This window comes from Microbacterium oleivorans, from assembly GCF_001644225.1.
Lineage (GTDB): Bacteria > Actinomycetota > Actinomycetes > Actinomycetales > Microbacteriaceae > Microbacterium > Microbacterium gawkjiense.
Window position 1 is genome coordinate 224707 of record NZ_LSTV01000002.1, and the last position, 54353, is coordinate 279059.

The following is a 54353-nucleotide window of genomic DNA, read 5'->3' on the forward strand; positions in this document are numbered from 1 at the left end:
TGCCCCTCGTGCCGGTTCGCGAGCTTCGCGAGCTGCGTCGTGATCTGGTCGAAGGCGGGGAAGACGAAGCCGTCGAACTGGATCTCGATGACGGGACGGAACCCCGCCATCGCGAGGCCGATCGCGGTGCCGACGATCCCCGACTCGGCCAGCGGCGTGTCGAGCACGCGCTGCGGTCCGAACTCGGCGTGCAGGCCCTCGGTCACGCGGAAGACGCCGCCGAGCGGCCCGATGTCCTCGCCCATGAGCAGGACGTGGTCGTCCGCGGTCATCGCCGCGCGGAGGCCGGCGTTGAGCGCCTTCGCGAACGGCAGGGTCTGGATGTCGCTCACGCGTTCCCCTCCTCGAAGGATGCCTCGTACTCGGCGAGCCAGCGCTGCTGCTCCTGCACGAGCGGGTGGGCGTCGCCGTAGACGTGGTCGAACATGACGCCGGTGGGGATGTCGCCCAGGGCGTTCGTGCGCACGCGCACGTCGTCGGCGTAGGCGGCGGCTGCGGCATCCACCTCTTCGAAGAAGGATGCCGAGGCGCCCCGGTTCTGCAGGAAGGCCCGCATGCGCGCGATCGGGTCGCGGCGCAGCCACGACTGCTCCTCGTCGCTCGTGCGGTACTTGGTCGGGTCGTCGCTGGTCGTGTGGGCGCCCATGCGGTAGGTCAGCGCCTCGATCGCGCGGGGGCCGCCGCCGGCGCGCGCCTCGTCGAGGGCGACCCTGCTGACCGCGTAGCTCGCGAGGACGTCGTTGCCGTCGACGCGGACGGCGGGGATGCCGTAGCCGTCGCCGCGGCGGGCGAGCGGGACGCGCGACTGCGTCGAGACGGGGACCGAGATCGCCCAGTGGTTGTTCTGCAAAAAGAAGACCTGCGGCGTCCGGTAGCTCGCGGCGAACACCATCGCCTCGTGCACGTCGCCCTGGCTCGAGGCGCCGTCGCCGTAGTAGACGATGACCGCCTCGTCCTTCTCGGGGTCGCCGGTGCCGGTGCGCCCGTCGAAGACGAGGCCCATGCCGAGGCCCGTCGCGTGCAGGGTCTGCGCGCCGAGGACGAGCGTGTAGATGTGCGTGTTCTGGTGCTCGGCCGGGTTCCACCCGCCGTGGGTGAGCCCGCGCATCAGCCGGATGATGTCGATCGGGTCGACGCCGCGGGTCGTGACGACGACGTGCTCGCGGTAGGACGGGAAGACGTGATCGTGCGCGCGCGTCGCCCTCGCCGAGCCGACCTGCGCGGCCTCCTGTCCGAGGGACGGCGGCCACAGTGCGAGCTGGCCCTGACGCTGCAGGTTGGTCGCCTGCCGGTCGAAGGCGCGCACCACGACCATGTCGCGGTAGAACGTCTCGAGCTCGGTGTCGGTGAGGGCGTCGATCAGCGGCAGGTAGCGCTCAGCCGCGTCGGAGGGGTCGTACGAACCGTCGGCGGCGAGGACGCGGACGACGTCGGATGCTTCGGCCGGAGCCTCGAACGAGGGGGTCACCCTCCCACGCTAGACCCCGACGCATGAGCGGTTCTGCATGAGGTCGACAACGGATGCCGCGATTCGCCGTTCCCTCGGGACAAGCCGGCGTCGCGCGGCCCGGCATCCGCCCACCGTCCGCACTCGCCTGTCGCGAAGTGCGGAGCGCGGCGGCGTGTTGTGACAGGGGAAGGAGCGGCGGCGGCGACGGGGCGGCTTCAGCCGTGCTTCAGCGTGCGCACGCCACACTGGGCGCATGCGTGTTCTGGTGGTCGACGACGAGGTGCGCCTTGCGGACGGCGTGCGGCGCGGGCTCGAAGCCGAGGGGTTCGCCGTCGACGTCGCGCACAACGGCGTCGACGGGCTGTGGCGCGCCCGCGAGACGAGGTACGACGCGATCGTGCTCGACCTGATGATGCCGGGGATGAGCGGCTGGAAGGTCTGCGAGGCCCTCCGCGCCGAGGAGAACTGGACCCCCGTCCTCATGCTGACGGCCAAAGACGGCGAGTGGGACCAGGTCGACGCGCTCGACGCGGGCGCCGACGACTACGTCACGAAGCCCTTCTCGTACCCCGTGCTGGTCGCGCGGCTGCGGGCGCTCATCCGCCGCGGCGGCGTCGAACGTCCCGTGGCGCTCGAGGCCGGTGACCTGCACGTCGACCCCGCCGCCCGCCGCGTCCGCCGGGGCGACACGGCCGTCGAGCTGACCTCGCGCGAGTTCGCCGTGCTGCTGCACCTCATCCGCCACAAGGGCCAGGTCGTCTCCAAGCGCGACCTCATCGCGGGTGTCTGGGACGACGACTTCGACGGCGACCCGAACATCGTCGAGGTCTACGTCGGGCATCTGCGCCGCAAGCTCGACCGTCCCTTCGACCGGAACGCGATCGAGACCGTCCGCGGCGCCGGGTACCGACTGGCGGTCGACGGTGGCTGAGCGGATGCCGCGGGTCAGGTCGCTCCGCACGCGCATCACCGCCGCGGCGACCCTCATCGTCGCGGTCGTCATGGTCCTCGCCTCGCTGAGCTTCAGTGCCGTGCTCGGCGCGGAGATCCGCGGCGCGACGACCCGGACCGCCGAGACGCGGGCGGGGGAGATCGCCGTGCGCGTCGACGAGTTCGGGGTCGACGCCGTCGACGACCTCGACGACGACATCGTGCAGGTCGTCGACGGCGCGGGTACCGTCGTCGCCTCCTCGGACGACGCCCGCGCGGGAGCGCTGCCCGCCGACCGCGACGGCGAGACCGTCGTGTACGACGGCGAACGCGTCCTCGTCGTCGTGGCGGACGTCGACGACGGCGGCCGAGAAAGCGACGACGATGACGATGAGCCGTCCGCCGACGCGCGGGTGGTGCTGGCGGTGTCCGTCGAGGACGACGACGCGACCCTCGCCACCGCCGGGTGGCTGCTCGCGGCATCCACCCTGCTCGTCGTGCTCGTGGTCGCCGCCGTCACCTGGTGGGTCGTCGGCCGCGCCCTGCGGCCCGTCGAGCGCATCCGCCGCGAAGTCGACGAGATCACCGGCGACCGCCTCGACCGGCGCGTTGTCGAGCCGTCGTCGGGTGACGAGATCGCGGCCCTCGCCGGCACGATGAACCGCATGCTCGACCGGCTCGACGCGTCCGCCACCGCGCAGCGCAGGTTCGTGTCGGATGCCTCGCACGAACTGCGTTCCCCGCTCGCGACCATGCGTCAGCACGCGGAACTCGCCCGTGCGCACCCCGAGGCGACGACCCTCGACGACCTCGCCGAGGTCGTCACCGAGGAGGGGCTGCGGATGCAGGACCTCGTCGAGGGCCTGCTGGTGCTCGCCCGGCTCGACGAGCAGGCCCCCTCGCAGCGAGGTGTCGTGGACCTCGACGACCTCGCCCTCGCCGAGGTCTCGCGCCTGCGCGCAGCCGGAGTGAGCGTCGACGGTTCCGCCATCACGGCGGTGCAGGTCACGGGCGACGAACGTCTGCTCGGGCGGATCGCGCGGAACCTGGCCGACAACGCGGCCCGGCACGCGTCATCCCGGATCGCGGTGGGAGTCACCCGCGACGGCGCCGACGCGGTGCTGACGGTCGACGATGACGGCAGCGGCATCCCCGCCTCGGAGCGCGAGCGCGTGTTCGAGCGCTTCGTGCGCCTCGACGAAGGACGGGCGAGGGATGCCGGGGGCAGCGGCCTCGGCCTCTCGATCGTCGCCGGCGTGGTGCGGGCCTCGCGAGGCACGGTGACGGTGGACGAATCGCCGCTGGGCGGCGCGCGCTTCACGGTCCGGCTGCCCGCCGCGGACTGAGGGCGGCGAGGGCGCTCAGGCAGGAGCGCTCAGTCGGCGTGCTCGGGCGGCCAGACCACCGCGAACCGTTCGAAGACGATCTCGTCGTCCTCGGACCACTCCGCGCCGCGGGCGGCGGCGACCCGCGTGAAGTAGCGGCGGTGCTCGCGCTGCCAGCTCTCGAGGGAGCGATCGTCCTCGCCCTCGTCGAACGCGAAGGCCGCGTCGGCGCTCGCAAACGGGCCGACGCGCAGTTCGGTGCTGCGGATGATGATGCGCGGCGCGCCGGTGCCGTCGCACGCGATCCAGTGCGAACCGATCCGCGGCAGCTGGTCGCCGTGCTCGAAGAACTCCGCGACCAGTTCGGAGGTCGCCCGCTTCGGGCCGTTCAGCACGGCGTCGAGCAGCTGATCGGCCAGTCGCGGGCTGTCGCCGAAGTGCTCGACGGTGTACTCCGGGCCTGCTGCCGCGGCAGCGGGATGCGCGGCGCGGTAGTCGGCCCACATCCGATCGGCGGTGTCACGATCGAGGGGGAAGGCGGCGGAGGAGAGACTTTCGGACATCCCACGATCCTGGCATCCCGGCATCCTGAAGACCGCTTCAGGTCGCTTCAGGTGGGCTTCAGTGCCCGCTCGGCACTCTGGGTGCATGAGCGAGAACACCACCACCCCCGACCCGTCCACCCCCACCCAGCCGTACACGCCCGCCGCCGAGCCGGCGGCGGACAAGCCCGCGAAGCGGCGCGGCCGCACCGCGCTGATCGCCGGTGGCGCAGCGCTCGGCGCACTCTTGCTCGTCGGCGGCGGCGTCGCGATCGGCTCCGCGCTCGACGACGACGACGACCGCCTGGACGGCGTCGCCGTCAGCCAGCGGGGCGCGGCCGACGGCGCGCAGGACACCGCCGCCGGAACGCAGGGCGAGGCCGACGCCACGCGCGTCGACGACAGCGACGACGATGCGTCCGACGTCGACGACGACACCGCGGCGACGACCGCGTCCGGCGAGTTCGGTGCGTCCGACGCCGCTGCGCTCGACGGCATCGCGAAGGCTGCGCAGGGCGTCGCCGACGGCGAGCCGACCGCGATCGACGCGAACCGCGACGGCAGCTGGGACGTCACCCTGACGGGTGCCGACGGGTCCGAGACCGAGGTCCTCGTCGATGCGGACGGCCAGGCGGTCGTGCGCGAGACGGAAGGACCCGACGCCGACGACCGGGCGCCGCAGAACGTGCTCGACACCGCCACGCTGCAGGCCATGGTCGACGCGGCCCTCGCGGAGCAGCCCGGGCGCATCATCGACATCGACGCCGACGACGACAACCGTTCCCCGTTCGACGTGTCGATCCTCACGGGCGACCGTCAGATCGTGGAGGTCACCCTCGACGCGTCCGGCACGGTGCTGAAGACCGAACTCGACGACTGAGCGGATGCCGCCCCGCGGCATCCGTGACAGGGCGCGGACCTTCCGGGGTCCGCGCCCTGTCGTGCGTTCGCGAGGAGATGTCGGTTCGAGAGGAGGCATCCGCTCGAACCGGTCCTCGGGAACCTCCATCTCCTCGCGAAGCGACGGATCAACACCGCGAAGCGACGGCGCGCGAGCCTCACGCCGCCGGGATCACCCCGCGGCGCGCCAGGTCGCCGAGCCACGCGAGGCTCGGCTTGGGCGTGCGGGCGAAGGTCTCGTGGTCGACGTGGATGAGCCCGAACGTCGGACGGTACGAACCCCACTCGTAGTTGTCGAGCAGCGACCAGTGCAGGTACCCCCGCACGTCGAGGCCGTCGCGGAGCGCGGCCGAGACCCCCTCGAGCGCGCCGGTCGTGTAGTCGATGCGCCGGGTGTCGTCGGCCGTCGCCATGCCGTTCTCGGTGACGATCATGGGGATGCCGCCGGTCACCTCGTGGGTGTGGCGCAGCGCGTGGCCGAGGGCCTCGGGGTAGTACTCCCAGCCGGTGAGGGTGCGCTCGACGTCGTCGGGGAAGGGCACCGGACCGTCGGGGCCGATGATCGTCCGCAGGTAGGACTGCACGCCGATGAAGTCGTCGTCGCGGGCCTGCTCGAGGTAGTAGTCCTCGCGCCAGTAGCCCCACTCGTCGCGCTCCTTCTCGTACCCCGGCACCGCCTGGTACACCTGGTTCGCGACCGACCACCCGCTCTTCACGTGGCCGAGCCCCGACAGCACCTCGCGCGAGGCGTGGTGCGCCTGCGCGATGACCTGCGCGACGTGCGGCGACGGCCCGGGGAAGTTGACGCCCTGCTCGGTGTCGATCTTCGCCTCGGTCTGGTTGACCATCATGTTGGGCTCGTTGATCGTGACGACGTACTCGACGTCGTCGAGGATGCGGGTCGCCGTCTCGGTGTACCGGCGGAACCGGTCGACGACGTCGTCGGCGTACCAGCCGCCGTCGCGGCCCTGCCAGCGCGGCACGGTGAAGTGGTGCAGCGTCACGAACGGGGTGATGCCGGCATCCCGGCACGTGTCGATCATGCGCCGGTAGTGGTCGAGCTGCGCCCGCGAGACGATCCCCTTCTCGGGTTCGATCCGCGCCCACTCGATCGAGAAGCGGTAGGTGTCCAGGCCCGCCTCGGCGAGCAGGCGGATGTCCTCGGGGTAGCGGTGGTACGAGTCGCAGGCGTCTCCGGAGGGTTCCTCCACGGTCGTGTCGGGCGCGTGCTCGAACTCCCAGTGCGCCGTGTTCACGTTGCCGCCCTCGATCTGGTGCGCGGCGGTCGCGGCGCCCCAGAGGAAGCCCTCGGGCGCGGGGGTCGTCGGTCCGGTGTGCGTCGTCATGCGCGGGTCCTTTCATCGGATGCCGCGGGTGCCGCGGCGGGGGTCTGGTCGAGCTCGACGACGGCGCAGCCGAAGGCGTCGAGGTGGAGGGCGTCGCCGGACAGGCGCGCGGCGTATCCGTGGAGCAGGCGGCCACCGGCATCCGTCACCGTCCGCGGCGTCCGCGACGGGTTGAGCGCCACCAGCAGGGAGCCGCCCCGCACGTAGGTGAAGGGGTACGCGGTCGTCCGCACCTCGACGTCGGCGCGGGCCGACAGCCGCGGGTCGGTGCGGCGCAGCGCGATCGCCGCGCGGACGAAGCTCAGGAGCGAGTCGGGGTCGTCGCGCTGGTCCGCGACGGTCGGCCGCGCCGGGTCGGGGTCCTCGGGCAGGTACCGCGAGGGGTGGATGCCGTCGCCCACCTCGCCCCACTGCATGGGCGTCCGCGACCCGGCGCGCTCGTAGCGCGGTCCGAGCGAGGAGCCTTCGTGCGGCGAGAGCCCGGGGAGGTACCGCATGCCGATCTCGTCGCCGTAGTAGACGGACGGCATCGCCGGCCAGGTGAGGACGAGCAGGAGCGCGGGGCGGGCCTGCTCGGCGTCGCGGGGGCCGCTGACCATGCGTGTGAAGTCGTGGTTCGCCGTCGGGAGCCCGACGACGCCGCCGCGGCCGTCGCGCTCGATCGCGTCGGCGGCCTCCCGCCACGCGGCGACGAAGTCCGCCGCGTCACCCGTGCCGTCGGCGCCGGCCCACACCTCGGTCTGGTTCCACGCCTCGTGCACGGTGCCGGCGTTGTCGTTGAAGAGGGACTTGAGCGGCCAGCCGTCGCTGTCGCCGCCGAACTGGAGGAAGAAGTCGCTGTGGAAGCCCGCCGGGACCGCCCGCGCCGGGTCCCCCCATTCGGACAGGAGCACCCGGCCCGGGTGGGTGGCGTCGAGCCGGGATCGGATCCCGTTCCAGAGCTTCGCCGTCTCGACGTGGCCGGGGTCGTCCTTCACGAGCGAAGCGGCCATGTCGACCCGGAACCCCTGCACCCCGCGGTCGTACCAGCGGCGGATGATGTCGACGAGGGCGTCGCGGTTCTGCCGCGGCCCGTCGGCGTCGACGGGCTGCCGCCAGGGCTCGTCGGCGGCGGGTCGCGCGTACCCGAAGTTCAGCGCGGGCTGGAAGGCGAAGAAGTTCGGCTTGTAGAAGCCGCCGCGCGGGCCGGGAACCGGCTCGAACCCCTCGGCGGCGCGGTCCGAGAAGACGTACCGATGATCGGTGTTGTCGGCGATCGCCGCCTGGAACCAGGGATGCCGGTCGGACGTGTGCCCGGCCACGAGGTCGAGCAGGACGGCGATGCCGCGTCGGTCGGCTTCGGCGATCAGCCGGTCGAGGGCGGCATCGCCTCCGTAACGCGGGTCGACGTGATCGAAGTCCGCGACGTCGTACCCGGCGTCGCGCATGGGCGAGACGAAGCAGGGGTTGATCCACACGGCGTCGACGCCCAGCCAGGACAGGTGGTCGAGGCGGCCCGCGAGCCCGTCGAGATCGCCGATGCCGTCACCGTCGGCATCCGCGAAGCTCTGCGGATACACCTGGTACAGCACGATCCGATCGAGGCGATCGGCGAGGGTCGATGACGGCATCCCTCATCCTCCTTCTGCGTCGTTGCAGGTCATGTAACCGGTTACCACGGGGACTGTACCCGATGTATCCGGTTACATCCAGGCCGGTCGCACGTCGCCACCCACGCGGTGTCGGCCGTCGGTGCCACCATGCTCACGTGCCCGATGCCCTGCCCTCGCGCTGCCGCCTCTGCGGCGGCATGATCGGCGAGCGCCGCGATGACGCCTGGTACTGCACGCGCTGCGGGTGGCGGCTGGGCGACGCCCCCGACCCCGACATCCCGCCGCCGCGGATCGACGTGGTCTACTACCTGCGGTACCGCGACCGCGTGAAGATCGGCACGTCGGCGACGCCGCGGCGCCGGTTGGCCGCGATCATGCACGACGAGCTGCTGGCCTTCGAACCGGGCGACCGCGCTCTGGAACAGCAGCGACACCGCGAGTACGCCGAGCTTCGCGAGGGCGGCGAATGGTTCACACTGACCGGGGCGCTCACGGCGCACATCGACGCCGTGCGAGAGCGCATCGGCGACCCGTGGGCGGCCTACGACCGCTGGCTCGGCGACGCGTTCCGACGCCGATCCTCGTAGGCGGCCAAAAGTTCTACCACACGACGCTTGTCCCCCGAAAGGGGGACAAGAACGTCTCCCAACATGAGTAGATTCTCACGTGCTGTAGGACCACCATTTGGGGAGCTGGTTAGCCCGCACTCGGTTTGGTCTCTGGGGGACAAAGGCGATTCCGCATGCGGGCCCCGCTGCAGCACCATGACCCGGCTGGGGTCCGGGGGAGACCCCCCTCCAGCCGGGTCTCACCCCTTCCGCTCGGGCGGATGCACGCGTATCGTCGCGGGCAACCCAGCCCCGGGTCGTCCGCGCGGAATCGCGTCTCCCCTGTCACGGCGACGCATTCGGGAGCCCCGGGCCGTCGAGCCGACCTCCCCCCGCGGTTCGGGCCCGGGGACTCCTCCCGCAGTCAGGCGCGGACCGCGGCGGTGATGCGCGCGACGACGGCATCGACGTCGGCGGCGGCACCACCGGCATCCGCGTCGTAGAGGAACTCGGTCCGCCCGCGACGCACCCCGCAGTAGTCGAGGATGCCGGTCTCGATCTGGGTCGCAAAGGCGCGATCGTATCCGCGCCGCTCGTAGAGCGCGGCATCCGAGCCCGCGACGGGCACGAGGTGCACCGTGAGTCTGCCGAGTCCGGGGCGGATGCCGCCGCCTTCGCCGACGCCGAAGGCCCACCCGTTCGCGAACACCCGATCGATCCAACCCTTGAGGAGGGCGGGCATCGACCACCAGAACACCGGGAAGACGAGCACGAGATGGTCGGCGCGGTCGATGCGGGCCATCTCGGCGGCGACGTCCGCGGGGTACTCCCCCGCCACGGCGTACGCGTGCCGATCGGCCAGGGTGAAGCGGGGGTCGAAGCCCTCGGCCGCGAGATCGGCGACCTCGGCCTCGCCCGCCGGCAGAGCGGCGGCGAGGCGGTCGGCGACGTGGTGAGTGAAGGACCGCGGATCCGGGTGCGCGACGACGAGGAGGGAGCTCATCCCTCCATTCTGCGGGCGCAGGGTCTTGATGTAACCGGTTACCAGCGCTACAGTCGCTCGATGTATCCGGTTACATCGCCGGATCCCGATCTCACGAGGAGGTGACGGAGGGACATGACGACCCATGACGCGCAGACCCCCCGGTCGCGCACCCGCTCGCACGGCGGCAGCTCCCGCCCCACGATCCGCGACATCGCACGGGCCGCGGGCGTCTCGGTCGCAACGGTGTCGCGCGTGACGCACGACGACCCCCGCGTCGCCGGCGAGACCAAGGACCGCGTCCGCGAGGCGATCGACCGCCTGGGATACACCCCCTCGTCCCTCGGCCGCGCCCTCTCGTATCAGCGCACCAACACCCTCGGCATCGTCCTCCCGGGCCTCGGCGGCCCGTACTTCGCCGCCCTCATCGAGGGCGCGGAGTCGGTCGCCGTCGAGCGCGGCGTCGCGATCAACGTCCTCGGAACCCACCTGCGCCCCGACGCCGTGGCCTCCGTCCGCCAGCTCGCCGAGCGCACCGACGGACTCATCATCGCCGGAGGGACGGTGCCGGATGCCGAGATCGCCCGACTCGCGGCATCCGGACGCGTCGTCGTGGTCGCCGGCGAGAGCGAGGACGCTCCGGCGGTGCTGACCGACGGACGCAGCGCCGCCGCAGAACTCACCCGCCACCTCATCGAGGTGCACGGCCACCGCCGGCTCTCGTTCGTCGGCGAGCCGGCCGGATCGCCCGACACCACGCTGCGCTACGAAGGCTTCCGGGACGCCCTGCGCGAGGCGGGGCTCGACGAGGCCGGCGAGCCGCTGCGCTACGGACTCGACGTCCGCAGCGGCGCCCTCGCCGCCCGGCAGGTGCACGAGAGCGCGCTGCCCGATGCGCTCGTCTGCGCGAACGACGAGCTCGCGATCGGTCTGCTCGCGACACTGCCCGGCCTCGGCCACCGCATCCCGCAGGACGTCGCGATCACCGGCTTCGACGACCAGTCGCTCGCCGAGATCGCGTCGCCCCGGTTGACCACGGTGCACCAGCCGGTCGCCGAGCTCGGCGCGCGCGCCGCCGCCGGCGCCCTCGGCGAGACCCTCGACCCGCGGACGGTGCTGCCGACCCGGCTCGTGATCCGCGAATCCTGCGGATGCGCCGCCGACCCCGAGGCGATCACCGACTGAGACCCGGGCGCGGAGCGCCCCACACCCGAGGAACGAGGAGGTTCCGATGAGAAAGCGCACGAGAGTCGCGGCGAGCGCCGCCCTGGTGTCCGCGCTGCTGGCGACGTCCGCCTGCGCGAACATCGGGCTCGAGCCGGCACCGCCGGCGGCAGAGGGCATGATCGCGGAGATCCGGATGCCGTCCGAGGCGTCCGGCTCGGTGCAGGGCATCCTGAACTACAACTGGCTCTCGCCGAACGCGACCGTGCAGACCTGGCTGTTCGAGCCGCTCATGATCCGCGACCGGTTCACGTGCGAGGCGATCCCGTGGCTCGCCACCTCCTACGAGTGGCCGACACCGGACCGCATGGTGCTGACGCTGCGCCAGGGCGTGGAGTGGAGCGACGGCGAGCCGTTCACCGCCGACGACGTCGTCTACACGTTCATGGTCGGCAAGGAGTTCCCCGCCGCCGACCGCGCCGGCATCTGGGGTGAGTACTTCGGCGCGCCGGCCGAGAGCGTGACCGCCCTCGACGACCACACGGTCGAGATCCGGTTCACGGGTGCGGCGGTGCCGAAGACCGACGGCATCCTCTCGACGATGAAGATCCTGCCCGAGCACATCTACGCGGAGCAGGGCGACCCCACCCTCTTCGTCGACACGGTCGGAGTCGCGACCGGACCCTTCATGCCGAAGGACTACAACGGTCGCCGACTCGTCCTGGAGCGCAACCCGAACTACTGGAACGCCGACGAGGTCAAGATCCAGCAGATCTCGATGGAGGGCCAGTACGACGCCAACTCCGGCGCGCTGAAGCTGCGCGGCGGTGCGCTCGATCTGTACCGCGGCGACATCCCGAACCCGAACCGTTCGGTCGTCGCACCCGACCCCGAGAACGCGCACTTCTTCTACCCGCCGGACGCGACCACGGTGCTCGCGATCAACAACGAGCGGCCCGTGCTGAACGACCCGAAGTTCCGTGAGGGACTGGCGTACGCGATCGACCGCGAGGCGATCACCGAGCGCGCGACGTTCGGGATCATGGAGCCCGCCAGCCAGACGATGCTCCTGCTCCCCTTCCAGGAGCAGGACCTCCCCGAGAAGTGGCAGGGCGACAAGGCCTACATCCCCTACGACCCCGACAAGGCGAACGAACTGCTCGACGCCGCCGGCTACGAGCGCGGCGCCGACGGGTGGCGCGTCGACGCCGAGGGCAAGCCGCTCTCGTTCGTCTTCAGCGTGCAGGCCGGCTGGATGGACATCATCGCGATGGCCGACGTGATCGTCCGCAACGCCAAGGACGTCGGTGTGCAGATCAAGATGGTCACCACCGACCCGAACGCGGTCGACGGGATGCAGCGCTCCGGTGACTTCGACATGGTCGTCGACTTCGTCGGCGGCGGATGCCAGCGCTCGAGGGACCTCGGTGCGCGACTGCAGTCGTCGCAGATCTCGAAGGACAAGGAGCTCCTCCTCAACCGCGCCCGCTACTCGGATCCCGAGATGGACGCGCTCGTCGACGAGTGGTCGAACACGACCGATCCCGCCCGCGCGAAGGAGATCGAGGCGGAGGTCATCGACGTCTTCATGACGGAGTTCCCCTACATCGCCCTGCAGTACGCGCCGAACCGGCTCATCTACCGCACCGAGAACGCGGTGGGCTGGCCGAGCGACGAGAACCCCTACCCCGTCGACCAGCTGATCCGGATCGCGCCGGAACTGCGGCCGCCGGGGGATGCCGCGGCATCCACCTCTTCGGAGAAGGACTGACCGATGGTGTACTACGCACGCAAGACGGGCTACTTCCTGCTCACCCTGTGGGCGGCGATCACGCTGAACTTCATCATCCCGCGGCTGCAGCCCGGTGACCCCGCCGAGATCATGGTGACCCAGCTCACCGGTCGCGGCGAGGTGGACCCCGCGCAGGTCGCCGCGATCCGGACGATGCTCGGCTACGGCGACGACAACGTGTTCGTCGCGTACTGGCAGTACCTGCAGCAGTTGGCCGCGGGCGACCTCGGCATCTCGTTCACGTACTTCCCCGCCCCGGTCATCGAGGTGCTGGGCAAGGCGCTCCCGTGGACGCTCGTGCTCGTCGGGTTGACGCAGATCCTGTCGTTCTTCGTCGGCACCCTGCTCGGCGCGATCGCCGCGTGGCGGCGCAACAGCCGGTTCGACGCCACGATCTCGGTCGGCTCGACCTTCGTCGGCAACCTGCAGTCGGTGTGGATCGCGCTCATCATCGTGTTCCTCTTCGCCTACTCGCTGGGCTGGTTCCCCGCGACGGGCGGGTACGGCTATACCGACCCGGGAACCCCCGAGCACGTCGCCGACGTGATCGCCCACGGCTTCCTGCCGGCGCTCACGCTCATGGTGACCGCGCCGATCGGCTTCATCCTGTCGATGCGCAACACGATGGTGCAGGTGCTCGGCGAGGACTACATCCGCCTCGCCTCGGCCGCCGGCCTCAAGGAGCGCACCCTCGCCCTCGGCTACGCCGCCCGCAACGCGCTGCTGCCTGTCATCACCGGTTTCGCGCTCTCGCTCGGTGTGCTCATGGGCGGGTCGATCCTCATCGAGACCGTCTTCGACTACCCCGGCATGGGCCGGCTCATGGGTGAGGCCACGAGCAACCGCGACTTCCCGCTCATGCAGGCGATCCTGCTCGCGACGATCGTCATCGTCCTCACGGCGAACTTCATCGTCGACCTCATCTATCCGCTCATCGACCCGCGCGCCCGCCGGGCGTCGGTCTGAAAGCCGGGTGACCCCTCATGGCTCCTGAAGAGACCCCCCTCCCGCAGCCGGCGTCGATGCCGCAGCCGGCGGGCGGCGCCCTGCCCGATCGCACCGAGCCGGTGCGGACGTTCCGGCGCCGCATCACCGAAGCGGATGCCTCGACGAAAGAGGTCGTCGCGGTCGTCCGGCCGCCGCGCTGGTACCAGGTCATCTGGTCGAGCAAGAAGGCGCGTGTCGGCATCGTCATGCTGGCGGTGTTCGCGCTCATCGCGATCCTCGCGGACGTGCTGACCCCGTACAGCCCGACCGACGCGTCCTTCGCGCCCTCGCAGGACCCGAGCTGGGCCCACTGGATGGGGACCAACACGCTCGGCTACGACATCGGCACGCAGCTCGTCCACGGCACGCGCCTCTCGTTCGCGATCGGCGTGCTCGGCGGCCTCGCGACGATCGTCATCGCCATCGTCGTGGGACTGCTCGCGGGGTACCGCGAGGGCAGCGCGCTCGACGACGTGCTCTCGTTCGCGACGAACCTGGCCCTCGTCATCCCGGTCCTGCCGCTCATGATGGTGATCGTCGCGTACAGCGAGACGCGCGGCCTCGCGCTCCTCGTCTTCGTCATCGCGATCACCAGCTGGGCGGGTGCCTCGCGCGAGATGCGCTCGCTCATCATCTCGATGCGCAACCGCGACTACGTGACGGCCGCCCGCTTCGGCGGCGACGGCATGCTGCGCGTCGTGTTCCGCGAGATCATGCCGAACATGTCGTCCCTGATCGTCTCGGGGTTCATCGGGGCGGCCACCGCGGCCATCGCCGCCGAAGCCGGCCTGTCGTTCATGGGCTTCGGCGATCCCAACACCGTGAGCTGGGGACAGATGCTCGCGCAGGCCAACGCCAACGGCGCCCTCGTGCAGGGACTGTGGGTGTGGCTCGTCGCGCCCGGTGTCATGCTCGCGCTCCTCATGACGTCGCTGACGTTCGTGAACTTCGGCGTCGACATGCTGAGCAACCCGCACCTGCGCGAAGAGGAGGAGGAGTGATGACCACTGCGGCATCCGTTCTCTCGGTCGAGAACCTGTCGGTGCAGTACCGTCCCAAGGTCGGCGCCGCCGTCGAGGCGGTGAAGAACGCGTCCCTGCAGGTCGCGCCGGGCGAGTTCGTCGGCCTCGCCGGCGAGTCCGGCTCGGGCAAGACGACCTTCGCGCAGGCGGTGCTGAAGCTGCTGCGTAGCCCTGGGCGCATCACCGGCGGCACGATCCGCTGGGGCGACCAGGACGTTACCGACCTCTCGGGCGACGACCTGCGCCCGTACCGCTGGTCGTACGTGTCGACGGTGTTCCAGTCGAGCATGAACTCGCTCAACCCGGTCGTCCGCGTGCGGCGCATGTTCGAGGACGTCATGCACGAGCACACCGACTTCAGCGACGAGAAGATCCGCGAGCGCTGCGAGGAGCTGTTCGACCTCGTCAGCGTCGACACGCGCTTCCTCGGCATGTACCCCCACGAGCTCTCGGGCGGGATGCGGCAGCGCGTGAACCTCGCCCTCGCCCTGGCGCTGCAGCCGCAGCTCGTGCTGTTCGACGAGCCTACGACCGGACTCGACGTCGTCGTGCAGAAGTCGATCCTCGACAAGATCCGCGAACTGCAGGAGCGCGAGCGCTTCGGCGCCGTGCTCATCACCCACGACATGGGCACCCTGCTGGACTTCTCGGACCGCGTCGCCGTCATGTACGAGGGCGAGATCGTCGAAGACATCGCGGCGACGGATGCCGTGAGCCCGGGCCCGCGGCATCCGTACTCCATCCACCTCGTCGGCTCGTACGCCGAGCTGCTCGGCGAGGACGTGCCCGGCTACACCGGCGCCGAGCTCGAGGAGCCCGAGGAGGTGTCGCAGGAGGCTCCCGTGCAGGGGCGGACGGTGCTCGAGATCGAGGACCTCGGCCGCCGGTTCGCGAAGCGGCAGGGGATGAAGACCGAGCACGTCGACGCCGTGAAGGACGTCTCGTTCACGCTGCGCGAGGGCGAGGTGACGGCGCTCGTCGGACAGTCCGGCTCGGGCAAGTCGACGATCGCGCGCATCCTCACCCGCATCGACGTGCCGTCGTCGGGGTCGGTGCGTTACGCCGCCAAGGCGGACGGGCAGATGCACGACATCGCATCGCTGCGCGGCAAGGTCGCGCGGGAGTACCGCCGCAACGTGCAGTACGTCTTCCAGGACCCCTACGCCGCGCTCAACCCGACGCTCACCGTCGGGTACTCGCTCGCGCGACCGCTCGTGAACTTCCTGCACGTCGGGCGGCGCGAGGCGATCGAGCGCTCGGCGAGCCTGCTCGAAACGGTCGGGCTCACGCCGGCGGGGCGCTTCATCGGGCGCCTCCCGCACGAGCTCTCGGGCGGTCAGCGCCAGCGCGTCGTCATCGCCCGCGCCCTCGCCGCCGAGCCGCGGCTCGTCATCGCGGACGAGCCGATCGCGAGCCTCGACGTGTCGATCCGCGCCGAGATCCTCGAGGTGCTGCAGTCGCTCGTCGCCGACCACGGCGTCGGGATGCTGTACATCACCCACGACCTGCTGTCGGCGAAGAGCCTCGCGAACCACGCGCTCGTGCTCAAGGACGGCGAGCTCATCGAGTCCGGCCCCGCCGAGCAGGTGATCGAGAACCCGCAGGCCGCCTATACGCGGCAGCTGCTCGACGCGATCCCCAACCCCTTCGAGAAGAGGTCCGCCGCATGACGCTCCCCGCCGTGGAGACCCTGCCCGCCGACATCCGCGAACTCACCGAGACGGAGGTGGATGCCTCGATCCGCTGGCTCTGGCGGTTCTCGACACCCTCGGGCCCGGGATGCGGACTCGTGCTCGACCGCGACGACCTGCCGGACGTCGCCACCGTCGCGGCTACCGGCTTCGCGCTCGCGGCGTGGTGCGTGGGTGTCGAGCGCGGCATCCTCGACCGCACCGAGGTGCTCGAGCGCGTGCGCGGCACGATGCGGACCCTCGAGCGGACGGTGCCCGAGAAGAACGGGTTCCTCGCGCACTTCGTCGACGCCGCGACCGGCGAGCGGCAGGGACGGTCGGAATACTCGACCATCGACACGACCCTCGCCCTGTGCGGCGCGGTGGTCGCGGCATCCTTCTTCGACGACGCCGACGTGTCGGCCGCGGTGGATCGGATGCTGGCGCGCATCGACTGGAACTGGCTGGCGGCGACGGGGGCGGATGGGCGGACCGTGCTGCGCATGGCCTGGGTCGGCTCGGCCGGCGACGACTACGCCGAGGGCGCGGACGAGTCCGGGTTCGTGAGCGCGTGGAGCATGACCGCGGAGCAGTTGACGATGTACCTGCTCGCCGCCGGGCACCCGGACGTCACCCCGGAGCGCGCGCAGGCGCTGTGGGACGGGTTCGACAAGCCCGTCGGATCGTACGGCGGCCACGAGTGCGTGTACGAGCCCGGCGGGACGCTGTTCACGTACCACTTCCCTCTCGCGTTCTACCCGTTCCAGCGGGTGCGCGACAAGGACGGGCGGGACTGGTGGGCGAACTCGCGCGAGGCGTCGCTCGCGTCGCAGGCGTGGTGCGCCGACCAGTCCGGCACGTGGCGGACCTTCGCGGCGGGGCTGTGGGGTCCGGCGGCGGGGCTCGGACCCGGCGGGTACGTCGTCAACGGCGCGCGGCCCGCGGCGCACGAGCCGCGGAACGACGGCACGATCCCACCGGTGTCGCTGTTCGGCGCGCTGCCGCTCGCGCCGGATGCCGTGGCACCCGCGCTCCGCGTGCTGCGCGACGAGCACCCGGGCGCCTGGAACGAGTGGGGCGCGACCGACGGCATCAACCTCGAGGGCGACGAGCCCTGGTACGCGCCGCCTCGCTACGGCCTGAACAAGGGCGCGACGGCGCTGCTGGGCGCCGCGGCGCTCGGGTCGACCCTGGTGTGGGATGCCTTCTCGCGGCATCCGTGGATCGCCCGCGGCGCGGACAAACTCGGCTTCTGCGAGGCGTAGACGGCGTCCCGCCTTCCCCTGTCACAACACGCCGTGCGATGCCGCGGTTCGTGACAGGGGAGCGGGGGTCAGCCGCGGTCGAGGAAGACGCCGATGCGATCGCCGTCCAGGACGAATTGGAGGGCGCGACCCTCGGGGAGGTCGGCGTCAGGCGCGCCGGGCCCGCGCAGCGGAATGACCGCTGTCGCACGGAACGCGCCCACGGAACACCCGCCCCACACGTTTCCGTCGAATCCCCATGACTCCGGGTTGAACTCGTCGGGGCTGGGGATGAGGGCGGTCTCGACCGCGTTGAAGCAATGCTCGCTGGCGCCTCCCGTGCCGCTTCCGAAGCCGTACGAGGAGACGAAAAGTGTGAGACCTCGGTACTCGTAGACGGGCGCTCCCTCCACCAGCCCGAAGAACCCGTCCGGGATTTGCACGGGAGCGCCGGGCGTGAGCGTTTCGATCTGGGCGGCGCCGTCGGAGGTCGGCACGGGAGCGAAAGCGACCGCGGCGTAGGTGACGCCGGCTGCGAGTGACGCCGCGGCGAGGACGGACGCGATCCACAGCGCTCGGCGCATGCGCGGGCGTCGCCAGAAGGGTGGTGACGGCTCGGCGACGGGCACCGCGCTCGCGGCGGTCGCGGTCGGCGCGGCATCCTCCTCCTCCCGCGGATCGACCGCAGGTTCCTCGACGTCGGCCTCGTGTGGGACCGGGCGCGCGGCGTCTTCGAGCTCGGCGAGACGCTGCTGCGCCGCGGGATCGAGGTGGATGTCGGCGGCCGGCCCGTAGGCGCGGGCGCGCAACGTGCTCAGTTCCTCGTCGACCGGGCGCCCCACAGGAGCATCGTGGCACACCGCCCGTATCGGTTTCCGTCGCGCGCGCAAGGGCGGGCACGTCCGTCGCGCACCGGCGTACCCTCGAACCTCATGAGCACTACCGGGACCATTCCTGCGGACGCCTTCTCGATCAAGAGCCCTTACGGCCGACGAGCGATCGGCCTATCGGTGGCCGCCGCGGTCGGCGGCTTCCTCTTCGGATTCGACTCGTCCGTCATCAACGGCGCGGTCGACTCCATCGAGTCGAACTTCGACCTGAACAGCGTCCTCACCGGCTTCGTCGTCGCCGTCGCCCTGCTCGGCTGCGCCGTCGGCGCGGTGCTGGCAGGCGGTCTCTCCGACCGCTGGGGGCGCCTGAAGACGATGATGCTCGGCGCCGTCATGTTCCTGGTGTCGTCCATCGGATCGGGCCTGACCTTCAGCGTCCCCGACCTCATCGTGTGGCGTGTGATCGGCGGTATCGGCATCGGCATCGCCTCGGTCGTCGCCCCCGCCTACATCGCCGAGATCGCGCCGCGGCAGATCCGCGGCAGCCTCGCGTCGCTGCAGCAGCTGGCGATCACGCTCGGCATCTTCGCCGCGCTCCTCTCCGACGCCGTGCTCGCGAACACCGCCGGCGGCGCGTCGGAGCAGCTGTGGCTCGGCCTCGAGGCGTGGCGCTGGATGTTCCTCGTCGGCATCGTCCCGGCGGCGGTCTACGGCATCCTCGCCTTCACCATGCCCGAATCTCCGCGCTACCTCCTCGCGAAGGGGCGCAACAACGAGGCCCGCGAGATCTTCGCGCGACTCGTGCCCGAAGCCGACCTCGACAAGTCCGTCAACGAGATCCGGGGCGCCATCGACGAGGACCGCAAGACCAAGGGCGCCTCGCTACGCGGCCCGGTCCTCGGCCTGCAGGGCATCGTCTGGGTCGGCATCATCCTGTCGACGTTCCAGCAGTTCGTCGGCATCAACGTGATCTTCTACTACTCGACCACCCTCTGGAAGGCGGTCGGCTTCGACGAGAGCAACTCGCTGCTCATCAGCGTGATCACCTCGGTCACCAACGTCGTCGTGACCCTCATCGCGATCTGGCTCGTCGACCGTGTCGGCCGCAAGCCGATCCTGCTGACCGGTTCGGTGCTCATGACCCTGTCGCTCGCGGCCATGGCGCTCGCGTTCGCCTTCGCGGTCACCGTCGACGGCGAGGTCTCGCTGCCCGGCGCGTGGGGGCCGGTCGCGCTCATCGCGGCGAACCTGTTCGTCGTCGGATTCGGCGCCTCGTGGGGCCCGCTCGTGTGGGTGCTGCTCGGCGAGATCTTCCCCAGCCGCATCCGCGGCAAGGCCCTCGGCGTCGCCGCCGGCGCGCAGTGGATCGCGAACTTCCTCATCACGGTGTCGTTCCCCGCGATGTCGAGCTGGTCGCTGCCCCTCACCTACGGCATGTACGCGCTGTTCGCGGCTCTGTCGTTCGTCTACGTCGCCTGGCGCGTGCCCGAGACGAAGGGCATGGAGCTCGAGCAGACCGAGACGCTGTTCGTCCGCAAGGCGAAGGGCTGACCCGCGCGCTCCCCTGTCACAACGTGCGGCGCCCCGCGGCGTGTCGCGACAGGGGAGCGCGGGCGGGGTGCCGCGCGACGGCCTGCTCGCAGATGAGTCGCCGTCAGGGGCGGACGGATGCCGCGACCTCGACCACGCGGTCGATCGACTCCTCCTCGCCCACCGACACGCGCACGCCGTCGCAGGCGAAGGGTCGGACCACGAGGTCGGCGGCCTCGAAGGCCGCCGCGACCTCGAGCGAGCGGTCGCCGGCCGGGAGCCAGACGAAGTTGCCCTGCGCGGTCGGCACGTCCCATCCGATCTCACGCAGGCGGTCGACCAGAAGGTCACGCCGCCGCGCCACCACGGCGACGCGCTCGCGCAGGTCGTCCTCGGCGTCGAGGCTCGCGAGCGCGGCGGCCTCGGCCTGCGCCGTGACGGAGAGGGGGATGCCGGCACTGCGGGCGGCATCGAGGATGCGGGGGTGCCCGACGGCGTATCCGATGCGCAGGCCCGCGAGCCCATAGGCCTTCGAGAAGGTGCGGAGGATCACGACGTTGTCGTGCCCGGCGGCGATGACCCGCTCACCCTTGACCGCTGCGGCATCCGTCACGAACTCGACGTACGCCTCATCGAGGACGATCAGCACATCGGAGGGCACGGCGGCGACGAACGCGTCGAAGTCCGCCTGCGTCACGATCGCGCCGGTCGGGTTGTTCGGCGTGCAGACGAAGACGGCGCGCGTGCGGTCGGTGACGGCGGCGGCGAGAGCGGGAAGGTCGACCGCAGCGGCATCCGTCAGCGGGACCATCACGGGGGTGGCGCCGGTGACGGTCACGATGCCCGGGTACGCCTCGAAGGAACGCCACGGCAGGACGATCTCGTCCCCGACGGAGGCGACGGCCTGCGCGAGCTGGTACAGGATCGAGACCGAGCCGGCGGCGATGTGGATGCGGTCGTCGGTGACCCCGAACCGCTCCGCCAGGCGCGCGCGCAGCCGGGCGGCGAGCGCATCGGGGTAGCGGTTGAAGGCGACCGCGTCGCGCACCGCGGCGACGACGCCGGGGAGCGGGTCGAACGGGTTCTCGTTGCTGGAGAGCTTGTAGGCGGTGGCGCCGGCCTGCTTGCCCTGCTTGTAGGCGGGCAGCGCGGCGATCTCGGGACGAACCCGGACGGGGATGTCGGTCACGCGACGAGTCTACGAGCGGGAGCGCCGGCCCGTCCCTCGCCCGCGGACGCACGGCGTGGGAGACTGCGGGCATGCGCTTCATCGTCCGCGTCGTGATCAACGCCTTCGCGATCTGGGTCGTCACCCTCATCGAGCCGCTGCGCGTCGAGGTGACCCCCTTCGAGCCCGGCGAGACGCTGCAGCTCGTGCTGTCGCTGCTGGCCGTGGCGGCGGTCTTCGCGATCGTCAACACCGTCATCGGGACGATCCTGAAGATCGTCGCGTTCCCGCTCTACATCCTGACGCTCGGCCTCATCTCCCTGGTGATCAACGGCTTCCTGTTCTGGCTGACCGGGTGGTTCACCGAGTGGTGGGGCTGGGGTCTGTCGGTCGAGTCGTTCTGGCTCGGCGTCGTCGCGGCCCTGATCATCTCGCTCATCAACTTCGTCTTCGGGATCATCCTGCGTCCGCAGACGAGGCGCTGACACCCTCGGCGGTGTCGTAGACGAACACCTCCACCGACTCCGCCGTGCCGAGCTCGGCGAGGCGGTCGCGCACGGCATCCATCCGCGGGTCGGTCGAGACGTCGAGCATCTCGGACGTCGCGGTGTACTCGTCCATCTGGTGGGAGTTCAACCACGGAAGCGGGTCGACGGTCCGCTCGACGACCATGCTCCCGGGGGCGCCGATCTCGGCGTCATGGCCTCCGCCCGCCAGGAGCGGCACCACGTCGTCCCGGTGCCGGAAGTCGACCTGCAGGGTGTCGGGCCCCACGTCGGCTTGGACGGGGTTGCCGAACCCGACGATCATCGGCACCTCGTACTCCTTCTCGAGCGCGATCCGGCTGGCGATCATGGCGCCCTGGGAGTGCCCGCTGACCATCACCGAATCGCCGGGCTTCGCTCCCGCCGTCTCGAGCGCGATGCGGCTCGCTTCATAGGACGACGACCTCATCCCGTCGTACAGGGCGACGTTCGACGACCAGTCGAACGTGCCGGGATCCTCTCCGAACCGTGTGCCCGAAAGGTACAGCGCGAACCGCCGTCCGCCGCCCGGCATCGTGTACCGCTCGACCCGTATGACGCCCGGCCCGCCGCCGGGCACGCGGCGCGCCACATCGGCGACCGTCGCGGGCGCCGAACCCGGCTGGGACCGCGCCAGCTCGACGGTGGGGCGGGGCGGCGTCCCGAGCAGCCGGCTCCCCTCGGGAAGCGTTCCCGTGCCGCGGTCCCGGATCTCCGCCGCCCCCCAGCGGAGCGCGCCCACCGCGACGGGCGCGAGGCCGGAGGCGAGGGTCGTCCACCACAGTTCGCGCGCGACCGTCGCGAAGGGATCGGGCGCGTCGGCGACGGCCTGCCGCGCGGCCTCGGCCGCAGCGGGAGAGGATGCCTCGAGCTCCGCCACCTTCCGGGTGAGGTCCACCACATCGCCGCGATCGCGCGCATCCCCGTGCCAGGCGATCGCCGCACGCGCCTGCAGCTCGACGATCTCGTACGCGGTCGCCGTGTCGCGGAGTGCGCGCGCGAGCTCCTGCCCCCGCTCGACGACCGCGCCCGCGGCGGTGGTGAGGTACGCGGCGCCCCCGCCGATCGTCGCGGACCCGAGGAGGCGGTCGGCCGCCGTCAGTCCGGCACGGACGGTGTCGGCGTCGGCGACCGCGAGCTCGGTCTGCGCCGCCGCGTTGCGCAGGGTCTCGGTGTCGACGGCGACGACGCGGCCCCCGCGGATCTCGATCTCCGCCATCAGCCCGTCGCCTCGACCCAGTTGCGGTCGCCGTACGCCTGGTCGATCGCCCCCTCGATCGACGTCGACAACCGGGCGAGCTCGCCCTCCCACGCGGCCACCGCCTCGCGGAACGCGTCGGCGGCCTCGGCGCGCCAGTCGACGAGGTGCGCGATCCGCCGGACGTCGGCGAGCAACTCGAGCACCCGATCGTCGGCTTGTCTCAGCAGGGCGATCCCGTCGTCGAGGGCGGCGAGACGCGCCCCCACGGGAGCGCCCCACAGGTACGGGGACGGCGCGAGAACATCGGACATGCGTCGACTGTGCCCCCGGCATCCGCTCTTCGCAGCGCGCCCGGAACGGACGGTGGATGCCGCGCAGCGGACCCGCTCTGTGCAGAAGGCCCGACGATCAGCACAATGGAGGGGTGCCCGAGCCCGATGATGCTTTCCGTGTGCTGTTCGTGTGCACGGGCAACATCTGCCGGTCCCCGATGGCGGAGGTCGTGTTCCGGTGGTTCGCCGATCAGGCGGGCCTCGGCGACCGTGTCGTCTCGACGAGCGCCGGCACAGGGGAATGGCACGTCGGCGAACGAGCCGACAGCCGCACGCTCGAGGCCCTGGAGCGCCGCGGGTACGACGGCACCCGGCACCGCGCGCGGCAGTTCTCCCGCGAGGACTTCGACCGCAACGACCTCGTGATCGCGCTGGACCGCTCGCACGAGCGGATCCTGTCGGAGTGGGCGCGCAGCCCCGCCGACGTCGACAAGCTCGCGCTGCTGCTCAGCTTCGACGCGCGAGCCGACGGGGCCCTCGACGTGCCCGACCCGTACTACGGCGGCCCCACGATGTTCGATGAGGTGCTCGGTATGATCGAGAGCGCCAGCCGGGCGTTGTTCCGGCAGCTCGAACCCGCGCTTCGCCGGTGAGCGCACCCCCACCGAACGGAGTCGCGTGTCCTCCCTGCCCTCGATGTCCCTCAGCCCGCTCGACGGTCGTTACGCCACCGCGGTCGCCCCGCTGGCCGAGTACCTCTCGGAGGCGGGTCTCAACCGGGCCCGCGTCGAGGTCGAGGTCGAGTGGATCATCACGCTGACCGACCGCGGCCTGTTCGGATCGTCCGCGCTCACCGATGAGCAGAAGGATTCGCTGCGCAGCCTCTACCGCGACTTCGGCGACGACGACATCGCCTGGCTCGCCGAGAAGGAGGCCGTCACCCGGCACGACGTGAAGGCGATCGAGTACCTCGTCCGCGACCGCCTGTCGTCGCTCGGGCTCGACGCCATCGCCGAGCTCACCCACTTCGCGTGCACGAGCGAGGACATCAACTCCGCCTCGTACGCCCTCACCGTCCAGCGCGCCGTCGAGCGGGTCTGGCTGCCCAAGCTGCGCGCGGTCATCGCCTCGCTGACGCAGCTGGCCGAAGAGCACCGGGATGCCGTCATGCTCTCGCGCACGCACGGTCAGCCCGCGACGCCCTCGACCATGGGCAAGGAGCTCGCCGTCTTCGCGTGGCGCCTGCAGCGGGTCGCCGGCCAGATCGAAGGCGGCGAGTACCTCGCAAAGTTCTCGGGGGCGACCGGAACCTGGTCGGCGCACCTCGCCGCCGAGCCCGACGTCGACTGGCCCGCCCTCTCGCGCGGCTTCATCGAGGGCCTCGGCATCGGGTTCAACGAGCTGACGACCCAGATCGAGTCGCACGACTGGCAGGTCGAGCTGTACGACCGCGTGCGCCACGCAGGCGGCATCCTGCACAACCTGGCCACCGACGTGTGGACCTACATCTCCATGGGCTTCTTCGCGCAGATCCCCGTCGCGGGTGCAACCGGCTCGTCGACGATGCCGCACAAGATCAACCCGATTCGGTTCGAGAACGCCGAGGCGAACCTCGAGATCTCGGGCGGCCTGTTCGGGACGCTCGCGCAGACGCTCGTCACGTCGCGCCAGCAGCGCGACCTCACCGACTCGACGACGCAGCGCAACATCGGCGTCGCCTTCGGCCACTCGCTGCTCGCGCTCGACAACCTGCAGCGCGGGCTCACCGAGATCTCGCTGTCGCGCGACGTGCTGCTGGCCGACCTCGACGCGAACTGGGAGGTCCTCGCCGAGGCGATCCAGACCGTCGTGCGCGCCGAGATCGTCGCCGGCCGCTCGCAGATCACCGACCCGTACGCCCTGCTGAAGGACCTCACCCGCGGTCGGCGCGTCGGCGCTCCGGAGCTCGCCGAGTTCGTGAACGGCCTCGACATCGGGGATGCCGCGAAGCAGCGCTTGCTCGCGCTCACCCCCGCCGGCTACGCGGGTCTCGCCGACCGACTCGTCGACCTGCTGCGCTGAGCGCGGGCGCGCGGTGCGGCGCGCGCGGGTCAGTGCGGGGAGCGCGGGCCGCGGCCGGCGTCGCCGGGGGCGTCCGGAGCGGCGTCGTCCTCCGGGTCGAGGAGCAGGCCGCGGTCGACCTGCTTGCCGACCTGCGCGGGGTCGACGACCAGCAGCGACAGCGCCATGATCACGAGCGTCGCGATGAAGGTGACCCCGGCGACGATCGCGGCGACGCCCCAGGCGCGCAGGTGCTGGTCGACGTCGCTGGTGGGACGCTGATCCTGCAGCACCCCCATCGAGACGAGGGTCACGATCCCGGCGAACAGGGCCGCGAGCAGCGCGAAGCCGAGCAGCTGGACCGGGCGCATCAGGTCGCGTCGGGTCGGGTTCTTGTCGGTCATGAGCGGCCTCCAGCGGCATCCGTGTCGGCCGTCTCCACCGCGGGGACCGCAGCGGGACGAGGTGAGAACGCGGCGATCCCCAGATACACCGCGACGATGGCCGCGTAGGCGCCGAACACACCGACGCCGATCGTGATCCCGGTCAACGTGAAGGACTGCTGAGCCTGGTCGATGTAGTAATCGAGCGAGTAGCCGCGCGGGATGAACAGCAGCGCGACACCCAGCACGATCGTGAGGGCGCCGACGAAGACGGACTCGCGCGCGGCGGGTGCGCCCCGGCGGCGGCCGACGATGCCGATCACGAGCTCCGCGACACCGGCCGCGAGCGCCCAGACGAGGACCACCGTGAAGTATCCGTCGACGGTGCGCGCGACGGGCAGGGTCGCGATCATGCCCGCGACGAGGGTCAGGATGCCGAGGAGCACCGCCTGCCAGCGCTCACCCGCGCGGAACACGAGCCACGCCGACAGGATCAGGATGAGTGCGGTGGCCACGGCGAACCCGCTGAAGACGGCTCCGCCGACCTGCGCGGAGTGATCGACCGAGAACGTGATCATGACCGCCGCGATCGCCGCGAAGAGGGCGCGCCCCATCTGCAGGTGGCGCACCTCGAAGGCACGGGGGGCGGCGTCAGGCACAGGCTGTCTCTCGGGGACGGGGACGGGATGCCCCCAGTTTAGGTCGTCCGCCCGGTTCCGGCCTCCGGAGCGGCAGGATGCGGTTGACTGAGCGCATGTCCCCGCGCCGCCGCTCCGCCGCCTCGACCGCCGGGCTCGGCCTCGCCGCAGCCCTCGCTCTGGCGGGCTGCGCGGCGCCCGAGCAGCCGACCGCCGAGCAGCCGACCGCCGCGTCGCCGACGCCGACCGTCACCCCCACGGCCACGCCCACCCCCACGCCGACACCGACGCCGACGCCCACCCCGGTGACGCCGCGCACCGTCGCGACGGGGCTCGAGGCTCCCTGGTCCCTGGCTGTGCACCGGGACACCGTGTTCGTGAGTGAACGCGACAGCGCCCGCATCCTCGAGGTCGCGGCGGACGGTGCGACGCGTGTCGTCGCGACGGTCGAGGGCGTGGTGCACAGCGACGAGGGCGGTCTGCTGGGTCTCGCGATCGACGGCGACGACCTGTTCGTCTACTCGACCGCCCGCGACGGCAACCGGGTGCAGCGCTACCCGATCACGGGCTCGGCGGGATCCTTCGGTCTCGGCGAACCGGAGTCGGTCATCGACGGGATGCCGGCGGGCACCCACCACAACGGTGGGCGCATCGCGTTCGGTCCCGACGGGATGCTCTACATCGCGAACGGCGACACGAGCGACGAACCCGCCTCGCAGGACCCCGGTTCGCTCGCGGGCAAGATCCTGCGGATCGCGCCCGACGGCAGCATCCCGTCGGACAACCCCGACCCCGACTCCCCCGTCTACAGCCTCGGTCACCGCAACGTGCAGGGCTTCGCGTGGGCGGACGACGGCACGATGTTCGCGAGCGAGTTCGGCCGCAACTACCGCGACGAGCTGAACATCATCGAGCCCGGCGGCAACTACGGCTGGCCGTACGTCGAGGGCACCGGCGGCGAGGCGGACGGGTTCATCGATCCCGTGCAGACGTGGCCGACGGATGCCGCCAGCCCGAGCGGCATCGCCGTCGTGAACGACACGATCGTCATCGCGAACCTGCGCGGCCGCGTGCTCCGCGCCGTTCCCGTCGCGGATCCGTCGACGTCGACCGACCTCACCACCGAGTTCGGCCGGCTCCGCGACGTGACCGTCGGCCCCGACGGCACGCTGTTCGTCCTCACGAACAACACCGACGGGCGGGGGTCGCCCCGCGAGGGCGACGACCGGATCGTCAGTCTCGCGGCGCCGCAGCCCTGACGAGTTCGCGGATGCGCTGCTCCACGGCATCCGTCATCTCGATCACCGCGAACGAGACCGGCCACATCGGACCGTCGTCGAGCTGCGCGGTCTCATCGAAGCTGACCGTTCCGTAACGGGTGTTGAACTTGGATGCCGGCTGCCAGAAGACGACGACCTTGCCGTCCTTCGCATAGGCCGGGAAGCCGTAGAACGTCTTCGGGTTGAGGTGGGGCGCCTCTTCGAGGACGATGACGTGCACCCGCTCGGCGATGATGCGATCGGTGCCCTCGAGCGCCTCGATCGCGTCGAGGCAGGCCTGGTTCTCCTTCTCGATCTTGGCGAGGCCCTTCAGGCCCTTCATCGCCTTGAGCTCATCGGCACGCTGCTTCATCGCGGCCTTCTCGGCGTCGCTGAAGCCGGCTCCCCCGCTGGTCTTGCCTGCCATGGTGGTTCCCTCCCGCGTGTGATGTCGATGTTGCCACTCGCGGGCTCGCGGGGCGAGGGTGGCGGTTCCGGGGACGCGTTTCGTCGGGTGGGATGCCGCGCGGCGGCAGATCGGGTCCCCGGAGCGGGGTCAGAGCGCGCGGTAGCTTCGCCCGTGCGGATGCGTGAGTGCGACGGGCTCGCCGTCGACCGCCAGCACGAATCGGTGCCGCTCCCCAGGCGGCACCATCCGCTCGAACTCGGGGAACACGCCGAGCCCCTCGTTCGAGAGCCACACGGCATCCGTATCGGCCATCGTCCGCCGGAACCGGTCGCGGTCTTCGGGGCTCAGGTACGCGAGCACCGCCGTGTGGAAGACGACGAGCGTCGCATCGCGAGGGGCGGATGCCGCGGCATCCGCGATCAGGTCGTTCAGGTCGCCGGCGCGGATCGGGGCGGGATCGGATGCCGCGATGCGCGCCGCGGCGGCGAGGCGAGCCCGGCGGTCGTCGTGCTCGGGCCACACGAGCGCGTCGAGCCAGGCGAGGGTGTCGGGGTCGGCCGGGTCGAGCGGGTTCAGGTCGATGCCGGCGCGCCACGCCACCTCGGGCAGGCGGGTCGGGGGTGCCGCGTTCTCGATGCGGCAGTCGACGACGACGTCGGTCGGGGTCGTCGGCTCGATAGCGGTGACGGCGCCGTCGTCCGCGGTGTAGCGGTACGCGTACCGGTCGGGGTGGAGGCAGAGCCCCGCCGACGCGCCGACCTCGAGCAGGGCGAGCGGTCCCGGGATGCGGACCAGCTGCGGCAGCAGCACGGCGCAGCGGGCGGCCTCGTTCGTCTGCGTCGCGTGGGTCAGCGCGACCTCGCGAATGTGCGGCCAGCGCGAGATCGCGTGACCACGGGCATCCGTCCACGACGTGATCGGCACACCGGCGACGCGCATCGCGGCGAAGACGAGGTTCGCCTGCCGCTTGGCCCGCGGGAGCTCGTCGATCAGCGCGAGCATGTCGCCGTCGTCCGCGATCCCGAGCGCCCAGTCCTCGTACGTCGCCGATGATCCGGCCGCTTCGCGCGCGCCGAAGGTGCGGTAGTGCTCGGCCGTCGGCGAATCCGCCGCGACGCCCCACGAGGGAAGGTCGGTCATGGCGCGAGCGTAGCGCGCGGCGAGGTCCCGATCGGGCCGGGTATGTCGCGACCTTTCCCGGCCGAAATGGGACGTCGACGGATGCCGCGGCGCGGCCTACTCGGCGAGGAAGGCCAGCGCCGCCTCTCGGAAGACGCGGGAACCCGGTGCGTTGAAGTGGTGACGGTCCGGAATCTCGACGAACCGGCCCTGCGGGGTCGCGGCGGCGAGCGACTTCGATCCCTCGATGATGCCGTCCTTCGTGCCCGTCGCGAACAGCACCGGCTGGCCGGGCGCCTTGCCGGGGTCGGGGTCTACGGTGCCCGTCGCGCGCATGCCGCGGGCGATCGCGAGTAGCGCGCGCAGGTCGTTGCCGGGCACCCGCTCGGTGAGGGTGATGTAGTTGTGGGTCACGGCATCCGTCACCGGCTCACCCTCGTCGACGTACGCCTGCACCTGGTCGAGATCGAGACGACCGAGCGGCACGCCGTCGGGCACACCGCCGAGGACGACGCGCGGGATGCGGGGCTCCAGGTCGCGGGCGACCTCCCACCCGACGCGGGCGCCGAGCGAGTACCCGACGTACAGCGCCTCGTCGACGAGGTAGGTGTCGAGCACGGCCTCGAGGTCGGTCACCATCGTCCGCAGCGCGTAGGCACGCGACTCATGCGGCTTGTCGCTCGCGCCGTGTCCGCGCTGGTCGACGGCGAGCACGCGGTACCCCGCGCGCAGCAGGTCGCGCACCCACCCCGTGTTCACCCAGTTGTCGCGGGCGCTCGAGGCGAAACCGTGCACGAGGATGACCGTCGGGGCATCCGCCGGTCCCCACTCGTACGTCGCGATGCGGTAGCCGTCCCCCACCATCACGAATTGCGGGTCGGGGGTCTCGGTCAGCGCGGGGAACACGGTGGTCACCCCACGATCATGCACCCCACAGGTTTCGCTCAGGTATCGCTTGCGCCGAAGCGTTCGCTCGAGACGAGCTCCTCCGCGACACGGCGCAGTGCGAGCAGCAGCGGTTCGACGAGGACCGTCCCGAGGACGACGTAACGCACCGCGTCTCCTGCGGACGCCGTGGGGATCGCGTCGATCTCGGCCTCGACCATCTGACGGATGCCGGCGAGGTACGCCGTCATGGTGGTCTCGGGGACGGCGAAACCGCCCCTTTCGATGCCGTCGAGAGCTCGCGCGACGCCCGCGATCTGTTGCGGACCGCACACGTCGGGATCCCATCCCCATCGCCGGATCAATGCCTGTGCCGCGGTCAGATCGAGGTCGCCGTCGATCGGAGGCGACACCGCCGCGTGCGCCATACCCAGCAGGTGGCTCGGGTTCTCGGGGGGATCGTCGAGCGCCTCGATCACCTGGCGGGCGGCGGCGATGCCCACTCCCGCATCGACGAGCGCGCGGATCAGCCGGAGCCGTTCGACATGGGCCGCGCCGTAGACGGCCTGCGTCGCCGACGTGCGTTCGCCCTCGGGCAGCAGCCGCTCGCGCAGGTAGTACTTGATCGTCGCCACCGGGACACCCGTCTCGGCGGACAGTTCCGAGATCCGCATCGATTCCCCCTTGACTTCGATAGTACGGCTATCCATTCTAGATAGTGACACTATCGAAAGGCTCGCCATGACGCGCATGACCCATACGCATGAGGGAGAACTCGTCGTCTTCCACCTCGGCATGACCATCCGGAAGTGGTGGCGGCCCGACCTTTGGATGCCTGTCTCCGCCGCCATGCCGCGGATGATGGCCGAGCTCCTCGGCGACCCCGACTCGGGCCTCCTCGGCTCGACGATGCTCCTCGGCAGGCGGGGGCCGTACCTCGTGCAGTACTGGTGGTCGATCGACAAGCTGTACGCGTACGCCTCCGCCCCCGCACAGGAACACCGACCGGCGTGGACCCGCTTCAACCGGCTCGCCCGCAAGCACCCCGGAGCCATCGGCGTCTGGCACGAGACCTACCGGGTCGCGGCGGCCGAGTCGGTCTACGTGGACACACCCGCGATGGGCCTCGGCGCGGCGACAGGACTCGTCGAGATCGGCCGTCACCACGACCGGGCGCGCGCACGCCTCGACGACGGCGCGACCCGGGCTCACAGCTGACGCGAGCGAGGTCCCGATCGAGCCGGGAACGGCGGTGCGACACCCGGCCGGATCGAGACCTCGGCGTCAGCGTTTGCGGGCGAGGCGGCGCGACGTGCCGGCGCGGCGGCGCAGCGCTCGGCGCATCCGCGACGTGGGCTTCGGCAGCGGCACCGGCTGCGTCACGACCGTCTCAACCGTCATCGAGCCGTCGACCGGTCCGATGACGGCGATCGGCGTGGTCGGGGTGATGGTCATCGGCGCCATCGGCATCGTCGCGAGCATCCGGTGCGCGCGGATGTACGCCGGGATCAGGATGATCGCCGCCGAGATCCACGCGAGCGGGTTCGACCAGGCGACGCCGATGAACCCGAACAGCGCACCCAGCAGGATCGCCGCCGCCGCACGCGCGACGAGCTCGACGACACCCGTCACCGTCGGGATCACGGCGTTGCCGAGTCCCTGCAGCGCACCCCGCGTGACGAACAGGATGCCGAGGGCGGTGTAGCTGAACCCGTTGATGACGAGCATCGAGACCGCGAGGTGCACGACGTCGTCGGCGCCGTCCCCGACGAAGATGCGGACGATCGGGCCGCCGAGCGAGATGAGCAGGATGCCGAGGGCCACCGCCGCTCCGACGGCGATCCACGTCGCCTGCACGACGCCGCGCCGGATGCGGTCGGGGCGCCCCGCGCCGTAGTTCTGCGCGACGTACATCGAGACCGCGAGCGACATCGACTGCAGCAAGGCGACCGCGAGGCCGTCGACACGGGATGCCGCAGTGTACGCCGCGATCGCCTCGCCGCCGAGCGTGTTGAGCGCGACCTGCACGGTCAGCGCACCGATCGCGATGATCGACGCCTGGAAGCCCATCGGCAGACCGAGACGCAGGTGCGCGACGATGTCGGCGCGGGTGATGCACCAGTCCTCGCGCTTCAGGTGCAGCTCGGGGATGCGGCGGCGCACGAACTCGAGGCACAGGAGCACCGAGACACCCTGCGCGACGACGGTCGCGAGAGCCGCGCCGGCGACACCGAGGCCGAGCCACGCGATCGCGGCGATCACGAGCACGACGTTCAGGGCGCACGCGACGATGAGGAAGACGAGCGGGGTCCGGGAGTCGCCGATCGCGCGGATGACGGCGGACAAGAAGTTGAAGAACATGAGCGCCCCGGCACCGAGAAAGCTCACCTGGGCGAAGACGGTCGCGTCCGCGAGCAGCTCGGGCGGCGTCTGCAGCGCCACGAGTGCGGGCTCGGCGAGCAGCGGCGCGCCGACGGTCAGGATGACCGTCGTGATGCCGCTGAGGACGGCGCCGGTGGCGACGGAGCGGCGGACACCGGCGGCATCCATCGCTCCGTAGGCCTGCGCCGTCGGGATCGCGAACCCGGACGTGAGACCCCACGCGAAACCGAGCAGCAGGAACAGCAGGCTGCCGGTCGCTCCCACGGCGGCGAGCGCGTCGACGCCGAGCAGCCGACCCACGACGATCGTGTCGGCGAAGTGGTACAGCTGCTGCACCACATTGCCGATCATGAGCGGCAGGGTGAAAAGAAGGATGACGCGCCAGGGGCGGCCCGTCGTGAGAGAGGTGGCCATGCGGGCTTTCGGGATTTCGAATCGATTCGAGGTCGATCGATTGTATCGAGCCCTCCCTGAGAGATGTAAGGGGGGTCCACGAAAAAAGGGGCGCCGATTCCTCGGCGCCCCTCCTTGGTGAACGGGTCAGAACGTGGCGGTGTCCGGGTCGGCGCCGACGCGCTGGCCGCGGTCGAGCGCGTTGATGGCCTCGACCTGCTCCGACGTCAGCTCGAAGCCGAACACGTCGAAGTTCGTGCGGATGCGCTCGGGCGTCGACGACTTCGGGAAGACGATGAGGCCCTCCTGCAGGTGCCAGCGGATGACGACCTGCGCCGGGCTCACACCGTGGGCCTCGGCGGCATCCGCCACCGCCTTCTCGCCGAACAGGTCGTACTTGCCCTGGCCCAGCGGGCCCCACGATTCGGTGTGGATGCCCTTCGGCTCCTGGAACGCGCGGAGCTCGCGCTGCGCGAACGCCGGGTGCAGCTCGATCTGGTTGACCGCCGGCACGGTCTCGGTCTCGTCGAGCAGGCGCTGCAGGTGCGGCTGGTGGAAGTTCGAGACGCCGATGGAGCGGGTCAGGCCGTCGGCCTGGAAGGTCTCGAACTGCTGCCACGTCTCGACGTAGCGGTCCTTGTCGGGGCGCGGCCAGTGGATCAGGTACAGGTCCACGTAGTCGAGCCCGAGCTTCTGGAGGCTCGCCTCGATTGCGGGACGCGCGGTGTCGCGGCCCTGCTCGGAGTTCCACAGCTTCGTGGTGATGAACAGTTCGTCGCGCGGGATGCCGGAGGCCGCGATCGCGCGGCCGACACCCTCTTCGTTGCCGTACACCGCCGCCGTGTCGATGTGGCGGTAGCCGGCTTCGAGGGCGACGCTGACGATGCGCTCGGCCTCGGCGGGATCGACCTGGAAGACGCCGAAGCCCAGCTGGGGGATGGTGTGTCCGTCGTTGAGTGTGAGAGTGGGAACGGTCATGGGCTTCACTTTTCCACCGCCGGGTTCGTCTCCGGCACGGGTTGACGAAACGTTGCGGATGCGGCATCCGGTCCGTGCGTTCGCGGGGTCGCGCACGCGGGCGATTCGTCCATTCAGATGACTGGATCTCGGCTAGCACCAACTCCCGACGGGGGCAATGGCTCGAATGAATGGCTCGGGAGGCGCACGATGAGGCCATGTCGCACCCCATTCCGCTGACGGACACCGAGCTGTCGGATCTGCTGGCCCGCACGGCCACCGGTGACGCGGACGCCTTCGCGCGGCTCTACGACGCGACCTGCGCGAGCGCCTACACGCTCGCGACCCACATCCTGCGCAGCGAGCAGCCGGCGCAGCGCGTGCTGCGGGAGGTCTACGTGCACGTGTGGGAACACGCCGCGGAGGCGGAGGCGCGGCATCCGCGGGCCTGGGTCCTGCTGCTCACCCACCGTCACGCGATCGCGCACCGGCGCACCCTCGATGCGCAGGCGGAGGCCGTGTCGCGGGAACGGCTGGGCGACATGAGCCTCGAGCAGCAGCGGGTCATCGCGCTCGCCTACTTCGGCGGCTACAGCCAGACCGAGATCGCCGCCTTGACGGGAGAGACCCTCAGCGCGGTGCGCTCCCTCACCCGCGGCGCGCTCGATCAGCTGCAGGCCGCGGCGCGCGTCGTGACCTCGCCCATCACGCTGCCGCGCGTCTCCGGCGCCGTCGCGTAGCGGCCCCGGGGCTCGGCGCTCGCCTGTCACGACCTGCGGCGCCGGGCGGCGTGTTGTGACAGGGGAAGGTGCGCGGGGGGCGGGGCCCGGCGCTCGCCTGTCACGAACTGCGGCGCCGCGCGGCGTGTTGCGACAGGGGAACGGGGGCGGGGTCACACCGCGGCGGCCATCGCGCGGCCCGCGACGCGGCCCGAGAAGATGCAGCCGCCGAGGAAGGTCCCCTCGAGCGCGCGGTAGCCGTGCACGCCGCCGCCGCCGAAGCCGCTCGCCTCGCCGGCGGCGTAGAGCCCGGGGATCGGCTCGCCCGAGGCGGCGAGCGCGCGGCCCGACAGGTCGGTCTCGATCCCGCCGAGACTCTTGCGCGTGATGATGTGCAGCTTCACCGCGATGAGGCGACCGGCCCGGGGATCGGCGATCGGACCGGGCGTCGCGACGCGCAGCAGCTTGTCGCCGCGGTAACGTCGCGCCTGCCGCACGGCCGTGACCTGCGCGTCTTTCGTGAACGGGTTCGTCATCTCGCGGTCGCGCGCCTCGAGTTCGAGCCGCACGCGGTCGACGTCGAGCAGAGCGGATGCCGCCCGCATCCGCTCGAGCAACTGCGGAACCGTGTCGGCGACGATGAAGTCCGCCCCGCGCTCGGTGAACGCCTCGACCGGCGCGGTCGCCCGGCCGCGCTTCAGCCGCTGCGCGAGCAGCTTCACATCCTTGCCGGTGAGGTCGGGGTTCTGCTCGCTGCCCGACAGGGCGAACTCCTTCTGCAGGATCGCCTGGTTGAGCACGAACCAGCTGTGGTCGTGGCCGGTCGCGACGATGTGCTCGAGGGTGCCGATCGTGTCGAAGCCGGGGAACAGCGGCGTGGGCAGGCGGTGACCGGTGGCATCCAGCCACAGCGACGACGGCCCGGGGAGGATCCGGATGCCGTGGCGCGGCCACACCGGGCTGTGGTTCTGGATGCCCTCGACGTAGTGCCACATCCGGTCGCCGTTGATGAGGTGCGCGCCCGCCTCGGCGGCGACCCCCAGCATCCGTCCGTCGACGTGCGCGGGGACGCCCGAGAGCATCGTCTCGGGCGCGCGTCCCATGCGCGCGGGCCACTGCGCCCGGACGAGGTCGTGGTTGCCGCCGATGCCGCCGCTCGAGACGAGCACGGCCCCGGCCCGGAATGTGAACGCGCCCGTCTCGTCGCGGTTGCTCGGGGCGCCGCGCTCGGCGTCGTCGGGCGCGAGCTCGACGCCGCTGACACCCACGACCGCGCCGCCCTCGACCTCGAGACGGTCGACGCGGTGGCGAAACGCGATGCGCGCCCGGCCTGCCGCGACCCCCGCGAGCACCCGGCGCACGAACGGCTCGAGCACGCCCGGACCGGTGCCCCACGTGATGTGGAACCGCGGCACCGAGTTGCCGTGCGCGGTCGCCCGGTCGCCGCCGCGCTCGGCCCAGCCCACGACAGGGAAGAAGCGGATGCCGCGTTGCCGCAGCCACGCCCGTTTCTCACCGGCCGCGAACGCGAGGTACGCCTCGGCCCACGCGCGCGGCCAGCGGTCCTCGGGCCGGTCGAAGCCGGCCGAGCCGAACCAGTCCTGCCGCGCGAGCTCGAGCGAGTCCTTCACCCCGAGGCGGCGTTGCTCCGGCGAGTCGACGAGGAAGAGTCCGCCGAACGACCACCACGCCTGGCCGCCGAAGCTCGCTTCGGGCTCCTGCTCGACGATCAGCACGCGCTTGCCCGCGTCGAGCAGCTCGGATGCGGCGATCAGCCCGGCGAGCCCCGCTCCGACGACGATCGCGTCTGCGGCATCCGTTGTCATGCGTACGTCCCCTTCGACGATCCCGTCGACGCCGACGGGTGCTGAAGCGACTCTAAGCGGATGCGGCGCGCTCGGCGCGACGGCGGCGGTGTCGGCGCACCGCGACGACCACGGTCACGACCACGATGACCGCGGAGACCACGGCCCACGGCCAGATGTCCACGCGCAGACCGGCGTACGACGCGGTGTACGACTCGCAGAAGGACTTCTCCGGATCGGGCGAGTCGAGGCAGCGTCCGAAACCGAAGATCGGGGCGAGGAAGATCGTCGCGAGGAGCAGCGCGGCGGCGCCCCACAGCACCGCCCGCATCGGAGATCCCGCACCCATGGGGTGATCCGACCACATCGGAGGGTGTTCGCGCCAGGGTTCGCGCACGGATGCACGACCGGCGGTGCGGGTGCTCAGTGCGCGTCGCGGCGAGGCGACGCCTGTCCCACCGGTCGTGCAGATGTCTCGCTACAGGCTGAAACCGCCGTCGCTCGTGAGCACCTGCCCGACGATCCATGCGCCCTCGGCGGTCGACAGCCAGCCGATGAGGGCCGCGGGGTCGCTGGGCACGCCGACGCGGCCGAACGCGGTCGTGCGCAGCCATTCGTCGAGGCCCGAGGTGTCGCGGTCGGCGCTGTCGGGGTCCATGTACCCGGTGTTCACCGGCCCCGGGTTGATGGTGTTGAGGACGATGCCGAGATCGAGGAGGTCTGCGGCGACGGTGCGGGTGACCCCCGCCAGCGCCGCCTTGCTCGTCGCGTAAGCGACCTCGCCGCGCATCGCGCCGTGGCCCTGCCCCGAAGTCATCCAGAAGACGCGCCCGGTCGGCTCGGCGTAGGGCTTCGAACCCTCGACCGCGTCGCCCGGACGGCGCTGACCGGACTGCGGCGGCGCGAGGCGGCGGGCGAACTCCGCCGTCAGCAACAGCGTCGACCGGGTGTTGATGTCCCAGAAAGCGTCGAGCCGGTCGGCGGTCATGTCGAGGATGCTGCCGTCGTCGCCGCTCTTCGCGTGGTTGCAGACGAGGATGTCGAGGCGTCCGGTGAGCGCGGAAGCGGCGTCGATGAGAGCCGGGATCGCCGCGGCATCCGTCAGATCCGTCTCGACGTCGCCGAAGCGCGCGTCGCCGACGAGGGCCGAGCGGATGCCGGTGCGCACCGCGTCAAGATCGTCGCCGCCCCACGGCTGCGCGAGGTCGTGGGGGCGCCAGTGCTGGATGAACACGCTCGCGCCGAGCTGCGCGAGCCGTGTCGCCACGGCGAACCCGATCCCGCGCCGGCGCGAGACGCCGGTGACGAGGGCGGTCTTCCCGGCGAGGGGCGCGGTCATCGGTGCGGCCTCACGGTGAGGGACTGCACGACCGAGCCGACGACGCCGCGCTCGTCGTGCAGGACGGTGTGCGTCATCCCGAGCCCCGTCGCGCCGAACGTGACGGTCGTGTCGAAGCCGATCCAGCCGTCCTCGGGGGCGCGGACGAGGTGGAGTGTCAGGTCGAGGTTCGGGAACGCGACCTCGCGCGGGTCGACGCGCGGGGTCACGCCGTTCGCGATGTCGATGAGCGACACGAGGCGCGCCGTCGTCGAGACCGGCTCGCCCTCGAGCAGCGGCACGGCGGGCAGGATCCAGGTCCAGGCGCGACCCGGCTCCTCCTGCCGGCGGCGCACCTCGCCGACCGTCGCGATGAACTCGCCGGGCCACGCCGACGACGGGTCGACGCGCTCGATCGCGTCGCGGGGCGGCATCGCCGGGTGCGCGGAGCCGGCGAGCGCCTCGGTGTCGCGCGTGTGCAGGAGCCAGGCCCGTGCCGAGAGCGCGGGGCGCCCGCCCTGCGCGAGCGTCGCCTCGACGAGCTCGATGCTGCGACCGGGGCGCAGCACGCGGCACGTCACCTCGACCTCGTCGATCGGGATGACCCCGAGGATGTCGACCGACAGGCGCGAGAGCTGCATGGGCTGCGGGCTGCGCGCCGCATGGTCGACCTCGATGGCGTGCGCGAGCAGTCCGATCGGCGGGGCGACGTGCTGCTCGGTGACGTTCCACGCGCCGCCCGTGAAGGCGGTGGGCTGGAACCGGGTCTCGTTCACACCTTCGGAAGCGAGGCGTTCGAAGTAGGCGGGCACGAGATGGGATGCTACCCGCGGCCCTCGCGGCCCGGCAGCATCAGCGTCGCAGGAGCTTCACCGCGCCCGCAACCGCGGCGGCCCCGACGACGGATGCCGCGGTGTAGAGCCCGCGCCGGTGGCGCAGCGCGCGCGTCTGCAGGCTCTCGCCGCGCGCGCGGTCGTCGAACGCGCCGTGCGCACCGTGGTCGCCGGCGACCGGCTCGTAGAGGTTCGGCGGGGTGGTCGACGAACCCTTGTCGTCGGCGAACTGACCCTCCCACGCGTTCTTGGCGAGGTACCAGTCCATGAAGCGGCCCGCCACCCGCGTGCCGAGGACGAGACCGACGGTCGACTCGCCTACCCAGGTGCGGCGGCGCGGCTTGTCGGCGACGTCGGCGACCGCACGGGCGCCCACCTCGGGCTGGTAGATCGGCGGCACCGGTTGCGGGTGCTTCGAGAACGGCGACTTCACCCAGCCGAACTGCGTCGTGTTGAGGGCCGGCATGTCGACGATCGAGACCGCGACGGCGCTCCCCTCGTGTGTGAGCTCGGACACGACCGAGTCGGTGAAGCCGTGGATTGCGTGCTTCGACCCGCAGTAGGCCGCCTGCAGCGGGATACCGCGGTGAGCGAGGGCCGAGCCGATCTGGATGATGTGGCCGCGGTCGCGCCCCCGCATCCGTCGCAGCGCGGAGCGCGTGCCGTTGACGGTGCCGAGGTAGGTGACCTGCGTCGCACGCTCGTAGTCCTCGGGGGTCGTGTCGAGGAAGGGGGCGATCGAGCCGGACATGACGTTGTTCACCCACAGGTCGATCTCGCCGAGCTCGGCCTCGACCTCGGCCGCCGCGAGCTCGAGGGCAGCGTGATCGGCGACGTCGACGGTGATGCCGTGCGCGCGGCGGCCCTTGGCGCGCACCTCGGTGGCCGCGGCATCCACCCCCTCGAATCCGCGGGCGAGGACGGCGACGTCCCAGCCGCGGGCGGCGAGTTCGCGCACGATCGCGCGGCCGAGTCCGGCGCTGCCGCCGGTGACGACGGCGACGCCTCGGGATGTGGTGCTGCTCACGACCGGCTCCTCCGCGGGGGCCCGACCGGGCGGGGGACCCGTGTGAGGCGGGCCTCTGCCGCTGCCTCTATCCTTCGGTCTGCCGTGGAGGGTCGGGATGCCGTTGCCAGCGCCCCGGGGATGAGGTACGGGGCCAAGCGCATCGAGGTCGAGAAAGCAAGCCGGAGTGCGGCATCCGCCCGTCGGGCTAGCGTCGCGGCATGAAAAGCTCAGAGATCCGTTGGAACGACGAAGCACGCGGCAAGATCCTCGACGACGCCGACCGGGTGCTGCGGGAGGCGGTCGTCGACCTCGCCCGCTCCGGTGACGGGATGTCGTCGGACGAGGCGTACGCCGCGCTCACCGGGGCGCTGAAGGACAAGTTCATCGATTGGGAGCCCGGCCCCGACATCCGAACCTACGCCGACGCCATCGCGAACGGCGAGATCGAGACCGACGAGGGGTGACTCACCACTCGACGAGCGGGGCGTCGCGTGAGTAGGTGTTGATGTCGATGGGTTCCCAGGCATCGAGGATCTCGTCGAGGATGAACCGCCCGGCCTGACGCCACATCTCGACGACCTCCTCGTCGGGGATGCCGTCGAGCTCGGACCGCGTGACCAGACGGATGTCGGTGGACTCCCCCGGTTCCGGTTCGGCCGCCGGGGGCTCGTCGGCGACGAGGGCGTAGAGCACGTCGGTGTGGAAGTGGCTCGGGTCTGTCGAGGTGCAGGCCGTGGACGACATGACGGGGACGGGGTGCACCGCGGCGTCGGTCAGCTGCCTCACCCGGATGATCGGCTGCAGCACCCGCACCTGCGACGGCTGATAACCGGACTCCTCGACGAGCTCCCTCAGAACGGCCGCCCACGGTGTCTCGTCGCGCTCGATGTGACCGCCGAACATCATCAGCTTCTGCACCTTGAGGTGTCGGTGGAAGGTGAGGCGAGGCTCGGAACCGTCGATGCGGACGATGAAGAACGACACGGTCCCGTCATGATCGCCGGGAGCTGTGTGGAGGTGGGGCATCGGTACGACCGTAATGCCGGTCGGGTCCGCGGCGCCGCCGCGACCAAGATGGATGTCGGAGGTTGGTGGCAGAGTGCAGGTATGACGGATGCGGCGGAAACCCCCGGTGGCGAGGACTATCTCACCACTCTGGCGGGCATCGTCGCGGACGTCGACTCGGTGGCTCGGCGGATTGCTGCCGCGCAGATCGACGAGCTCCGCGTGTTGGCCGCGGCGGGGCGTTTGGCGGAGGTGCAGACCGCGCAGCGGNNGTCGGCGGAGTGATGCGCGTCACCGATCGGACCGTGCAACGCCGAATCGGTGAGGCGCGGACGTTGATCGAAGGGTTCCCCGCGACTGTCGAGGCATGGGAGCAAGGCCGCATCGTTCGGGGCCACGCGATCGCGATCCTCGAGACCGGGACGAGTTTGCCGGCCGAGATGTGGACCGAGTTCGAGCAGGTCGCGATCAGCCGGTGTGAGCGCGACACCCCGAACCGGGTGCGGGGAGAGTTGGAGATCCTCGCGCATCGTATGCATCCCCGCTCGTTCGCGGAACGCCACGAGGAGGCCGCTGCTGGGCGATGCGTGCGGATCGTGCCCGGACGGGACGGGATGTCCGACGTGGTCGCAACCGTCCCGACGGTGATCGCCGAAGGAATCCACGATCGGCTGACGCAGCAGGCGCGAGCCATCATCGACACCCGCGACGAGCGTGCCGCTGCGCGCGGCGGGGCGGGTGTCGCGTACGGGGAAGCCGTCACGACGCACAGCGACAGCGACAGCGACGATGCCACCGCCATCGTCGCCACCGACCAGCGCTCCATCGACCAGGTCCGANNCTGCTCCTCGCGGGAACCCCAGCGCTCGATGACACCCGCGACACGACCGCCGGCCCGCTGGGCGCGATCCGCGCTCGCGTGCAAGTGCTCGTGCCCGCAGCGACGCTCACCGGCGAAGACGACGGGCCCTGCGACCTCGCGGGGCGCTCCCCTATCGACCCCGCCACCGCGCGGACGCTCGCCGGCGGCACCCACGTCTGGGAACGCCTGTTCCACGAACCCACCACCGGGGTCACGGTCTCGACAGATTCGTACCGGGTCCCGTCGGGGATGCGACGTTTCCTGCAAGCCCGTGACCAGCACTGCCGGTTCCCCGGATGCCGCGTCGCCGCGATCCGTTGCGAGGTGGATCACACTCACGATCACGCCCTCGGCGGACGGACGGAGCTCACCAACTTGGCTCATCTGTGCCAGCGGCATCACTCCATGAAGCAATTCACGGCGTGGAGAGTGCGACAACTGGGGGGTGGCGTCCTGGAATGGACCTCACCCCTCGGCAGGACCTATCGCGAAGACGCCCCGACCCCGGCCGTCGCGTTCACCCCTGCCGCACCACCACCGCCACCCGCACCAGCGGAACCCGCACCCTTCTGACGTCGACGGCGGTTCGACGACCGAACTGCCGCCGACCGCCGGCCGTCACCACGCGGTCTGGGTGACCGCGTGGGTCAGCGCGCGCTCTCGCCGGGCCGGCCCGCAATCCTCGGACCCCGGCCCCGCACAACCATCAAGCCCGACGCAACACCGCACAGCCATCAAGCCCGACGCGGCACCGCGCAACCGTTGAGCCCGACGCGGCACTGCGCAACCGGCGACCCGACTCCGCACCGTCACCCCGCGCAACCATCGAGCCGACTCCGACCGCCACCCCCGCGAGATCGTGCAGGCCGCGCGGACTACACCCCGAGCGCGCGCAGGTAGTCGTTCACGAACGCGCCGCGCGGGTCGAGCTCGCGCTGCAGGGCGACGAAATCCGCCCAGCGCGGGTAGAGCCCGGCGGGGTCCCGCGGGGTGAAGACCTTGCCCCAGTGCGGTCGCGCATCGAAGGGCGCGAGCGCCGCTTCGAGCTCGGGCAGCACCTCGGCGACGCCGGCCTCGTCGGCGGTCCACGTGAAGTGGAACGCGACCGAATCGCGCCCCGAGCTCGGCGACAGCCACAGCTCGTCGCCGGCGATCGTGCGCACCTCGCACACCTGCAGCACGGGCTTCAACCGGTCCGCGAGCCCGCGCACCGCGTCGAACGCGGCGACCGCGTCGGCGATCGGCAGCAGGAACTCGGACTGCAGCTCCTCCCCGTTCGACGGCGTGAACTCCAGGCGGAAGTGCGGCAGCCGATCGAGCCAGCGCCCCGCCTTACCGCCCTGCACCGTGCACGACGCCGCGGACACCCTGGGCAGCGGATGCCGTGCCCCGCCCGCCTCGCGATCGCGCAGCGCGGCGGGGATCGGAGTCACCGCGGCATCCGTGCGCTCCTTGCGCCACACCTGATCGACGTAGGCGTCCTCGTGGAACGTCGCGAAGAGCGAGACGCTGTACGCCGACGCGGCGATGACGTCGAACGCCTTGCGGACCGCCTCGACGGGCACGTTCTCGTAGACCGTCTGGGCGACCTCGAAGGTCGGCTCGATCGCGAGTTCCACCGTCGTGACGATGCCGAGCGCGCCGAGCCCCACGACGGCGCCGTAGAAGGTCTCATCTGTCTCACTGAGCCGCACGAGGTCACCGGTCGAGGTGACGAGCTCGAGCCCCGTGACCGCCGCGGCCAACGACCGGTTCGCGACACCCGAGCCGTGCGTGCCCGTGCTCACCGCGCCGGCGACCGAGATGTGCGGCAGCGAAGCCAGGTTCGCGAGCGCCCAGCCCTGCCGGTCGAGCTCCTGCGCGAGCTCGCCGTAGCGGACGCCGCCGCCGACGCGCACACGGCGCTGCGCGGCATCCACCTGGATCGGCAGGTCGAGCTCGGCGGTCGACACGAGCGTGCCGGTCGTGTCGGCGATGCGGGTGAACGAGTGCCGCGACCCCAGGGCCTTCACGGACGCGGATGCCGCGACCACCTCGCGCAGCTCGTCGACCGTCGTCGGGGCGACGATGCGCTCTGCCGAGTAGCGGATGTTGCGGGACCAGTTGAGGCCGGCGTCGTCGCTCATGCGTGCCAGCCTAGGCGCGCCCGCACGGGGTCAGCCCTGCATCCGCGGATCCTCCGTCGGATCCAGGTACTGCTGCGGACAACCGTCCGTGACCGCCTCCGGTCGCAGCTCGAAGTGCCACGGCTCATTGACGTAGATGCGGCACAGCCCGAACGCGTCGCCGTACCGATCGAGCCAGTACGCGGCATCCCACGGACCGACGTCGACGGCGTCACCCGACACGTGCGCCGAGGTCTCGGGGGTCGCGACCCACCGCGCCGCCTCCTCCCGCGAGCCGTACTTCGCCACGGCATCCTGCAGCAGGCGCTCCTGATACTCCGGCGAACGCCAGCCGCTGTTGATCCGCAGCGTCAGCCCGTCCTCCGCCGCACGCGTGCTCGCCGCCTGCAGCGCCTCGCGCAGCGCCGGGTCGAGGCGGGCGACGGCCGGGACGCTGTCGTCGAACGCGGTCGTGCCGTCGGGCGCCTCGCCCTGCTCGGCCGTCGACACCGGACGGATGCCGGGCGTCGCCGCCGAGCCGCCGGGCGCGCACGCGGCAGCCCCGAGCATCACGACGACCAGCACGGCGAGGGACGAAGGGGGGTGTCTCATGCGCCCATCCCATCGAGACCGATGTTGCGACGGCGTACGCGGAAATCGATACGCCGGCGATAAGAGCGGGTTCGTACGATCGAGTCGTGCGCGTGCTGATCGTGGAGGACGAGCCCCTCATGGCGGGGGCGATCCGCGACGGCCTGCGCCTCGAGGCGATCGCCGCCGACATCGCGGGCGACGGCGACACGGCGCTCGAGCTGCTCGCCGTGAACGCGTACGACATCGCGATCCTCGACCGCGACATCCCCGGTCCGTCCGGCGATGACGTGGCGCGCTCGATCGTCGCCTCCGGCACCGGTACGCCGATCCTCATGCTCACCGCGGCCGATCGTCTCGACGACAAGGAGTCGGGCTTCGAGCTCGGCGCCGACGACTACCTCACGAAGCCGTTCGAACTGCGCGAGCTCGTCCTCCGCCTGCGCGCCCTCGACCGTCGCCGTGCCGCGCCGCGCCCGCCGGTGCGCGAGTACGCGGGGCTGCGCGTCGACCCGTTCCGCCGCGAGGTGTACCGCGACGGCAGGTACGTCGCCCTCACCCGCAAGCAGTTCGCCGTCCTCGAGGTGCTCGTCGCCGCGGAGGGCGGGGTGGTCAGCGCCGAGTCCCTGCTCGAGCAGGCGTGGGACGCGAACGCCGACCCGTTCACCAACGCGGTCCGCATCACGGTGTCGGCACTGCGCAAACGGCTCGGCGAACCGTGGGTCATCGTGACCGAGCCGGGTGCCGGCTACCGCATCGAGGCGGCGGCGTGAGCCGACCGCGCGGTCTCAGCGCTCGGGTGAAGCTGACGCTGAGCTACGTCGCGCTCGTGCTGGTCGCGGGCGGGCTCATCCTCACGGTCGTCTGGCTGTTCCTCCTGCGGTACGTGCCCGACGAGCCGCTCTTCTCCGACACCGGATTCGCGCCGAGCCAGCGCGACCTCGTCCGGGCGTTCCTCCCGGCCGCGGGCGCCGCGATGCTCGCCCTGCTCGGCCTCGGCGCCGTCGGCGGATGGTTCCTCGCCGGGCGCATGCTCTCGCCGCTGCAGGCGCTGACGGCCGCGACGCGGCGCGCGGACTCCGGCGACCTCTCGACACGGGTGCGGATGACGGGCCGCAACGACGAGTTCCGCGAACTCGCCGACGCGTTCGACGGGATGCTGCACCGCATCGAGTCGCAGGTCGACGAGCAACGGCGGTTCGCCGCCAACGCGTCGCACGAGCTGCGCACTCCGTTGGCGATCGCCCGCACCCTGCTCGACGTCGCCCGCTCGGATCCGGACCGCGATGTGACCGCGCTGCTCGACCGCCTCGTCGCGGTGAACGACCGCGGCGTGGACCTCGTCGAGGCCCTGCTGCTGCTCGGCCGGGTGGACCGCGGCGGATTCCCGCGCGAACCCGTCGACCTGTCCCTCCTGGCCGAGGAGGCGGTCGAGACGCTGGTCCCGCTCGCCGAGGCACGCGGCGCCGATCTCGTCGTCCACGGCGACGCGGTGTCCACCGTCGGCTCGCCCAGTCTGCTCGGTCAAGTCGTCCTGAACCTGCTGCAGAACGCCGTCATCCACGGGAACGCCGCCGAGCCGGTGACGGTCACGACGCACCGCGACCTCGACTCGGCGGTTCTCATCGTCGAGAACGGCGGGGAACGGATGGATGCCGCGGTCGTCGCGACGCTCGCCGAGCCGTTCCAGCGGGGGACCACCCGCATCCGCCGGTCCGATCAGGAGCGCAACGGGCTCGGGCTCGCAATCGTCACCGCGATCGCCGAGGCCCACGGCGGCTCGCTCACGCTCGCGCCGCGGGCCGCCGGCGGCCTGCGTGCGACGGTGCGACTGCCCGCAATCTAGTCGCGGAACCCCTTCACGGTCGGGATCGCGCCCGTTCGCGCGGCGATCTTGCGGTCGCCGCGGCGACGGCTGAACCGCGCGACGAAGAACAGGATCGCTCCGACGACGACGTACCCCGCGGTGGCCAGCCACACCAGGCCGGTCTGCTGGGTGAGCAGCACGATGCTGGCGATGATGGCGAGGATCGGCACGATGCGCGGCACCGAGAAGTGGTCGTGCTCGACCTTGTCCTTCTTCAGCACGAGCACGCTCACGTTCGCGGTGAGGAACACGAGGAGCAGCAGGAGCACGGTCGTCTCGGCGAGCGTCGAGATGTCGCCGACCACGGTGAGGAGCATCGTCACCCCGGCGACGACGACGATCGAGACCCACGGCGTCCGTCGCTTGGGCAGCACCTTGCCGAAGGCGTGCGGCATGAGGCCGGACTCCGCCAGCCCGTAGGCGACGCGGCTCGCCATCACCATGAACAGCAACGCGCCGTTGGCGATCGCGACGAGCGCGATGAGGCTGAACAGCCATCCCGGCACCGCGAGACCGCTCGCGGTCACGACCTCGAGCAGCGGACCGGAGGAGGTCGCGAGCTTCGACGGTTCGACGACGATGACCGCGCCGATCGCGATCAGCAGGTACACGACGGCGGCCGTGAGGATCGCGCCGAACAGCGCCCGCGGGTACGACCGCGACGGGTTCTTGACCTCCTCGGCCATGTTCGCCGCCGCCTCGAAACCGAGGAAGGAGAAGAAGGCGATGATGGATGCCGCGAACGCGCCCTGCAGGGGTGCGACGTCGGGCGCGAACTCGAAGATGCGCGACGGTTCGCCTCCGCCGCTGCCGAACACGATGGCCGCGATCACGATGACGAGGACGAGTCCCGAGACCTCGATCATCGACGCGACCATGTTCGTCGCGAGCGACTCCTTCACCCCCCGCAGGTTGATGAGCGTCAGCACGAGGATGAAGCCGATCGCGACCGGGATGGGCGGGATGTCGAACAGAGCGCTGAAGTAGTCGCCCGCGAACGCGTTGGCGAGCGCCGCGGCCGTCGTGATGCCCGAGGCCATCATGAGGAAGCCGACGAGGAACGACAGGAACGGGATGCCGAACGCCTTATCGACGTAGCGGGCCGCGCCGCCGGCGTGCGGGTACTTGGTGATCAGCTCGGCGTAGGTGCCGGCCGTGAGCAGCGCGACGACGAGCGCGATGAGCAGCGGCAGCCAGATGACACCGCCCACGTCGGTCGCCATCGTGCCGACGAGCGTGTAGATGCCCGCGCCGAGGGTGTCACCGACGATGAACGCGAAGAGCAGCCAGGTGCCGACGGCGCGTTTCAGACCGGGCTTTTCCTGGGCGAGGGGAGCCGACGTGTCGTTTGTCATCGCACCACTTCAACCGACACCGCGCGTGGGATGCAACCCCTATCGCGGCGGGTTCTCCTGTGCGTGCGCGACCCCGACGACCTGATCCTGCAGCAGAACCGCCTGTCTGAGCACCTCGCGCAGCGCCCCCAGCAGGAGGGCGATCGCCGCGCCCACGACGAGCGCGAGGAACGTGAGGATCAGGACGAAGGGGCTTCCCGCGCCGGCCGCGCCGATCACCCCGCATCCCACGACGACCACCGTCATTCCCGCCACGGTCAGGCCGATCATCGCGTCGACCCAGCGGAACGCGCCGTCCTCGAAGAGACGCCCGGCGCCGAAGCGGGCGAGCAGACGCCACGCGCACAGCAGGGCGAGCTGCACGCAGAGGAGCAGGATGCCGCCGAGGGCGACCCCCGGCATCCGCAGGCCGGCGAACTCGGGAGCGAGCTGCGCGAACCCGGCCGCCACCTCGGGGACGACCCACAGCTGCAGGGCGAGCAGGGCGAGCAGGAGGATGGCGACCCCGGCCTTGGCGAATGTGATCATGGCTCCCCGATCTATCGACTCTCGATACCTTTATATCGAGAAACAACTCCTGATGTCGAGCGTTCGAGATCGGCGACACGGCAGGATGGGGGCATGACGACTCCCCCGCCCGCGCCGCGCCCAGTCGCCTCGTTCTTCCGCGGCGTCGGCGACCTCGGTCGCGGCTTCGCGTTCTGGGGTCGCTTGCCCGGCCGGATGGCGCTCGGCCTCATCCCGGCGGCGATCGTCGGCATCCTGCTGCTCGCGGGGATCATCACCCTCGTCGCCTTCCTGCGCGACATCGTCACCGCGCTCACCCCGTTCGCCGACGACTGGGCCGAGGTCGCGGCATCCCTCGTCCGGCTCGGCATCGGCGCAGCCCTGCTCGGCGGCGCGATCGTCCTCGCGGTCGTCTCGTTCACCGCGCTCACGCTGCTCGTCGGCGACCCGTTCTACGAGCGGATCTGGCGCTCGGTCGAGCAGCACCTCGGCGATGCGCCGCCCGAGTCGGACTACGGGTTCTGGCGATCGATCCGCGACAGCATCGGCCTCATCCTCCGCGGCCTGCTCGCGGCGATGGTCGCCGGACTCGTCGGGCTCATCCCGCTGGTCGGCACCGCCCTGGGTGCGGTCGTCGCCGCCTTCCTCACGGGCTGGCTGCTCGCCGACGAGCTCACCTCGCGCGCGCTGTCAGCGCGAGGACTGGATGCCGCGGCTCGCCGCGACCTGCGCCGCGGTCAGCGCGCGCGGGTGCTGGGATTCGGCGTCGCGACGCAGCTGTGCTTCCTCGTCCCGCTCGGCGCCGTCGTCGCGATGCCCGCCGCGGTCGCCGGGTCCACCGTGCTCGCGCGCACCCTGCTCGACATGCGTGCCGCCATGAGTCAGGCTGAGGAGTCGACCGCGCCGACGCGGTCCGGAAACGGAGCATGATGCGTCTCGTCCCCCTCGGTCCCACCGATCAGCGTGTCCCCAACGTCGTCGCCGGGATGATGCGGATCGAGGAGATGTCCGACGCGGCGATCCGCGAGCTCTACGACGCCTGCCGCGCGGCGCGTGTCGACTTCTTCGACCACGCCGACCTGTACGGCAGCTCGCGCCACGGCTGCGAGCGCCGCTTCGCGGAGGCGCTGGACCTGAGCTCCGCCGAGCGCGACGAGATCACACTGCAGACCAAGACGGGCATCGTCCCCGACGAGTGGCACTTCGACCACTCCTACGAGCACATCGTCGCCTCGGCCGAGGAGTCGCTGCAGGCACTCGGGACCGACCGGATCGACGTCCTCCTGCTGCACCGCCCCGACGCGCTCGTCGAGCCCGACGAGGTCGCGCGCGCCTTCGACCACCTCGAGTCGTCGGGCAAGGTGCGCGCGTTCGGCGTCTCGAACCACACGCCGCGGCAGATCGACCTGCTGAAGACCGCCGTGACGCAGCCGATCGTCGCGAATCAGGTGCAGCTGTCGATCACGCACTCGACGCTCGTCGCGCAGGGGCTCGCGGCCAACATGGCGGGCGAGGACGACTCGATCACCCGCGACGGCGGCGGGCTCGTCGACCACGCGCGGATCAACGGCATCACCCTGCAGGCGTGGTCGCCGTTCCAGAAGGGGTTCTTCGACGGCGTGATGTTCGGCGCCCCCGAGCTGCCCGAGCTGAACGCCCTGCTCGACCGCCTCGCCGCGAAGTACGACGTGACGCCGCTCGCGATCGCCACGGCCTGGATCACGCGGCATCCCGCCCACATGCAGGTCGTGCTGGGGACGACGACGCCGCAGCGCGTGACGGATGCCGCCGCCGGCTCCGACATCCCGCTCACCCGCGCCGAGTGGTACGGCCTCATCTCGGCGGCGGGCCACAAGGTGCCCTGACCCGGATGGCGGACTACGTCATCGAGGGGAGCCGCATCGGCGGCATCCCCGACCTCTACGCCGAACTGAACCGTCTGTTCATGACTGGGGAGGATTGGCGATTGGGCACCAGCCTCGACGCGCTCGACGACCTGCTCCACGGCGGGTACGGGGCGCTGGCCGAAGACCACTCCGCGCGGGTCGTCTGGCGCGATTCGGCGCGCAGTCGGCGGGCCCTCGGCGTCGCTGAGACGGAGCGATGGCTGCGCGAGAAGCTGGCACAGCCGGGCACGTTCCGATCCGACACCATCCAGCGTCAGCTCGACGACCTGCGCTCCGGAACGGGGAAGACGTACTTCGACCTCGTGATCGCGGTGTTCGCCGACCACCCGCACGTCACGCTCGACCTCCGCTGAGTCAGGTTTCGCGACGGACCTTGATCGTTGCGCCGGCGGCGAGGAAGACGAACGCGGCCGCGACCTGGGCAGCGCTCCAGATCGCACCCGAGAACGCGAAGGGGAAGATCGGGTTCCAGACCACCGCGACAGCGAGCATGATCGGCACCCACCACCAGTGCCGCGCCTGCACGGCGAACCATCCGATGATGAGCGCGAGGATCGTGGCGACGAACCGGACGGTGAGGAACCAGTCGCTCTCGAGCAGTGCCGGCGCGACGAACAGGACCGCCGCGGCCAGCAGGCTCGGCGCGAGCGCGTTGCGCTGGTACATCGCGGGTGTCGGCTGCGTGCGGCTCATGAGGCTCCTGGGGACGGGGACGCGCTCTCAGTCTGCCGCACGCGTCTCGCGCGCCCGGCGAGCACCGCCCCGCCGACGATCGCCGCGACCACCGAGCCACTGAGGATGCCGATCTTCGCGTGGTCGTCCGCCAGCGATCCGACCCCGTACGACAGCTCGCCCACGAGCAGCGCGACCGTGAACCCGATGCCGGCGAGCAGTCCCACGCCGAGCATGTCGCCCCATCGCAGTTCGAACGTCCGCCGCACCGACGGCACCCGCGTGAGAAGGAACACCGCGAGCAGGATCCCCACCGGCTTGCCCACGACCAGCCCGACCAGGATGCCGAGGGTCACCGGATCGCCGAAGGCCGAGACCAGCCCGTCCCAGCCACCGACGGTCACCCCGGCGGAGAAGAACGCGAAGACGGGGATCGCGACCAGCGTCGAGATCGGACCGAAGCGGTCGGCGAAGTGCGCGGTGAACGCATCGTGGATGGGGCTGCCGTCGGCATCCTTCCCCACCTGCACCCGCGCTCGCGGCGTCACCGTCGCGGGGACGGTGAAGGCCAGCAGCACGCCGGCGATCGTCGCGTGCACGCCCGACGCGTGGACGAGCGCCCAGGTGACGATCGCGAGCGGCATCAGCACCCACCAGTGACGGATGCCGCGCCGCACCGCCAGCCCGAACAGGACGAGCGGGACGATCGCCGCCGCGAGCCACACCGGCTGCAGGTCGTCGGTGTAGACGGTGGCGATGATCGTGATGGCGAAGAGGTCGTCGACGACGGCGAGGGTCAGCAGGAAGACGCGGAGCGCGGGCGGCAGCCCCTTCGCGACGACGGCGAACACCGCGATGGCGAAGGCGATGTCGGTCGCCGTCGGGATCGCCCAGCCCCGCACCGCGTCACCGGGCGCGGTCACCGTGAACGCCGTGAAGATGAGCGCCGGGACGATGACACCGCCGAGCGCGCCGATCACGGGCACCGCGGCGATGCGCGGCGAGCGCAGCCGGCCCGCGACGATCTCCTCCTTGAGTTCGAGACCCACGACGAAGAAGAAGATCGCGAGCAGTCCGTCGGCCGCCCAGTGCGCGACGGTCAGGTGGAGGTGGAGCGCCTCGGGTCCGAACGACGTCTCGCGCAGACCCGTGTACCAGGGCGCGGCGGGCGAGTTGGCGAGGACGAGGGCCGCGACGGTCGCGGCCAGCAGCAGGATGCCGCCGAAGGTGTCGGTCTGGACGGTCTGACGGATGCCGCGCCAGATCTCGTGCGGCGCCGTGCGGGAGGAGGGGGAAGTGGACATGACGGATCGCTTTCCGCGTCGGTGATCAGGGGTCGCTGAGGACGCACCGACGAGCGGTGCGCGTCAGGCCCCCGACGGCGGGCAGCCGGCGATCTCGCCGTGCGCGTTGGTGCCCCATTCGCTGACCCATCCGTTGGTTCCCGGATGCTGCGGTGCGGTGAGGGTGCGGATCCCGATCGCCGACGGCAGCGCGCGCACGAGGCGGTAGCGCGCGGTGATCGTCATACCCCCATCGTACCGAGGCGGTCCGGGCGCGGCCCGGGACTTGCTCAGCCGAAGCGGCGCCCGGCCGGGTTGGTCGGCAGCAGGGTCAGGACCAGGAGGACGAGGGAGCCGAGGCTCGGGATGAAGGCGAGGAAGAACAGCGGTCCCGGCAGGTTCGCGTCGTGCAGCCGCCGCCAGGTGAGAGCGGCGTCCGGGATGATCGTCGCGAGCAGGAAGAGGACCAGCAGGATGGCGCCGACCGCGATGAGCGGACCGGGCCGACTCTGCCCGGTCACCGGGTCGTACGAGACGCCGACGAGTGCGCCGCCGATCATGATCACGACGAGCACCATCGCGATGAGGAAGTACGCGAGGCGCATCCACCAGAACTCGCTGAGGCTCGCGCGACCGGTGAAGGTCGCGTACTTCTTCCAGTACCGGACGAAGGCCTGCGCGAACGACGCGCCGTAGAGGGGCCACTCGAGGGGCGGCTGCCCGGGCCCGGCGGCGGGAAGCATCGGTCGACCGTAGGGAGAGGGCGGCGGGGGCGGTGCGTAGGACATCGGTTCCTCCGGGGACGGTCGGGGCGTGCGTCCATCGTGGCGGATGCGGCGACTTTTTTGTGACGAATCGCCCCCGGCATCCCTCCTATGTGCAGAGGCGGAACTAACCGCCCCCACAGACACAGGCACAGAAAAGGACACTGACATGGCTGAGGACCAGAAGACCACCACCCCGTCCGTTGCGGCTCCGGCGACGCGCGTCGACCGCACGCCCGGCTCGCGCGGGACCGACGCTCCGACCACCGCGGGCACCATCACGATCGCCGACGGCGTCGTGGCCAAGGTCGCCGGCATCGCCGCGCGCGAAGTGAGCGGCGTGTACGCCCTGGGCGGCGGCGGTGCGCGCGCCATCGGCGCGATCCGTGACGCCATCAACGCGACCGACCTCACGCAGGGCGTCAAGGTCGAGGTCGGCGAAACGCAGGCCGCCGTCGACCTGAAGGTCGTCGTCGAGTACCCCGCGCCGATCGCCCGCGTCGCCGACGAGGTCCGCGGCTCCGTCGCCGGGGCGGTCCACCGCCTCACCGGTCTCGAGGTCGTCGAGGTGAACGTCGAGATCCACGACGTCCACATCGAGGACGACTCCGACGACCAGGCCGAGCCCCGCGTCGCCTGATTCGACGCATCCACACCCGAGGAGAACCCCGGAACATGCGCAACAAGATCCTAATCATCGGCGCCATCGCCTTCGCGGCCTACGTGATCGGCAGCCGCTCCGTCACCGTCAAGAAGTCCGAGTCGGTCCCGCACCAGCTCGTCCGTCTGCGGGAGGAGCGCAAGGCGAGGAAGGACCGGCAGCGCAGGGCAAAGAAGATCGCCAAGACCGCGAAGGGCACGGCGGAGGACCTGGCCGACAAGATCCGGGATGCCGCGCACGACGTGCGCAAGCGTCTGAGCTGACCGGCTCCTCACCCACCCGGCCCACACGGGAGGGTGCGTACGATGGCTCCCCGTGACGAGTCGTGACCTGCGCACCCTCCCGAAGGCCGAACTCCACCTCCACATCGAGGGGACGCTCGAGCCTGAGCTCGCGTTCTCCCTCGCCGCGCGCAACGGCGTCGATCTTCCGTTCACCGATATCGACGATCTGCGCACCCGCTACGACTTCACCGACCTGCAGTCCTTCCTCGACGTCTACTACGCGTGCATGGCGGTCCTGCGCACCGAGCAGGACTTCACCGACCTCGCCGTCGCCTACCTCGAGCGGGCGGCTGCGGACGGCGTGCACCACGTCGAGATGTTCTTCGACCCGCAGGTCCACGCCGCGAACGGCGTCGCGGTCGGCACCGTGATCGACGGACTGCGCACCGGTCTCGACATCGCCGCCGAGCGCCTCGGCATCACCGGCGGCCTCATCGTCTGCATCGTGCGCGACCAGCCGGTCGCCTCCGCCCAGGCCCTCCTCGACGAGATCGCCCCGCGCGCGCACGAGCTGCTCGGCGTCGGTCTCGACTCCGCCGAGGTCGGCTACCCGCCCGCGCTGTTCGAGGGCGTGTTCCGTCGCGCCGCCGAGCTGGGACTGCACCGCGTCGCCCACGCGGGCGAAGAGGGACCGGCGGCGTACGTCTGGGATGCGCTGCGCGTGCTCGAGGTCGAGCGGGTGGACCACGGCATCCGATCGATCGACGACCCCGACCTGCTCGCCCACCTCGCCGAGCACCGTGTGCCGCTGACGGTCTGCCCCCTGTCGAACGTGCGACTGCGGGCCGTGCCCGAGCTCGCGGCGCATCCGCTGCGACGGCTCGTCGACGCGGGCGTCGTCGTGACGATCAACTCCGACGACCCGTCGTACTTCGGCGGGTACATCGGCGACAACTACGCCGCCGTCGCCTCGCTCGGCTTCGACACGGCCGAGCTCGCCCAGCTCGCCGAGAACTCGATCACCGCGTCGTTCGCGGATGCCACCCGTAAGGCGGATCTGATCGCGCGGGTGCGGGCGTGGGCGGCATCCGCCTGACTCAGTCCACCTGGGCCTTCGGCCAGACGTACGGCAGGTCGTCGGGGTCGTCGAAGCCCTGCGCGCGGTAGTACTCGAGGTCCTTGCGGAGCAGGTTCGACCGGTGCGAGCGGTGGACCTCCTCGCGGCCGAACCAGGGCGGCATCCGTACCGTGCCGGACCGGTATTCGGCGCCGTCCTCGGGGATCTCGTCGAGGGTCGCGAGGGTGGACTGCCGCGTGGTGTCGGCGAAGCCGCGCCAGACCCACTCGTCGACCGTGAGGTCCTGGTAGACCATGAGCGCCGC

General features: G+C 71.2%; 59 protein-coding genes and 1 pseudogene (2 of these 60 only partly in view). 27 read left to right on the forward strand and 33 right to left on the reverse strand.

Annotated features, from left to right (window positions below):
* Together AYL44_RS07675 and AYL44_RS07680 are read right to left on the reverse strand one after the other, a co-directional pair.
* Positions 1-332, reverse strand: the 5' end (the start) of a protein-coding gene (locus AYL44_RS07675; RefSeq protein WP_082886146.1) for an alpha-ketoacid dehydrogenase subunit beta. 652 nt of this gene lie to the left of the window's left edge; only the first 332 of its 984 coding nucleotides appear in the window; the start codon lies at positions 330-332; its stop codon lies off the left edge, out of view.
* Positions 329-1468, reverse strand: a complete 1140-nt coding sequence (locus AYL44_RS07680; RefSeq protein ID WP_064002690.1) for a thiamine pyrophosphate-dependent dehydrogenase E1 component subunit alpha — start codon at positions 1466-1468, stop codon at positions 329-331. The genes AYL44_RS07675 and AYL44_RS07680 overlap by 4 nt, the downstream gene beginning before the upstream one ends.
* A 235-nt stretch (positions 1469-1703) precedes the next feature.
* Here AYL44_RS07680 and AYL44_RS07685 point away from each other — a divergent pair, with 235 nt between their 5' ends.
* Positions 1704-2381 (forward strand): response regulator transcription factor, encoded by a 678-nt coding sequence (locus AYL44_RS07685; protein ID WP_064002691.1) that lies wholly within the window; start codon positions 1704-1706, stop codon positions 2379-2381.
* Between the two features lie 4 nt (positions 2382-2385).
* Entirely contained in the window at positions 2386-3726 is a 1341-nt protein-coding gene (locus AYL44_RS07690) for a sensor histidine kinase (RefSeq protein ID WP_064002692.1), read from the forward strand.
* 29 nt (positions 3727-3755) lie between these two features.
* Here AYL44_RS07690 and AYL44_RS07695 read toward each other — a convergent pair whose 3' ends face one another.
* On the reverse strand, positions 3756-4268 hold the full coding sequence (locus AYL44_RS07695; RefSeq protein ID WP_064002693.1) for an ASCH domain-containing protein: 513 nt from the start codon (positions 4266-4268) through the stop codon (positions 3756-3758).
* Positions 4269-4353: 85 nt separating this feature from the next.
* Here AYL44_RS07695 and AYL44_RS07700 point away from each other — a divergent pair, with 85 nt between their 5' ends.
* On the forward strand, positions 4354-5127 hold the full coding sequence (locus AYL44_RS07700; RefSeq protein WP_064002694.1) for a hypothetical protein: 774 nt from the start codon (positions 4354-4356) through the stop codon (positions 5125-5127).
* A 178-nt stretch (positions 5128-5305) separates the two neighbouring features.
* On the opposite strand, the gene AYL44_RS07705 is transcribed toward AYL44_RS07700, so the two are convergent.
* Together AYL44_RS07705 and AYL44_RS07710 are read right to left on the reverse strand one after the other, a co-directional pair.
* Positions 5306-6493, reverse strand: a complete 1188-nt coding sequence (locus AYL44_RS07705; RefSeq protein WP_064002695.1) for a glycoside hydrolase family 1 protein — start codon at positions 6491-6493, stop codon at positions 5306-5308.
* Positions 6490-8103 carry an alpha-amylase family glycosyl hydrolase gene (locus AYL44_RS07710; protein ID WP_064002696.1) on the reverse strand — a complete coding sequence of 538 codons (1614 nt, stop codon included), beginning with the start codon at positions 8101-8103 and terminating at the stop codon, positions 6490-6492. Before AYL44_RS07710 ends, AYL44_RS07705 begins: the two co-directional genes overlap by 4 nt.
* Positions 8104-8240: 137 nt before the next feature.
* Between AYL44_RS07710 and AYL44_RS07715 the strand changes: the two genes are divergently transcribed.
* Positions 8241-8672: a GIY-YIG nuclease family protein gene (locus AYL44_RS07715; RefSeq protein WP_231872754.1), complete on the forward strand. Its 432-nt coding sequence runs from the start codon at positions 8241-8243 to the stop codon at positions 8670-8672.
* Between the two features lie 385 nt (positions 8673-9057).
* Here AYL44_RS07715 and AYL44_RS07720 read toward each other — a convergent pair whose 3' ends face one another.
* Positions 9058-9636, reverse strand: coding sequence for an NAD(P)H-dependent oxidoreductase (locus tag AYL44_RS07720; RefSeq protein WP_064002698.1), 579 nt, complete (start codon positions 9634-9636; stop codon positions 9058-9060).
* 114 nt (positions 9637-9750) lie between these two features.
* On the opposite strand from AYL44_RS07720, the gene AYL44_RS07725 reads away from it, so the two are divergent.
* From AYL44_RS07725 to AYL44_RS07750, 6 genes are read left to right on the forward strand one after another with little or no spacing between them, the layout of a single operon-like run.
* On the forward strand, positions 9751-10800 hold the full coding sequence (locus AYL44_RS07725) for a LacI family DNA-binding transcriptional regulator (protein ID WP_082886147.1): 1050 nt from the start codon (positions 9751-9753) through the stop codon (positions 10798-10800).
* A 46-nt stretch (positions 10801-10846) separates the two neighbouring features.
* Positions 10847-12550, forward strand: coding sequence for an ABC transporter substrate-binding protein (locus AYL44_RS07730; RefSeq protein ID WP_082886148.1), 1704 nt, complete (start codon positions 10847-10849; stop codon positions 12548-12550).
* 3 nt (positions 12551-12553) lie between these two features.
* On the forward strand, positions 12554-13537 hold the full coding sequence (locus tag AYL44_RS07735; protein ID WP_064002700.1) for an ABC transporter permease: 984 nt from the start codon (positions 12554-12556) through the stop codon (positions 13535-13537).
* Between the two features lie 17 nt (positions 13538-13554).
* Positions 13555-14559, forward strand: a complete 1005-nt coding sequence (locus AYL44_RS07740) for an ABC transporter permease (RefSeq protein WP_064002701.1) — start codon at positions 13555-13557, stop codon at positions 14557-14559.
* Positions 14559-16250: an ABC transporter ATP-binding protein gene (locus AYL44_RS07745; RefSeq protein ID WP_064002702.1), complete on the forward strand. Its 1692-nt coding sequence runs from the start codon at positions 14559-14561 to the stop codon at positions 16248-16250. The genes AYL44_RS07740 and AYL44_RS07745 overlap by 1 nt, the downstream gene beginning before the upstream one ends.
* Positions 16247-17515: a glucoamylase family protein gene (locus AYL44_RS07750; RefSeq protein ID WP_064002703.1), complete on the forward strand. Its 1269-nt coding sequence runs from the start codon at positions 16247-16249 to the stop codon at positions 17513-17515. Before AYL44_RS07745 ends, AYL44_RS07750 begins: the two co-directional genes overlap by 4 nt.
* A gap of 68 nt (positions 17516-17583) precedes the next feature.
* Here AYL44_RS07750 and AYL44_RS07755 read toward each other — a convergent pair whose 3' ends face one another.
* Positions 17584-18336, reverse strand: a complete 753-nt coding sequence (locus AYL44_RS07755) for a hypothetical protein (RefSeq protein ID WP_064002704.1) — start codon at positions 18334-18336, stop codon at positions 17584-17586.
* Positions 18337-18426: 90 nt separating this feature from the next.
* Between AYL44_RS07755 and AYL44_RS07760 the strand changes: the two genes are divergently transcribed.
* On the forward strand, positions 18427-19875 hold the full coding sequence (locus AYL44_RS07760) for a sugar porter family MFS transporter (protein ID WP_064002705.1): 1449 nt from the start codon (positions 18427-18429) through the stop codon (positions 19873-19875).
* A gap of 103 nt (positions 19876-19978) precedes the next feature.
* Here the strand turns inward: AYL44_RS07760 and AYL44_RS07765 are convergent, their stop codons facing one another.
* Positions 19979-21043 (reverse strand): histidinol-phosphate transaminase, encoded by a 1065-nt coding sequence (locus AYL44_RS07765; RefSeq protein WP_064002706.1) that lies wholly within the window; start codon positions 21041-21043, stop codon positions 19979-19981.
* Positions 21044-21114: 71 nt separating this feature from the next.
* Here AYL44_RS07765 and AYL44_RS07770 point away from each other — a divergent pair, with 71 nt between their 5' ends.
* On the forward strand, positions 21115-21507 hold the full coding sequence (locus tag AYL44_RS07770) for a phage holin family protein (RefSeq protein WP_064002707.1): 393 nt from the start codon (positions 21115-21117) through the stop codon (positions 21505-21507).
* On the opposite strand, the gene AYL44_RS07775 is transcribed toward AYL44_RS07770, so the two are convergent.
* Both AYL44_RS07775 and AYL44_RS07780 read right to left on the reverse strand, forming a co-directional pair.
* The gene (locus AYL44_RS07775; protein ID WP_064002708.1) at positions 21479-22765 is read right to left on the reverse strand and encodes a hypothetical protein; all 1287 of its coding nucleotides are present in this window, start codon (positions 22763-22765) and stop codon (positions 21479-21481) included. The two genes, AYL44_RS07770 and AYL44_RS07775, sit on opposite strands and share 29 nt — an antisense overlap.
* Complete coding sequence (locus AYL44_RS07780) at positions 22765-23058, reverse strand: hypothetical protein (RefSeq protein WP_064002709.1); 294 nt, start codon at positions 23056-23058, stop codon at positions 22765-22767. Before AYL44_RS07780 ends, AYL44_RS07775 begins: the two co-directional genes overlap by 1 nt.
* Positions 23059-23237: 179 nt before the next feature.
* Between AYL44_RS07780 and AYL44_RS07785 the strand changes: the two genes are divergently transcribed.
* Together AYL44_RS07785 and purB are read left to right on the forward strand one after the other, a co-directional pair.
* Positions 23238-23672, forward strand: coding sequence for a low molecular weight protein-tyrosine-phosphatase (locus tag AYL44_RS07785; protein WP_231872761.1), 435 nt, complete (start codon positions 23238-23240; stop codon positions 23670-23672).
* Between the two features lie 25 nt (positions 23673-23697).
* The gene (gene purB, locus AYL44_RS07790) at positions 23698-25080 is read left to right on the forward strand and encodes an adenylosuccinate lyase (RefSeq protein ID WP_064002710.1); all 1383 of its coding nucleotides are present in this window, start codon (positions 23698-23700) and stop codon (positions 25078-25080) included.
* A 29-nt stretch (positions 25081-25109) separates the two neighbouring features.
* On the opposite strand, the gene AYL44_RS07795 is transcribed toward purB, so the two are convergent.
* Positions 25110-25463: a hypothetical protein gene (locus AYL44_RS07795; RefSeq protein ID WP_064002711.1), complete on the reverse strand. Its 354-nt coding sequence runs from the start codon at positions 25461-25463 to the stop codon at positions 25110-25112.
* Entirely contained in the window at positions 25460-26101 is a 642-nt protein-coding gene (locus AYL44_RS07800) for a hypothetical protein (protein WP_064002712.1), read from the reverse strand. Before AYL44_RS07800 ends, AYL44_RS07795 begins: the two co-directional genes overlap by 4 nt.
* Before the next feature lie 95 nt (positions 26102-26196).
* Here AYL44_RS07800 and AYL44_RS07805 point away from each other — a divergent pair, with 95 nt between their 5' ends.
* Positions 26197-27339: a PQQ-dependent sugar dehydrogenase gene (locus AYL44_RS07805; RefSeq protein WP_064002713.1), complete on the forward strand. Its 1143-nt coding sequence runs from the start codon at positions 26197-26199 to the stop codon at positions 27337-27339.
* Here the strand turns inward: AYL44_RS07805 and AYL44_RS07810 are convergent.
* The 4 genes from AYL44_RS07810 to AYL44_RS07825 all read right to left on the reverse strand — a co-directional run bounded on the left by AYL44_RS07810 (position 27314) and on the right by AYL44_RS07825 (position 30426).
* Complete coding sequence (locus AYL44_RS07810; protein ID WP_064002714.1) at positions 27314-27766, reverse strand: iron chaperone; 453 nt, start codon at positions 27764-27766, stop codon at positions 27314-27316. The two genes, AYL44_RS07805 and AYL44_RS07810, sit on opposite strands and share 26 nt — an antisense overlap.
* 129 nt (positions 27767-27895) lie before the next feature.
* A complete protein-coding gene (locus AYL44_RS07815) occupies positions 27896-28888 on the reverse strand; it encodes a DUF2332 domain-containing protein (RefSeq protein WP_064002715.1) in 993 nt (330 codons plus the stop codon).
* Between the two features lie 96 nt (positions 28889-28984).
* Positions 28985-29782 (reverse strand): alpha/beta fold hydrolase, encoded by a 798-nt coding sequence (locus tag AYL44_RS07820; RefSeq protein ID WP_064002716.1) that lies wholly within the window; start codon positions 29780-29782, stop codon positions 28985-28987.
* A 29-nt stretch (positions 29783-29811) separates the two neighbouring features.
* The gene (locus AYL44_RS07825; RefSeq protein WP_064002717.1) at positions 29812-30426 is read right to left on the reverse strand and encodes a MerR family transcriptional regulator; all 615 of its coding nucleotides are present in this window, start codon (positions 30424-30426) and stop codon (positions 29812-29814) included.
* A 67-nt stretch (positions 30427-30493) separates the two neighbouring features.
* On the opposite strand from AYL44_RS07825, the gene AYL44_RS07830 reads away from it, so the two are divergent.
* Positions 30494-30970 carry a DUF4188 domain-containing protein gene (locus AYL44_RS07830; protein ID WP_064002718.1) on the forward strand — a complete coding sequence of 159 codons (477 nt, stop codon included), beginning with the start codon at positions 30494-30496 and terminating at the stop codon, positions 30968-30970.
* A 66-nt stretch (positions 30971-31036) separates the two neighbouring features.
* Here AYL44_RS07830 and AYL44_RS07835 read toward each other — a convergent pair whose 3' ends face one another.
* Positions 31037-32548: an MATE family efflux transporter gene (locus tag AYL44_RS07835; protein WP_064002719.1), complete on the reverse strand. Its 1512-nt coding sequence runs from the start codon at positions 32546-32548 to the stop codon at positions 31037-31039.
* Between the two features lie 126 nt (positions 32549-32674).
* On the reverse strand, positions 32675-33505 hold the full coding sequence (locus tag AYL44_RS07840; protein ID WP_064002720.1) for an aldo/keto reductase: 831 nt from the start codon (positions 33503-33505) through the stop codon (positions 32675-32677).
* Between the two features lie 197 nt (positions 33506-33702).
* Between AYL44_RS07840 and AYL44_RS07845 the strand changes: the two genes are divergently transcribed.
* Entirely contained in the window at positions 33703-34224 is a 522-nt protein-coding gene (locus tag AYL44_RS07845; protein WP_064002721.1) for a sigma factor-like helix-turn-helix DNA-binding protein, read from the forward strand.
* 152 nt (positions 34225-34376) lie between these two features.
* Here the strand turns inward: AYL44_RS07845 and AYL44_RS07850 are convergent, their stop codons facing one another.
* From AYL44_RS07850 to AYL44_RS07870, 5 genes are all read right to left on the reverse strand, one after another.
* Entirely contained in the window at positions 34377-36029 is a 1653-nt protein-coding gene (locus AYL44_RS07850) for an FAD-binding dehydrogenase (protein WP_064002722.1), read from the reverse strand.
* 52 nt (positions 36030-36081) lie between these two features.
* Entirely contained in the window at positions 36082-36357 is a 276-nt protein-coding gene (locus AYL44_RS07855; RefSeq protein WP_064002723.1) for a hypothetical protein, read from the reverse strand.
* Between the two features lie 129 nt (positions 36358-36486).
* Positions 36487-37347: an SDR family oxidoreductase gene (locus tag AYL44_RS07860; RefSeq protein ID WP_064002724.1), complete on the reverse strand. Its 861-nt coding sequence runs from the start codon at positions 37345-37347 to the stop codon at positions 36487-36489.
* Positions 37344-38138, reverse strand: coding sequence for a thioesterase family protein (locus tag AYL44_RS07865; RefSeq protein WP_064002725.1), 795 nt, complete (start codon positions 38136-38138; stop codon positions 37344-37346). Before AYL44_RS07865 ends, AYL44_RS07860 begins: the two co-directional genes overlap by 4 nt.
* 40 nt (positions 38139-38178) lie before the next feature.
* Positions 38179-39186 (reverse strand): SDR family oxidoreductase, encoded by a 1008-nt coding sequence (locus AYL44_RS07870; RefSeq protein ID WP_064002726.1) that lies wholly within the window; start codon positions 39184-39186, stop codon positions 38179-38181.
* Positions 39187-39386: 200 nt separating this feature from the next.
* On the opposite strand from AYL44_RS07870, the gene AYL44_RS07875 reads away from it, so the two are divergent.
* The gene (locus AYL44_RS07875; protein ID WP_064002727.1) at positions 39387-39632 is read left to right on the forward strand and encodes a hypothetical protein; all 246 of its coding nucleotides are present in this window, start codon (positions 39387-39389) and stop codon (positions 39630-39632) included.
* 1 nt (position 39633) lies between these two features.
* On the opposite strand, the gene AYL44_RS07880 is transcribed toward AYL44_RS07875, so the two are convergent.
* Positions 39634-40194 carry an NUDIX domain-containing protein gene (locus AYL44_RS07880; protein ID WP_064002728.1) on the reverse strand — a complete coding sequence of 187 codons (561 nt, stop codon included), beginning with the start codon at positions 40192-40194 and terminating at the stop codon, positions 39634-39636.
* A gap of 81 nt (positions 40195-40275) precedes the next feature.
* Between AYL44_RS07880 and AYL44_RS07885 the strand changes: the two are divergent.
* Positions 40276-41608, forward strand: a pseudogene (locus tag AYL44_RS07885) (DUF222 domain-containing protein).
* A 302-nt stretch (positions 41609-41910) separates the two neighbouring features.
* Here AYL44_RS07885 and AYL44_RS07890 read toward each other — a convergent pair.
* Entirely contained in the window at positions 41911-43161 is a 1251-nt protein-coding gene (locus tag AYL44_RS07890; protein WP_064002729.1) for an FAD-binding protein, read from the reverse strand.
* Positions 43162-43191: 30 nt separating this feature from the next.
* Positions 43192-43752: a M15 family metallopeptidase gene (locus AYL44_RS07895; protein ID WP_064002730.1), complete on the reverse strand. Its 561-nt coding sequence runs from the start codon at positions 43750-43752 to the stop codon at positions 43192-43194.
* Positions 43753-43838: 86 nt separating this feature from the next.
* Between AYL44_RS07895 and AYL44_RS07900 the strand changes: the two genes are divergently transcribed.
* Positions 43839-44504 (forward strand): response regulator transcription factor, encoded by a 666-nt coding sequence (locus AYL44_RS07900; protein ID WP_064002731.1) that lies wholly within the window; start codon positions 43839-43841, stop codon positions 44502-44504.
* Positions 44501-45577, forward strand: coding sequence for a sensor histidine kinase (locus AYL44_RS07905; RefSeq protein WP_064002732.1), 1077 nt, complete (start codon positions 44501-44503; stop codon positions 45575-45577). The genes AYL44_RS07900 and AYL44_RS07905 overlap by 4 nt, the downstream gene beginning before the upstream one ends.
* On the opposite strand, the gene AYL44_RS07910 is transcribed toward AYL44_RS07905, so the two are convergent.
* Both AYL44_RS07910 and AYL44_RS07915 read right to left on the reverse strand, forming a co-directional pair.
* The gene (locus tag AYL44_RS07910; RefSeq protein WP_064002733.1) at positions 45574-46953 is read right to left on the reverse strand and encodes an APC family permease; all 1380 of its coding nucleotides are present in this window, start codon (positions 46951-46953) and stop codon (positions 45574-45576) included. The two genes, AYL44_RS07905 and AYL44_RS07910, sit on opposite strands and share 4 nt — an antisense overlap.
* A gap of 39 nt (positions 46954-46992) precedes the next feature.
* The gene (locus AYL44_RS07915; RefSeq protein ID WP_064002734.1) at positions 46993-47481 is read right to left on the reverse strand and encodes a DUF2975 domain-containing protein; all 489 of its coding nucleotides are present in this window, start codon (positions 47479-47481) and stop codon (positions 46993-46995) included.
* Positions 47482-47574: 93 nt separating this feature from the next.
* Between AYL44_RS07915 and AYL44_RS07920 the strand changes: the two genes are divergently transcribed.
* From AYL44_RS07920 to AYL44_RS07930, 3 genes are read left to right on the forward strand one after another with little or no spacing between them, the layout of a single operon-like run.
* Entirely contained in the window at positions 47575-48390 is an 816-nt protein-coding gene (locus tag AYL44_RS07920; RefSeq protein ID WP_064002735.1) for an EI24 domain-containing protein, read from the forward strand.
* On the forward strand, positions 48390-49325 hold the full coding sequence (locus tag AYL44_RS07925) for an aldo/keto reductase (RefSeq protein ID WP_064002910.1): 936 nt from the start codon (positions 48390-48392) through the stop codon (positions 49323-49325). Before AYL44_RS07920 ends, AYL44_RS07925 begins: the two co-directional genes overlap by 1 nt.
* 5 nt (positions 49326-49330) lie before the next feature.
* Positions 49331-49720, forward strand: a complete 390-nt coding sequence (locus AYL44_RS07930) for a hypothetical protein (RefSeq protein WP_064002736.1) — start codon at positions 49331-49333, stop codon at positions 49718-49720.
* A gap of 1 nt (position 49721) precedes the next feature.
* On the opposite strand, the gene AYL44_RS07935 is transcribed toward AYL44_RS07930, so the two are convergent.
* The 4 genes from AYL44_RS07935 to AYL44_RS07945 form a co-directional block, all read right to left on the reverse strand.
* Positions 49722-50060: a DUF6804 family protein gene (locus tag AYL44_RS07935; RefSeq protein WP_064002737.1), complete on the reverse strand. Its 339-nt coding sequence runs from the start codon at positions 50058-50060 to the stop codon at positions 49722-49724.
* Positions 50057-51343: a Na+/H+ antiporter NhaA gene (nhaA, locus tag AYL44_RS07940; RefSeq protein WP_064002738.1), complete on the reverse strand. Its 1287-nt coding sequence runs from the start codon at positions 51341-51343 to the stop codon at positions 50057-50059. Before nhaA ends, AYL44_RS07935 begins: the two co-directional genes overlap by 4 nt.
* Before the next feature lie 63 nt (positions 51344-51406).
* Positions 51407-51568 (reverse strand): hypothetical protein, encoded by a 162-nt coding sequence (locus AYL44_RS14545; RefSeq protein WP_157532590.1) that lies wholly within the window; start codon positions 51566-51568, stop codon positions 51407-51409.
* Positions 51569-51612: 44 nt separating this feature from the next.
* Positions 51613-52065 carry a DUF805 domain-containing protein gene (locus AYL44_RS07945; protein WP_064002739.1) on the reverse strand — a complete coding sequence of 151 codons (453 nt, stop codon included), beginning with the start codon at positions 52063-52065 and terminating at the stop codon, positions 51613-51615.
* A 190-nt stretch (positions 52066-52255) separates the two neighbouring features.
* On the opposite strand from AYL44_RS07945, the gene AYL44_RS07950 reads away from it, so the two are divergent.
* Genes AYL44_RS07950 through AYL44_RS07960 form a run of 3 tightly spaced genes read left to right on the forward strand, consistent with a single transcriptional unit; the run spans position 52256 to position 54067 of the window.
* Positions 52256-52726: an Asp23/Gls24 family envelope stress response protein gene (locus tag AYL44_RS07950; protein WP_064002740.1), complete on the forward strand. Its 471-nt coding sequence runs from the start codon at positions 52256-52258 to the stop codon at positions 52724-52726.
* Positions 52727-52761: 35 nt separating this feature from the next.
* On the forward strand, positions 52762-53010 hold the full coding sequence (locus AYL44_RS07955) for a hypothetical protein (RefSeq protein WP_064002741.1): 249 nt from the start codon (positions 52762-52764) through the stop codon (positions 53008-53010).
* Between the two features lie 52 nt (positions 53011-53062).
* On the forward strand, positions 53063-54067 hold the full coding sequence (locus tag AYL44_RS07960) for an adenosine deaminase (RefSeq protein ID WP_064002742.1): 1005 nt from the start codon (positions 53063-53065) through the stop codon (positions 54065-54067).
* A 1-nt stretch (position 54068) separates the two neighbouring features.
* Here the strand turns inward: AYL44_RS07960 and AYL44_RS07965 are convergent, their stop codons facing one another.
* On the reverse strand, positions 54069-54353 hold the 3' portion of the coding sequence (locus AYL44_RS07965; RefSeq protein ID WP_064002743.1) for an MSMEG_6728 family protein. 168 nt of this gene lie beyond the right edge of the window; only the last 285 of its 453 coding nucleotides appear in the window; the start codon falls outside the window, past its right edge — the gene reads right to left on this strand; it ends in the stop codon at positions 54069-54071.

What these genes read in the sequence shown, in the direction of transcription:
- AYL44_RS07685 (WP_064002691.1), top strand. Translation starts at nt 1,704, where the DNA reads ATGCGTGTTCTGGTGGTCGACGACGAGGTGCGCCTTGCGGACGGCGTG.
- AYL44_RS07690 (WP_064002692.1), top strand. Translation starts at nt 2,386, where the DNA reads ATGCCGCGGGTCAGGTCGCTCCGCACGCGCATCACCGCCGCGGCGACC.
- AYL44_RS07695 (WP_064002693.1), bottom strand. Translation starts at nt 4,268, where the DNA reads ATGTCCGAAAGTCTCTCCTCCGCCGCCTTCCCCCTCGATCGTGACACC.
- AYL44_RS07700 (WP_064002694.1), top strand. Translation starts at nt 4,354, where the DNA reads ATGAGCGAGAACACCACCACCCCCGACCCGTCCACCCCCACCCAGCCG.
- AYL44_RS07705 (WP_064002695.1), bottom strand. Translation starts at nt 6,493, where the DNA reads ATGACGACGCACACCGGACCGACGACCCCCGCGCCCGAGGGCTTCCTC.
- AYL44_RS07710 (WP_064002696.1), bottom strand. Translation starts at nt 8,103, where the DNA reads ATGCCGTCATCGACCCTCGCCGATCGCCTCGATCGGATCGTGCTGTAC.
- AYL44_RS07720 (WP_064002698.1), bottom strand. Translation starts at nt 9,636, where the DNA reads ATGAGCTCCCTCCTCGTCGTCGCGCACCCGGATCCGCGGTCCTTCACT.
- AYL44_RS07725 (WP_082886147.1), top strand. Translation starts at nt 9,751, where the DNA reads ATGACGACCCATGACGCGCAGACCCCCCGGTCGCGCACCCGCTCGCAC.
- AYL44_RS07730 (WP_082886148.1), top strand. Translation starts at nt 10,847, where the DNA reads ATGAGAAAGCGCACGAGAGTCGCGGCGAGCGCCGCCCTGGTGTCCGCG.
- AYL44_RS07735 (WP_064002700.1), top strand. Translation starts at nt 12,554, where the DNA reads ATGGTGTACTACGCACGCAAGACGGGCTACTTCCTGCTCACCCTGTGG.
- AYL44_RS07740 (WP_064002701.1), top strand. Translation starts at nt 13,555, where the DNA reads ATGGCTCCTGAAGAGACCCCCCTCCCGCAGCCGGCGTCGATGCCGCAG.
- AYL44_RS07745 (WP_064002702.1), top strand. Translation starts at nt 14,559, where the DNA reads ATGACCACTGCGGCATCCGTTCTCTCGGTCGAGAACCTGTCGGTGCAG.
- AYL44_RS07750 (WP_064002703.1), top strand. Translation starts at nt 16,247, where the DNA reads ATGACGCTCCCCGCCGTGGAGACCCTGCCCGCCGACATCCGCGAACTC.
- AYL44_RS07760 (WP_064002705.1), top strand. Translation starts at nt 18,427, where the DNA reads ATGAGCACTACCGGGACCATTCCTGCGGACGCCTTCTCGATCAAGAGC.
- AYL44_RS07770 (WP_064002707.1), top strand. Translation starts at nt 21,115, where the DNA reads ATGCGCTTCATCGTCCGCGTCGTGATCAACGCCTTCGCGATCTGGGTC.
- AYL44_RS07775 (WP_064002708.1), bottom strand. Translation starts at nt 22,765, where the DNA reads ATGGCGGAGATCGAGATCCGCGGGGGCCGCGTCGTCGCCGTCGACACC.
- AYL44_RS07780 (WP_064002709.1), bottom strand. Translation starts at nt 23,058, where the DNA reads ATGTCCGATGTTCTCGCGCCGTCCCCGTACCTGTGGGGCGCTCCCGTG.
- AYL44_RS07785 (WP_231872761.1), top strand. Translation starts at nt 23,238, where the DNA reads ATGGCGGAGGTCGTGTTCCGGTGGTTCGCCGATCAGGCGGGCCTCGGC.
- AYL44_RS07795 (WP_064002711.1), bottom strand. Translation starts at nt 25,463, where the DNA reads ATGACCGACAAGAACCCGACCCGACGCGACCTGATGCGCCCGGTCCAG.
- AYL44_RS07805 (WP_064002713.1), top strand. Translation starts at nt 26,197, where the DNA reads ATGTCCCCGCGCCGCCGCTCCGCCGCCTCGACCGCCGGGCTCGGCCTC.
- AYL44_RS07810 (WP_064002714.1), bottom strand. Translation starts at nt 27,766, where the DNA reads ATGGCAGGCAAGACCAGCGGGGGAGCCGGCTTCAGCGACGCCGAGAAG.
- AYL44_RS07815 (WP_064002715.1), bottom strand. Translation starts at nt 28,888, where the DNA reads ATGACCGACCTTCCCTCGTGGGGCGTCGCGGCGGATTCGCCGACGGCC.
- AYL44_RS07825 (WP_064002717.1), bottom strand. Translation starts at nt 30,426, where the DNA reads ATGCGGATCTCGGAACTGTCCGCCGAGACGGGTGTCCCGGTGGCGACG.
- AYL44_RS07830 (WP_064002718.1), top strand. Translation starts at nt 30,494, where the DNA reads ATGACGCGCATGACCCATACGCATGAGGGAGAACTCGTCGTCTTCCAC.
- AYL44_RS07835 (WP_064002719.1), bottom strand. Translation starts at nt 32,548, where the DNA reads ATGGCCACCTCTCTCACGACGGGCCGCCCCTGGCGCGTCATCCTTCTT.
- AYL44_RS07840 (WP_064002720.1), bottom strand. Translation starts at nt 33,505, where the DNA reads ATGACCGTTCCCACTCTCACACTCAACGACGGACACACCATCCCCCAG.
- AYL44_RS07845 (WP_064002721.1), top strand. Translation starts at nt 33,703, where the DNA reads ATGTCGCACCCCATTCCGCTGACGGACACCGAGCTGTCGGATCTGCTG.
- AYL44_RS07850 (WP_064002722.1), bottom strand. Translation starts at nt 36,029, where the DNA reads ATGACAACGGATGCCGCAGACGCGATCGTCGTCGGAGCGGGGCTCGCC.
- AYL44_RS07855 (WP_064002723.1), bottom strand. Translation starts at nt 36,357, where the DNA reads ATGGGTGCGGGATCTCCGATGCGGGCGGTGCTGTGGGGCGCCGCCGCG.
- AYL44_RS07860 (WP_064002724.1), bottom strand. Translation starts at nt 37,347, where the DNA reads ATGACCGCGCCCCTCGCCGGGAAGACCGCCCTCGTCACCGGCGTCTCG.
- AYL44_RS07875 (WP_064002727.1), top strand. Translation starts at nt 39,387, where the DNA reads ATGAAAAGCTCAGAGATCCGTTGGAACGACGAAGCACGCGGCAAGATC.
- AYL44_RS07880 (WP_064002728.1), bottom strand. Translation starts at nt 40,194, where the DNA reads ATGCCCCACCTCCACACAGCTCCCGGCGATCATGACGGGACCGTGTCG.
- AYL44_RS07890 (WP_064002729.1), bottom strand. Translation starts at nt 43,161, where the DNA reads ATGAGCGACGACGCCGGCCTCAACTGGTCCCGCAACATCCGCTACTCG.
- AYL44_RS07895 (WP_064002730.1), bottom strand. Translation starts at nt 43,752, where the DNA reads ATGAGACACCCCCCTTCGTCCCTCGCCGTGCTGGTCGTCGTGATGCTC.
- AYL44_RS07910 (WP_064002733.1), bottom strand. Translation starts at nt 46,953, where the DNA reads ATGACAAACGACACGTCGGCTCCCCTCGCCCAGGAAAAGCCCGGTCTG.
- AYL44_RS07915 (WP_064002734.1), bottom strand. Translation starts at nt 47,481, where the DNA reads ATGATCACATTCGCCAAGGCCGGGGTCGCCATCCTCCTGCTCGCCCTG.
- AYL44_RS07920 (WP_064002735.1), top strand. Translation starts at nt 47,575, where the DNA reads ATGACGACTCCCCCGCCCGCGCCGCGCCCAGTCGCCTCGTTCTTCCGC.
- AYL44_RS07925 (WP_064002910.1), top strand. Translation starts at nt 48,390, where the DNA reads ATGCGTCTCGTCCCCCTCGGTCCCACCGATCAGCGTGTCCCCAACGTC.
- AYL44_RS07930 (WP_064002736.1), top strand. Translation starts at nt 49,331, where the DNA reads ATGGCGGACTACGTCATCGAGGGGAGCCGCATCGGCGGCATCCCCGAC.
- AYL44_RS07935 (WP_064002737.1), bottom strand. Translation starts at nt 50,060, where the DNA reads ATGAGCCGCACGCAGCCGACACCCGCGATGTACCAGCGCAACGCGCTC.
- nhaA (WP_064002738.1), bottom strand. Translation starts at nt 51,343, where the DNA reads ATGTCCACTTCCCCCTCCTCCCGCACGGCGCCGCACGAGATCTGGCGC.
- AYL44_RS14545 (WP_157532590.1), bottom strand. Translation starts at nt 51,568, where the DNA reads ATGACGATCACCGCGCGCTACCGCCTCGTGCGCGCGCTGCCGTCGGCG.
- AYL44_RS07945 (WP_064002739.1), bottom strand. Translation starts at nt 52,065, where the DNA reads ATGCTTCCCGCCGCCGGGCCCGGGCAGCCGCCCCTCGAGTGGCCCCTC.
- AYL44_RS07950 (WP_064002740.1), top strand. Translation starts at nt 52,256, where the DNA reads ATGGCTGAGGACCAGAAGACCACCACCCCGTCCGTTGCGGCTCCGGCG.
- AYL44_RS07955 (WP_064002741.1), top strand. Translation starts at nt 52,762, where the DNA reads ATGCGCAACAAGATCCTAATCATCGGCGCCATCGCCTTCGCGGCCTAC.